The organism is Stenotrophomonas sp. YJH_SMC_57 (assembly GCF_059369755.1).
In genome coordinates this window covers 283,280-338,147 of record NZ_JCAFSZ010000004.1, presented here as the reverse complement: position 1 = coordinate 338,147, position 54,868 = coordinate 283,280, and the positions used below count along the sequence as shown (strand labels likewise).

Below are 54,868 nucleotides of genomic sequence, written 5' to 3'. Positions count from 1 at the left end.
CTGGCCCCGGCCGCGTACCAGCGCGAAGCCGCGTCGGTGATCAAGGAAGGCCATGACTACGGCCGCAACCTGTCCGGCAATGGCCGCACGGTGGGCGTGGAGTACGTGTCGGCCAACCCGACCGGCCCGCTGCACGTCGGCCACGGCCGCGCCGCAGCGATCGGCGACTGCGTGGCGCGCGTGCTCGATGCCAATGGCTGGAACGCCAAGCGCGAGTTCTACTACAACGATGCCGGCGTGCAGATCGAGAACCTGGCGCTGTCCACCCAGGCCCGGATCAAGGGCATCGCGCCGGACCAGGACGGCTGGCCGGAAGGTGGCTATCGCGGTGAATACATCGCCGACGTGGCCCGCGCCTACATGGCCGGCGCCAGCGTCGATCTGGAAGGCAGCACCGTGGTCGGTGCCAAGGACCCGGACGACATGCAGGCGATCCGCCGCTTCGCCGTGGCCTACCTGCGCAACGAGCAGAACCTGGACCTGGCCGCGTTCGGCGTCGACTTCGACATCTACTTCCTGGAAAGCTCGCTGTATGCCGACGGCAAGGTAGCCGAAGCGGTAGCCAAGCTGCAGGCCTCCGGCCACACCTATGAGGAAGGCGGCGCGCTGTGGCTGCGCAGCACCGACTTCGGTGACGACAAGGACCGCGTGATGCGCAAGTCCGACGGCACCTTCACCTACTTCGTGCCGGACGTGGCCTACCACCTGTCCAAGTGGCAGCGCGGCTACGAGCGCGCGATCACCGAACTGGGCGCCGACCACCACGGCTCGCTGGCGCGCGTGCGCGCCGGCCTGCAGGCGATGGAAGTGGGCATCCCGCAGGGCTGGCCGGAATACGTGCTGCACCAGATGGTCACCGTGATGCGCGGCGGCGAGGAAGTGAAGCTGTCCAAGCGTGCCGGCAGCTACTTCACCCTGCGCGACCTGATCGAAGAAGCCGGCCGCGACGCGACCCGCTGGTTCCTGATCGCGCGCAAGCCCGATTCGCAGCTGACCTTCGACATCGACCTGGCCCGCCAGCAGAGCAACGACAACCCGGTGTTCTACGTGCAGTACGCGCATGCCCGCGTCTGCAGCCTGCTGCGCCAGGCGCAGGAAAAGGGCCTGGTGTACGAGCAGGCCAACGGCCTGGGCAATCTCGGCCGCCTGGCCGACGACGCCTCGCTGCTGCTGATGAACGAGATCTCGCGGTATCCGGAAGTGGTCGAAGCGGCCGGCGTGGCGCTGGAACCGCATCTGGTGGCGCAGTACCTGCGTGAATTGGCGCACGCGTTCCACACGTGGTATCACGGGACGCCGGTACTGGTGGATGACGCCGCTGATCGCAATGCCAAGCTGACCCTGGCCTGCGCGGCACGCCAGGTGCTGGCCAACGGCCTCGACCTCCTGGGCGTCAGCACCCCGGAAAAAATGTAAGCATCAGGAGACGCAGTACTCATGGCAGCACGACGCGGCAAAAGCCAGGCACGACGCAACAGCGGCAGCCAGGGCACACCCGGATGGGTGTGGCTGGTTGCCGGTGTGGCCATTGCTGCGGTGGTGTTCCTGGCGGCGCCGAACCTGTTCAAGGGCGAAGGCGATGGTTTCCTTCGCGCCGGCCCACAGCCGAACCCGAACGCACAGCCGGCCCCGGTCGCCGATGCCGACAGCGATGTCGGTACCCAGCCGGCCGCGCAGCCCGCCACGCCGAAGCCGGCCGAAGCGGAAAAACCGGCCGCCACCCAGTACGACTTCTACACCCTGCTGCCGGGCAAGGAAGTTGAAATGTCCGACGCCGAACTGGCCGCCAGCGCGCGCGCCGAGGACCAGCGCCGGGCCAAGGCCGAGGCGCAGCGCGCGCAGGCCGCACTGGAAGGCAAGCCGGTACCGCCGGCTGCGGCCACCGCAGCTGCACCGGCAGCGACCGCCAGCGTCGCCAGCACCGCGCAGGTGACCGCCACCAACCGTTCGCTGCCAGCTCCGCTGAGCGAGCGTCCGGCTGCGGCAACGCCGCCGGCCAGCACGCCGCCGGCATCGACCAGCATCGCCGCTGCCACGCCGGCCGCGCGTGCGGAAACCGCACCGGCAGCAACCAGCACTCCGGCCGCTGCCGCACCGGCCGCCGTGGACAATGCCCGCTACATCCTGCAGGCCGGCGCGTTCGGTGCTTCCGGCGATGCCGAAGCCACCAAGGCCAAGCTGGCGATGATGGGCCTGGCCGCACGCGTCGAGTCGGCGCAGATCAACGGCAAGACCGTGTACCGCGTGCGCATGGGGCCGTATGGCAGCGCCGGCGAGCTGTCCGAGGCCAAGCAGAAGCTGGATGGCACCGGTCTGCAGGCGATGGCGATCAAGGCACAGTGACCCTTCGGGGCTGAACGGAAAAAGCCGGGCATTGCCCGGCTTTTTTGTTCCTGCAGTGTCGAGCCGTGCTCGACTGCCGTTCAAAAACAGAAGAGCAGTCGGGCATGGCTCGACTCTACAAGGGCTTCAGCCTTCGCGGGCGACCTGGAAACCGGCGAACGACTGGCTGACCGGCATCAGTTCCAGGCGATTGATGTTCAGGTGCGGCGGCAGCGTGGCCACCCAGAAGATCTGTTCGGCGATGTCCTCGGCGGTCATCGGGTTGGCGCCGCTGTACAGCTTGTCCGACGCGTTCTGGTCGCCATGGGTACGCACCACGGTGAACTCGGTTTCGGCCATGCCCGGTTCGATCGTGGTCACCCGCACGCCGGTGCCGTGCAGGTCCGAGCGCAGGCCCAGCGAGAACTGGCTGACGAAGGCCTTGGTGCCCCCGTAGGCATTGCCACCCGGGTACGGATAGACGCCTGCCACCGACGAGATGTTGATGATCGCGCCCTTGCGCTCCACCAGCTGCGGCAGCAGGCGATGGGTCAGGGTCACCAGCGCGGTGATGTTGGTGTCGATCATCGTGGTCCAGTCAGACAGCCTGGCGCCCTGCGCCGGCGCGGTGCCCTGCGCCAGGCCGGCGTTGTTGACCAGCAGATCGATCTCGCCGAACGCGGGCGGCAACGCCAGCAGGGCCGCTTCCATCGCCACCGGATCGCGGATGTCGAAGGCGGCGGCATGCACCACGTCCTTGCCATAGCGCTCGACCAGCGGCTGCAGGCGCTCGCTGCGACGGCCGGTGGCGATCACCTTCCAGCCAGCCTGGGCGAAGCGGTGGACGGCGGCGGCGCCGAAGCCGGACGTGGCGCCGGTAATCAGGACGGTGCGGGTCATGCAGGCAACTCCGTGGGGAACCAGACCCCCATTCTGGCACCGTCGGCCGGGGCCTGCGTTGCCGGATCGGCCAGATCCGGCCCCACCTGTCGGGGTGACCGGTACAATTACGCCATGATCAACAACGATGTCCTGCGCAGCGTGCGCTACTCCCTGGACCTGGGCGACCACCACGTGGTGACCTTGTGCCAGATGGCCGATCCGGCGTTCGCCGTGGATACCGAAAAGGTCAAGGCCTGGTTGCGCCGCGAGGATGAATCCGGCTTCGAAGCAATGAGCGACAGCGCACTGGCGCACTTCCTCGATGGCCTGATCGTGCACCTGCGCGGCCGCGACGAGAGCCAGCCGCAGCGTGCGGTGGAAACCCGCATCGACAACAACCTGGTGCTGAAGAAGCTGCGGGTGGCCTTCCAGCTGCGTGACGTGGACCTGATGGAGATCTTCGCCAGCGCCGGTTTCAAGGCATCCAAGTCGGAAGTCGGCGCGCTGTTCCGCCAACCCGGCCACGCCAACTACCGGCGCTGCCTGGACCAGATGCTGCGCAATTTCCTCAAGGGCCTGAGCCTGCGCCTGCGCGGCTGAGCACGGCCTCGACGAACGCGCGCGCCGCCGGCGTCGGCACCCGCTGCCAGACCAGGTGCACGCGGCGGGTCGGGGTCGGTTGCAGCGGAATCTGCACCACGCCCTCGAAACCGTCGGCGATCAACGCCGGCACGATGCCGACCGCCAACCCGTGGCGGACGAAACGCTCGACCAGTTCCATCAGGTTGACCTCGAAGCGCACCGTGTGCGGCAGGCCGGCGGCGGCGAACGCCTCATCGGTCTGCCGGCGCGCGCCGGTACCGCGCGGGAAGTCGACCAGTGCCTCATCCTGCAGTTCGGCCAGGGGCAGCCGCTTGCGCCTGGCCAGCCGGTGCGACGGCGCCAGCACCGCCACCAGATCCTCCTCCTGCAGCATGCGGTGGCAGACGCCATCCAGCGCCGCCGACGGCGCCAACCCGACCAGCGCCACATCCAGCGCGCGCGACTGCACCTGCGCGATCAGCACTTCACTCTTTTCCACCCGCAGCTGGAATTCCACCTGCGGGTGCGCCTGCTGGAAGGCGGCCAGCATCGCCACCAGGTCGATGTCGGTGAGCGACGAAATCTGACCGATCGCCAGCAGCCCGCGCACTTCACCACTGACGGCGGCCACGTCGGCGCGCAGGTGGCGCAGGCTGGCCAGCACCTGGCGTGCATGCACCAGCAGCGCCTCGCCTGCGGCGGTCGGGCGAACCTGGCGCGGCAGGCGCTCGAACAGCGGCGTGCCCAGCTCCCGCTCCAGGTAGGCAATCTGGTGGCTGAGCGCGGACTGCACCACGTGGCAGCGCTCGGCGGCACGGGTGAAGTTGCCCTCCTCGGCCAGGGCCACGGCGAATTCGAGCTGCTTGAGATTCACGCAACCATCGCATTTCCAGATGACAGGGATGATGATGATTCATTTCCATCATGACTGCAGCAGGCGGACACTGTGCACCCCGCTTTCTGGAACATCGCGTGAGCCCCACTCTCCCCCCACTGCATCGCTGGCAGGTGCTGCTGATGTCGGTCGCCACCGGTGTCGCGGTGGCCAGCAACTACTACGCGCAGCCGCTGCTGCACACCATCGCCGATGCCTTCGGCGTGCCGTTCGGCCAGGTCGGCATGGTGGTCACCGCCGCGCAGCTGAGCTACGCGGCCGGGCTGATCCTGCTGGTGCCGCTGGGAGACCTGTTCGAACGCCGCCGCCTGATCGTGGTGATGAGCCTGCTGTCGGCGGGCGGCCTGGTGATCAGCGCCTGCGCACCATCGCTGGCCTGGCTGCTGGTGGGTACCGCGATCACCGGCCTGTTTTCGGTAGTGGCGCAGGTGCTGGTGCCGTTCGCCGCCACGCTGGCCGCGCCGGAGCACCGGGGCAGGGTGGTCGGCACGCTGATGAGTGGCCTGCTGCTGGGCATCCTGCTGGCACGCACCGTGGCCGGCCTGCTTTCCAGCCTGGGCGACTGGCGCCTGGTGTATGCGATTGCCGCCGGCACGCTGGTGCTGACCGCACTGGCGCTGCAACGCGGGCTGCCGCGTTTCCATCACAGTGCCGGCCTGGGCTACTTCGCGTTGCTGCGCTCGATCGGCGTGCTGTTCGTGCAGGAACCGGTGCTTCGCCAGCGCACCCTGCTCGGTGCCTGCAGCTTCGCCATGTTCGCGATCTTCTGGACCCCGCTCGCCTTCCTGCTGGCACAACCGCCGTATGAGTACAGCGATGCCACCATCGGCCTGTTTGGACTGGTCGGTGCCGCCGGCACGCTGGCCGCGGGTCTGGCCGGGCGCATGTCCGACCGCGGGCAGACTGGCCGCGCCACCGCCATCGCACTGGTGCTGTTGCTGCTGTCATGGCTGCCGCTGGGGCTGTCTGCACACTCACTGCTGGCGCTGCTGGTCGGCGTGGTGGTGCTGGACCTGGCTGCGCAGCTGCTGCATGTCAGCAACCAGAACCTGATCTATGCATTGCAGCCTGCCGCACGCAACCGGCTCAATGCCGGCTACATGACCGGCTACTTCATCGGCGGCTCGCTGGGCTCGCTGTTGTCGGCGCAGGTCTACCAGCGCTTCGGCTGGACCGGCGTGTGCGTGGCCGGTGCCGCCGTGGCGGTGCTGGCCCTGCTGCTGTGGCTGCCCGGCGCGCTGCGCGCGCGCCAGGCCGCGGCGTCGAACTAGAAGCTGCCCTGCAGCGCCAGCTCCCAGCGTCCACCGCCATTGCCCGGGAACAGGCGCTTGGCCGCACTGTCGGTGCCGTGCACGGTGGCGCGCAGCTCCCATGCCGGCACCAGCGTGGCAACCGCACTGAGCTGGCCGTGCAGGTAGTCCGGCCCCTGCGCGGTGGCCAGCCAGTACTGGCCCACCGCCGCCTCCAGGCGGAACCGCTCGTGCAGCGGCACACGCACGCCCAGCTGGGCATAGGTACCGCGATGCCCCCCGGCCAGCGCGTCGTTGGAATGCGCGACCTGCAGCCAGGCGCGCTGCTTCCAGGTCACGGTGGCATTGAGTTCGGTCCAGTCCAGCGCGCGACCGGTGCCCGGGTACACATAACGGGTCAGGTTGGCATCCAGCGCCCAATCCGGCGCGAGCGTGCCGGACCAGCCCGCCACCAGGTCGAACTCGCTGCGCGCGCCATTGTCCGGTTTGAACGAAACGTTCGAGCCCCACACGCTGGCGTACCAGCCCGATGCGATGGCTGCTTTCGCACCGGCCTGCACCGCCGGGTCACCATCGCTCTGCGAGCTGCCACGCCACACGTAGTCGCTGGTCAACGCCGCGCTGCCACTGACCTGTACCTGGGCCTGCGCGCTGCCGATTCCGAGCAGCCCTGCCAGGGCGGCCACCATGGCCGCCATCGTCCCCTTGCTGTTCACTGCACTGTTTTCCTCGTCGAAGGCGGTCCTGCCGCCGGGACGGCAGTGTCGAGGGCCGGGCCGTAACGGATCGAGGGCGTTGCCCGGCCCGCAGCGCAAATTCGGCGTAAATCCCGTGGATGGGCGGCGCTTCGATACGGGCGCGTTATCATGGCGGCCTGTTTCCAGGAACCAACCGCGTGGACGCCATACTGACCCCGGTATCGATCGGCGAGCTGATCGACAAGATCACCATTCTCGAGATCAAGGCCGAGCGCATCGACGATGCCGCCAAGCTGGCCAATGTGCGCACCGAGCTGGACGGCCTTCTGCCGCTGCTGCAGCAGCAGCTGCAGGCACAGCCAGCGCTGGCCGCGCTGAAGCAGCAGCTGAAGGTGATCAACGAACGCATGTGGGATATCCAGGACCAGCTGCGCGACAAGGAAGCGGCCCAGGTGTTCGACGAGGTGTTCATCCAGCTGGCGCGCGGCGTCTATGGCACCAACGGCGAGCGCGTGCAGGTGAAGAACGAGATCAACCGCGTGGCCGGTTCGGCGCTGGTGGAAGAGAAGCAGTACCAGGGCGAATAAGCCCTCTCACCCGCAATCGAGCAGGTGGCGGAAGCGGAACAGATCGCCGTCGCCGCGGATGCCGAGCTTGCGGTAAGCCGAGGTTTTCTGCGAGCTGATCGTGCTGGCCGAACGCCCCGATCGCAGCGCCATCTCGCTGGTGCTGACCCCTTTCAGCACCAGGCCAAGCACTTCGCGCTCGCGTCGGCTCAACGGCGCCAGCACCGGCGCCGGCGTGCTGCGCGCCCGCGACGCGTTCAGTTCCGCGCGCAGCTCCGGTGGCACGAAGCATCCTCCGCGGGCCACCACGTCGATCGCATGCAGCAACACATCCGGCGCGGTCGACTTGGACAGGAAGCCACGCGCGCCGGCACGCATGCTGCTGGTCACCGTGCTGGCGTTGCAGTGTGCCGACAACACCAGCACCGGCAGCGCCGGCCAGCGTTGCGACAAGCGGCGCAGCAGGGCCAATCCATCGCCCAGATCGCCCATCGGCAGCGCGTCGATCAGCAGCAGGTCCACACAGGTTGGGCTGCGCTCCAGCAGCTGCAGCAGATGCGCCTCGCTGGACAGGCTCACGCGGACCTGCACGCCACTCTGCTGTCGCAACAGCACTTCCACGCCCAATCGCAGTACCGGATGCGGGTCCAGCAATGCCAGGCGTTGGGGCCGGTCGGGAAGCAGGGGTGGAAGTGCGGGCGGCATGGGGGGGCATGTCCAGCAACATGGGACCGCCACGGTAGAACGGAGCCGGCAGCGGAGGAATCCAATTCCTTGCAATGCCAGGCCTGCGTGACCCGTCAGTCAGATGGCATTCCGTTTTGCGCCTTCGCAAACGCAACAGGCCCGGCAGAAGCCGGGCCTGTCGAAGCGCTTCCAGCGCGCGATCGCGCCGGGGCAGCAATTACCAGCTGAAGCGCGGGCCGACGGTGTATTCCTTGTCGCCGTGGCGGTTCATCTTCAGCTCGCCGTTCAGGCCCCAGTTCTGGTTCAGCTTGACCTGACCACCCAGGCGGCCGTACCACTGGCCATCCGGATTGACGCCGTGCTTCTTGGCGTAGTCTTCGTAGCCGACCAGGCCATAGACTTCGGCGTGGGCACCGAAGGCAGTGCGGACACCGGCTTCAGCGCTGTAGCCGTTGAAGTCCAGGCCGTGCTTCTGGTCGAGCTTCTGGTAGGCAACGCGGGCAACGAAGTCGGTCGACGGAGCGATTTCAACGTTGTAGCCGGCACCGATCTTCCACTGGTCCAGCTTGACGTTGGTGTGGTCGAATTCCTGGCGGCTGTACTCACCGAAGGCGTGGAAGTTCGGCAGGAAGCCGTAAGAACCCTTCACGCCCCAACCGTCGGACTTGAACGCATCGTTGTCGGTCTTGGCGTAGTTGGCTTCGGCGTAGTTGTAGGACAGGTTCTCAGCGGCCGAAGCGGTGAACGGCAGGGCAGCGGCCAGGGCCAGAGCAATCAGCGAATTCTTCATGGGGGTACACCTTTACTTTCTTATGGTGTGCAGCAGCGCCAGGGCGCCATCGCATCGGGAATGTAAATTCTCCGTTATTCGCCACAACGCTCCCTGAAAACAGCGGTCTTCGCATTGCTGAATTTTTTGCCTTGATTCAGGCTCTCTCTGGCATACGCGCGCGCCGCGCGTGCATTTGTGATCCATCGACGATTGCAACAGGAGGTTGCCTTGCACCTGCCCGACCCGCTACAGAGGATGGTCCGCGCGACCGTCCTGGCCAGCGCTGCGCTGGTTTCATCCGCGCCTGCACATGCGCTGCAGGCCAGCGACTACCAACGCGCCGAACGCGTGCACGACAGTCATCTGCGCGGTGCACTGCGCAATGCGTCGGTGCTGCCCAACTGGCTGCCCGACGGGCGCTTCTGGTACGAACGCGAAGACGCACAGGGCCGGCGCCAGGCCGTGCTGGTCGATCCGGCAACGGCCGGTCGCCAGATCCTGTTCGAGCCCACCGCGCTGGACACAGCGGTGGCCCCCTTCGCTGCCAACGGGCCATACCTGCGCCTGGCCAGCGTGCAGGCGGTGGACGCTGGCCTGCGCCTGCGTTTCAACGGTGAGGTGCCGATCGATTGCCAGTGGCCACGCTGGCAATGCGCGCGCGCGCAGGATCCGTTGCCGCCGGCCGACGCACTGCCTTCGCCCGTTGCCGATGCGTGGCTGCAGGTGCGCGGCCACGATCTATGGCTGCACTCGCCCGGAACCGTGGCACGCGCGCTGACGGCCGGCGGTGAACCCGGCCATGGCTATGGCGTGCTGCCGGACTTCGCGCTGCGTGGCATTCCGCGCCGGCAGGGCCGGATGCCGATGCGGCCGTTCGCGGTCGGCTGGTCACCGGATGGCCGCTACGTGGCCGGCATCCGCTATGACGAGCGTGCCCTGCTGGACTATCCCTATCTGGAAAGCACGCCCGCCGACAGCGCGCGCCCGCGCGTGCATGCGGTGAAGCTGGGCGTGCTGGGTGATGCGCAGCAGGTGCGCGACAGCCTGTACGTGGTGGATACCCGCAGCGGTCAACAGCACGACATCGCGCTGCCCGAGGGCTGGAACACGCTCAGCGAAGCCGGCGTGCTGGGCTGGGACGGGGGCCGGTTGTACGCGGTGATCGCGCACTTCGGGACGCCACGGCGCCTGCGCCTGGTGGAGATCGAAGCCGGCAGCGGTGCAGTGCGCACCGTACTGGAGGAAGCCAGCGACACCCGCCTGCAGCTCAACGTGTATTCGTACAACCGACCGGCCGTGGCGATCCTGCCCGGGCGGGACACCGCCGTGTGGTTCTCGCAGCGCGACGGCCGCGGCCACCTGTACCGGGTGCGCCTGTCCGACGGCAAGGTGCTGGCCCAGCTGACCCGTGGCCCCTGGGTGGTACGCGACCTGCTGGGCGTGGACGGCGCAGGCGGTTGGGCCTACTTCAGTGCCGGCGGCGTGGACGGGGGCGACCCTTATGTGCGCGGCCTGTACCGGGTATCGCTGCAGGGCGGGCCGATCCAGCGCCTGGCCGCCGATGGCAACGACCACTTGGCCGATGCCGGCACCGGCGCGCTGTTCGGCGGACGCGCGTCGCAGGCGCTGTCGCCTGGCGGTGGCTATCTGGTGGATACCGTTTCCCGTCTCGACCAGCCACCACGCACCGTGCTGCGGGCCAGCGATGACGGCCGTGAAGTGCTGTTGCTGGAAGAAGCGGACAACCGCACAGTGGTTGCTGCCGGGTGGCGACCACCACGGCGCGAGCGGCTGCTGGCCGCCGATGGGCGCACACCGATCTTCGCCACCGTCTACCTGCCCCGTGACTATCGCGATGATGGCAGCTTCCCGGTGATCGATGCGATGTACGGCGGCGCCTTCATCAGCAATGCGCCGGTGACCTACGCCGAAGCGGTGTCCGCGTTGAACCCGGTGTCACGCGCCAGCCTCGCCGAACTCGGCTTCGTGGTGGTCAGCATCGATGCGCGCGGCACCGGTGGGCGCGACAAGGCGTTCCATGACAGCAGCTTCCTGCGCGCCGCCGATGTGCAGCTGGATGACCATGTGGCCGCGCTGCGCCAGCTGGGCGAACGCTACCCGGGCATCGACCTGCAGCGCGTCGGCATCTATGGGCATTCGTTCGGTGGCTACAGCGCGGCGCGCGCCCTGCTGCGCTACCCGGCGTTCTACAAGGTGGGCGTGGCCTCGGCCGGCAGCCACAATTTCCAGGGCATGTATGGTGGCGCCCTGCACGGCATGGACCGGCTGTTCGGCGGCGTGCTGCCGGCTACGGCCATGGCCGATGGCGTGCCGGCGCCGTTTGCCGGACTCGACAATGCCGCGCTGGCCGGCAACCTGCGTGGGCATCTGCTGCTGGTCTATGGCGAACTGGACGAGAACGCGCCACCGGCGCTGACCCTGCAGCTGGCCGCCGCCCTGAACAAGGCCCAGCGCGGGTACGACCTGCTGTACCTGGCCCGCCAGGACCATGAGTTGTTCCGCAACGACGCTACCTACACGCACCGCATGTGGGACTACTTCGTGCGCCACCTGGCCGGCCGGCAACCGCCGGATACGATACTGGCGCCACTGCCCGGTGGCCCGGGCTGAACAGGCATCGCCAGGGTGTCGATCCACGCCGCCCTGGTTCGTCGGGTACTTGAAGGCCGTGCATGCGGCACGGTCCATCCGGAGGCAGGCAATGAGCTACATCGATGGTTTCGTCCTGGCGGTGCCCACCGCCAACAAGGAGAAGTTCCTCGCCCACGCGCGCGCGGGTGATCCCGTTTTCATCGAATACGGCGCGCTGCGTGTGGTCGAGTGCTGGGGTGACGACGTACCGCACGGCAAGACCACCGACTTCTTCGGTGCAGTGAAAGCCACGCCGGATGAGACGGTGGTGTTTTCCTGGATCGAATGGCCGGACAAGGCAACCCGCGACGCCGGCATGCATAAGATGATGGAAGATCCGCGGCTGGATCCGGCGAAGAATCCGATGCCGTTCGACGGCGCGCGGATGATCTACGGCGGCTTCGTGCCGATCTACGAACTGACGCCCTGAAGCGTGCGGGCGCGCTCAGCGCGCGTCCGTGTCATCGCTGGCAGCGACATGGCCGGCGCCCAGTGCGGCGCCGGCACCCAGGCCCATGCCGGCCCCCATTCCGCCGCCGCCACCACCACCGCCTCCACCCGAACGACCGCCCTTGGCATCGCCGTCATTGCGGCCCTTGCCGCTGGCGCCGGGTCGGGTCGGCCCCTGCGGCGGAATCTGCAGGCCGGCCGGGATCGGCGCCAGGTCCAGTGCTTCGCGCACGAAATCGCGCAGCGAGACCACAAGGTCGTGGGTGTGCACCGGCCGCCCCTGTGCCAGTTCGTTGGCCGCGCGTGCAGCCAGCCGCACCTGTTCGTCGGTGCCCAGCAGCAGGATGTCCGACAGTGCCGCCTCGACCGCATCGCGGATGCGGCGGGCGCGGTCCGAACGCGGTTCGGCGATGCCTTCGGCATCTTCGCGCTGGCGCAGGTCGCGGCGATGGCTGGGGTCCACCCCCAGTTCGCCGGTGAACGAACCGCCCAGGGTCTTGTAGGCGGCCATCAGCGTGCGCAGCCGCTCATTGATCTGCCGGTTCTCGCGCTCGCGACGCTGCTGCAGGGTCTGCATCACCAGCAGGCGGATACCCACACCGAGCAGGGTGATCAGGACCAGGCCGGCCAAGGTGGACAGCACGCCCTGCCAGGAACTGAAGTCGATACCGCGCATGCTCGGCACTCCGGCTGGAAGAGCCTGCATCTTGCCCCAGGCCATGTCCCAGAAACGCGAAAGGCCCCACCACCCGGAGGATGGCAGGGCCTTCGGTCACGGCGCGATTACTTGCGCTTGGCGACCTTGCGCACGGCCTTCTTGGCCGGCGCCTTCTTGGCGGCAACCTTCTTCAGCGGCGCAGCCTTCTTGGCGACCGTCTTGCGGGTGGCCGCAACCTTCTTGCCGACGGCCTTCTTGGCGACGGCGGTCTTCCTGCCAACCACCTTCTTGGCCGCAGCGGTCTTCTTGCCGACGGCCTTCTTGGCAACGGCCGCCTTCTTGCCGACAACCTTCTTGGCCGCAGCGGTCTTCTTGGTGGCGACCTTCTTGGTGGCGGCAACCTTCTTGCCGACCACCTTCTTCGCAGCCACGGCCTTCTTGGCGGCGACGGTCTTCTTGGCCACAGCCTTCTTGGCGGTGGCGACCTTCTTGCCGACCACCTTCTTGGCGGCCGCGGCCTTCTTGGCAACGGTCTTCTTGGCCACGGCAGCCTTCTTGGTGGCGGCCTTCTTCACGGTGGCGACCTTCTTGCCGGCAGCCTTGGTGGCGGCCTTGGTGGACTTCTTGGCGGCAGCGGCCTTCTTGGTCACAGCCTTGCCCGCAGCAGCCTTCTTCTTGGCCACTTCCTTCTTCAGGGCAGCGGCTTCGGCCTTGGCGTTCTTCTTGGCCGCTTCCAGCTTCTGCTTGGCCTTGGCAACGGTCTTGCCGACCGACTTGGCAGCCTTCTCGGCCTTCTTGGCAACGGTCTTCTCGACCTTGGCCACGGCCTTCCTGGCCTTGGCAACGCGGGTACCGGCAGCCTTGGTGGCGCGCTTGACGGTCTTCTTGACCGACTTCACGGCGTCTTCGGCGGCGTGGGCGATGGTCTCGCCAACATTGGTGGCGGTTTCTTTGACGTTCTCGACGGCGTCGGTCACGACCGACACACCATTACCGTTGCTCATGTTGCCCTCCTGCGGGCCTTTAGTATCAAAACGGGGCGATGCTATACCGACATTGACGATCGTGGAACGGGGCATGCGCCACCAATCGCATCTGCTGCGACGGCAATGGTGTAGCCAGGCACGGTCGCCAGCACGACTGCTTTGCAGCAAACCCCTTTTTTTAAGGACTGCGCCACACACGCCACACGCAGGATGGGCAGCACCGCAGTGGCCGGCACCGATGCGCTGATCCGCGCAGGTTGTGGCGCATTGCGGCACCCGGTTGCGCGGAACTGCGCAGGTATCGGTCTGTGTCCAGCTCGCGGTCGGCGACCTTCGGCAGTGCACGCATCGCGGCCATGACGGTCGCTTTGGCCGCGTCGCCGCCCCATGGACACGCCGGCCGGGCACGCGGTTTTCATGGCGCATTTATCCAGATCGCGACACACTCATTCAGCTTGTTTTACCGTAGGGCCGAACCGCCCCCACCCACGCCTGCGAACCGACGCCCATGCGACCGCTCCCCACCCTGCTCACGCTCGCAATCGCCGCTGCCTTTGGTGGCTTCGTTGCCACCGGCCTCAATGCACACCTGGACAACCGCGCCGATGCCGCACCGCTGCCGACGGTGTTGCCGACCACCGCAGCATTGCCGGCCTCGGTCGCCGGACAGGCGGTGCCCTCGCTGGCGCCGATGCTGGAGAAGGCGATGCCGGCAGTGGTCAGCGTCAACACCAAGCAGGTGGTGCGCGTGCGCAACCCCTTCTTCAACGACCCGTTCTTCCGCCGCCTGTTCCCGGACATCCCGCAGGAACGCATCAATGAATCGCTGGGCTCGGGCGTGATCATCGACGCCAAGGAAGGCCTGGTGCTGACCAACCACCATGTCATCGACAATGCCGATGACGTGCAGGTGACGCTGGCCGACGGGCGCACGGTCAAGGCCGAATTCCTCGGTTCGGACCGCGATACCGACATCGCGCTGATCCGCATCCCGGCGCAGAACCTGACCGACATCAAGCTCGGCAACAGCGACCAGCTGCGGGTGGGCGACTTCGTGGTGGCCATCGGCAATCCGTTCGGCTTCAGCCAGACGGTCACCTCCGGCATCGTCTCGGCCGTGGGCCGCAGCGGCATCCGCGGCCTGGGCTACCAGAACTTCATCCAGACCGATGCGTCGATCAATCCGGGCAATTCCGGCGGCGCGCTGGTCGACCTGCAGGGCCAGCTGGTCGGCATCAATACCGCCAGCTTCAATCCGCAGGGCAGCATGGCCGGCAACATCGGCCTGGGCCTGGCGATTCCCTCCAACCTGGCGCGCAGCGTGGTCGACCAGCTGGTCAAGCATGGCGTGGTGGTGCGCGGCACGCTGGGCGTGGAGAGCCAGAACCTGACCGCGCAGATCGCGCAGGGCCTGGGCCTGGGCGAAAGCCGCGGCGCGCTGATCACCCGCGTGCTGGCCGGTTCGGCCGCGGCGACCGCTGGCCTGAAGCCGGGCGACGTGGTGGTCTCGGCCAATGGCCAGCGCGTGGACAGCGCCGAGGCGCTGCACAACGTGGAAGGCCTGGCCGCGGTCGGCAGCCCGCTGACGCTGGACGTGCGCCGCGAAGGCAAGCCGCTGCAGATCAAGGCAACGCTGAAGGAGCAGGCACGTGCAGTGACCGGCGACAGCCTGGACCCGCGCCTGGGCGGCGCCACCTTCGTCGACCTGCCCGAATCGCTGCGCCAGTCGGGCGTTGGCGGCGTGCTGGTCAGCGAGGTCAAGCGCGGCAGTCGCGCGGCCAGCAACGGCCTGCAGCAGGGCGACATCATCACCGACGCCACGGTGGGTGAATTCGCCGACCTGGCCAGCTGGCGCGCCAACTTCCAGCAGCGCCCGCCGACCCTGGTGCTGCGCGTGCTGCGCAACAACGGCCAGCAGCAGGGCCAGCTCGTGATGCGCTGATCGCCCCGCCGTAACACCCCCTATACCCCGGCAATGCTATTGCTGTCAGTCCAGGTCGGCACCGCCGACACCCGTTCCCCCATCGCAACAGGAGTGATTCGATGAGCCCCACCAATACCGAGAACCTGAAGGAACACCTGGGTGAAGCCGGTTCCCACCTGAAGCAGGCCGCCACGGCCGCCGGCGGTGCGATCAAGGGCGCAACCGGTGCTGCGACCGATGAACTGCGCATCGGCAAGGCCAACGTCAAGGCCGAACTGTCCGACAGCGCGCTGTCCGGCCTGGCCGCCGCCGAGTTCGGTGGTGCCGCCGCCAAGGAACAGGTCGATGCACTGATGGACAAGGGCAAGGATCTGATCGACAGCGCCGCTGAGCTGATCCGCGAACGTCCGCTGGCCTCGTTCGGCGTCGCCTTCGCCGCCGGCTGGATCATCGCCAAGCTGGCTCGCGGCAGCAGCGACAAGTAAGCCGCAGCGTGAGCGAAGACAACGCGCAAGCGCCTGATCCGGCGGCCACCCCGCCGCTGGATGAGAGCATCCGCCAGGTCGGTGCGGCCGGCCGTGCCGCCGCCGATTCGGCCAAGCATTCGCTGCGCTCGTTGCGCCGGTTGGCTTCGGCCGACTTCGCGCTGGCACGCAGTGCGTTCGGCCGTGCGCTGGCCTGGGCCGGCGTGGCGATCGTGTTCGGTGCGTCGGCCTGGCTGCTGATGGCGGCCACCCTCATCGCCCTGCTGCAGAGCTGGGGCCTGAGCTGGCTGCAGGCCCTGCTGATCACCTCGCTGCTGAGCCTGGCCGTGACCGGCTATGCGATCTGGCGGGTGTCCTACTTCTTCCACCACACCGGCATGCACGCCACCCGGCGCCAGCTGTCACGCCTGGGCCTGTTCGACGAGCCCAGCGAAGATGACCCGGATGCCGATGTGCAGCTGCCGGAGGGCAAGCCATGAAGTTCGGTGCGCTGCAGCGGCGGGTGAAACGCTGCGAACAGGTGGTGACGGTGCGACTGGTCGAGACCCAGGACCATTGGTCCACGCTCAGCCAGGTCTGGCGCCAGGGCTGGTCGCCGCTGCGCATCGTGGTGGTCGGCCTGGCCGGCGGCTTCATCGCCGGCAAGCTGGAAGTGCCGGGCAAGGTCAACGGCGCCCGCTGGCTGCAGATGGTGGGCTCGGTCTCGAACCTGTTCGCCAGCGCGCAGGCCGCGTTCGCTACGGCCATGGCGGCACAGGCCGCAGCCACCGCCGACGATGCCGCCGAAGAAGCCGACGATGCCAGCGAACAGGCACAGGCGGCCGCATCGGCATCCGCCGCTCGCCCGGCAGCACAGCCGGCGGCGGAGCCGGAACTGCGCGAGCCGCGTCCGGCCGAAGCGGCCACTGAGCTGTCCGAACGTTGATGGATGGAATCCGCCGCGCCGATCGCGGCCGGCGGATAATGCGCTTCCCTTCCCGGTTGATGCGTCGATGAGCGAGCCCCTCCTGTCCCCGTCAGCGGCCGGCCCCGAAGTACGCGAGGCGCCGCTGCCGCCACCATCGCGCCCGCGCGGGCCGATGTCGCTGGTGGTGCTGGCCACGCTGGCGGTGGGCTACACCCTGTGGGCCGCACAGGACATCATCCTGCCGGTGCTGCTGGCGATGTTCTTCGCGCTGGTCGGCAACCCGATCCTGCGCCTGCTGCAGAAGCTGTGGATCCCACGTGCGCTGGGCGCACTGCTGGTGCTCGGCGCCGGTCTCGGCGTGACCGGTGCGCTGGCGGTGCAGCTGATCGGCCCGGCGATGGAGTGGGCACAGGAAGCCCCGCAGCAGCTGCGCAAGGTCGCGCGCCAGGTACAGGACCTGACCAAGCCGGTGCAGCAGGCCAACCAGGCCGCGGAGAACTTCGCGCGTGTCGCCGGCGGTGACAGCAACCGCAAGGTGCAGGTGATCCGCACCCAGCTCGACGACCCGTACCGCATGCTGACCCGTGCACCACGGCTGGCCGCCTCGGTGCTGGCGGTGGTGCTGCTGACCCTGTTCTTCATGATCTACGGGCAGAACCTGCAGCGCGCGGCGATCGCGCTGTTCCCGAACCGCCAGCAACAGCGCTTCACCAGCGACATCCTGCGTTCGATCGAGCGCGAGGTCTCGCGCTACGTGCTGACCATCAGCGTGATCAATACCCTGGTCGGGCTGGTGTTCGCCGGTGTCCTGATGCTGTTCGGCATCAGCCTGCAGGACGCACTGCTGTGGGGCACGGTGGCGGCGCTGCTGAATTTCGCGCCCTACGTGGGCCCACTGATCGGCGTGGCCCTGATGCTGCTGATGGGCTTCGTGGAATTCAGCGACCCGCTGCAGGCGCTGCTGCCGGCGGCGGCCTACCTGGCCCTGCATACCGTGGAGGGCCAGGTGGTGACCCCGATCGTGCTGGGGCGGCGCATGAAGCTGTCACCGCTGGTGCTGATCCTGGCACTGATGGTGTTCGGCTGGGCCTGGGGCATGATCGGGCTGCTGCTGGCAGTGCCGCTGCTGGTGTGCATCAAGCTGGTGCTGGCACGGCTGGACGGCATGCAGGGCTGGGCGCGCCTGCTGGAATGAAAGCCCGCGCGGGCAGGCGTAGAATGGCGGGGTGAATTTCCCCGTCCAAGCCATCACCCTCGACCTTGACGACACGCTGTGGCCGTTCGCTCCGATCGGCGCCCGCATCGACCTGGTCCTGCACGAGTGGATGCGTGAACACAGCCCCGCCACCGCCGCGATGTATCCGGTGGCAGCGATGCGCGAACTGCGCGAGCGCCTGTACCACGCCCATCCGCACCTCCATCACGACCTGAGCGCTCTGCGCCGGCTGACCCTGCACGAAGCCCTGCACGGCAGCGGCGCCAGCCTCGACCTGCTGGAGCCGGCGTATGAAGTGTTCTACGCCGCGCGCAACCAGGTGGAGTGCTACCCCGATGCGATCGAGGCACTGGCGCGGATTGCCGCGCGGGTGCCGGTGGCGGCGCTGAGCAATGGCAATGCCGATCTGGAACGGATCGGCCTGGCCCATCATTTCGCCTTCCAGCTGGGCGCGCGCGAGCACGGCGCGGCCAAGCCCGAGGCCAGCATCTTCCACGCCGCCTGCAGCCGCCTGGGTGTGGCGCCGGCACAGGTGCTGCATGTCGGCGACCATGCCGAGATGGACGTGGCCGGCGCGATCGCCGCAGGCCTGCGCGGATGCTGGATCAACCGTGAAGCCGCCACCTGGACCCATCCGCAGCTGCAGCCGGACCTGCAGTTCGACACCCTCACCGGCCTGGCCGACTGGTTGGATGCCAACCTCGACGCTGCCGCACCCCGGAGTATCTGACGCATGAGCGAGATCACTGGTTTCACCACCGACGCCACCGCGGCGCTGCCGCTGTACGTGCTGGACCGCGAGCAGTTCGCGGCCTGGAAGGACGGCCAGCCGGCCGCCACCCAGGCCTGGCTGGCATCGCAGGGGTTTACTGCCGGCGCCTTCAGCACCGCGCTGCTGCCCGGTGCCGACGGCCTGGCCGGTGCGGTGATCGGCGTCGGTGATCGCGCCGACGCCTACAGCTACTCGCACGCTCCGCACGCCCTGCCGGAAGGCAGCGTGTGGCAGCTGGCCAGCGAACTGCCGGCCGCCGAACAGGCGCTGATGCAGCTCGGCTGGGGCCTGGGCAGCTACCGCTTCGACCGCTACCGCAAGCGCCACCGTGCGCCGGCGCAGCTGGTGGCCACCCCCACCGGCGAAGCGGCCGACCTGATCACCGCCAGCCTGCGCGTGCGTGACTGGGTCAACACCCCGACCGAGGACATGGGTCCGCAGCAGCTGGAAGACGCCGCACGTGCGCTGGCCGATGCGCATGGCGCCGAGGTCGAGGCGATCACCGGCGATGCGCTGCTGAAGCAGAACTTCCCGGCCATCCATGCCGTGGGCCGCGCCTCGCACCGCGCGCCGCGCCTGGTCGTGCTGCGCTGGGGCAAGGACACCGACCCGGCGCTGGTGCTGGTCGGCAAGGGCGTGTGCTTCGACACCGGCGGCCTGGACATCAAGCCGGCCGACGGCATGCGCAACATGAAGAAGGACATGGGCGGCGCCGCGCACGCGCTGGCCCTGGCCGGCCTGGTGATGGCCCGCGGGCTGCCGGTGCGGCTGACCCTGCTGGTGCCGGCGGTGGAAAACGCGATCGGCCCGGATGCCTTCCGCCCGGGCGAAGTCATCGCCACGCGCAAGGGCCTGAGCGTGGAGATCGACAACACCGACGCCGAAGGCCGCGTGATCCTGTGCGACGCGCTGACCTTTGCCAGCGAGCAGAAACCCGACCTGGTGCTGGACTTCGCCACCCTCACCGGTGCCGCACGCATCGCGTTGGGCCCGGACCTGCCGGCACTGTTCAGCAACGATGACAGCGTGGCCCAGCAGTGGCTGCAGGCCGGCGATGCGACCCGCGACCCGGTCTGGCGCATGCCGCTGTGGCGCCCCTACCTGCGTTACCTGACCAGTGGCATCGCGGACCTGGCCAATGCCGGTTCGCGCATGGCCGGCTCGGTCACTGCCGCGCTGTACCTGGAACGTTTCCTGGAAGACGGCCAGCGCTGGGCGCATCTGGACGTCTATGCCTGGAACGACGGCGAGCGACCGGGCCGTCCGGCCGGTGGCGAAGCGCTGGCGCTGCGCTCGGCATGGGCGATGCTGAAGGCGCGCTACAGCTGATCGGGTGGGTGCCGACCCTGGTCGGCACGCCGTCCCCGGCAAACTTGACGAAAATTTGAATACCGGGCCTGGAAGGGTTCTGCGAGGATGTGCGGGTCGACCACCCACACGCTCCGTGAAGGCAGGAACCCGACCATGTCGCTCTTCCGCTATACCCGCGCCGGCCAGGCGCCGGGCGCACCGCGCAGGCATTCGCCACTGCTCTGGATCGCACTGATCGCGCTCATCCTGGGTGCCGTCGCACTGACCTTCGCCTGGCTGGCCGGCTGGATCGGCAACCGCCTGACCGCGCAGCGCTTCACCGACACCATCGAAGCCACCGGCCCGGCGCATCCAGGCTTCCGCCGTGCGCACAGCAAGGGCATCTGCGTGAGCGGCTGGTTCGAACCGAGCGCGCAGGCGCCGACGCTGTCCAGCGCACGGATGTTCTCGCAACCGCGCGTGCCGGTGATGGGGCGGCTGTCGATCGGCGGCGGCGATCCCTACGGTGCCGACAACACCGCGCGCGTGCGCAGCCTGGCGGTGCAGTTGGTCAGCGATGACGGCCAGGAGTGGCGGATGGCGATGAACAGCTTCCCGTTCTTCGCCGTTCCCGATGCCGAGGCGTTCTTCGAGCAGACCCGCGCCTCCATTCCCGACCCGGCCACCGGCAAGCCCGACCCGCAGAAGATGGCGGCCGTGCTGGCGAAGTACCCCAGTGCACAGGCCTTCCAGCAATGGGCCAAGACCGCGCCGTGGACCAGCAGCTGGGCCGACACTACCTTCAACAGCGTCAACAGCTTCTGGTTCACCAACGCGCAGGGCCAGAAGCGCGCGGTGCGCTGGCGCTGGCAGCCGCAGGCACCGGTGGTGGAAATGGACGCCGAAACGCGCAAGCAGGCCAGCGTCGATTTCCTCAGCCAGGAACTGCAGCAGCGCCTGGCCAGCGGTCCGGTGCGCTGGAACCTGGTCGTCAGCACCGCCGAGCCCGGCGACGCCATCGATGATCCATCGGTCGCGTGGCCCGAGTCGCGTGAACAGGGGGTGGCCGGCGTGCTCAGCCTGGACCGCATGCAGTCGCAGGAAGAAGGCGCCTGCGGACAGATCAACTTCGATCCGCTGATCCTGCCCAGCGGCGTGCGCGGCAGCGACGATCCGATCCTGGCCGCACGCTCGGCCGTGTACTCGCAGTCGTTCAACCGCCGCGAGCGCGAGCGCGCCAGCGGCAACGTGGAGCAACCGAAGGAGGCCGCACGATGAGCACCGGCAATGGCCACTTCAACCTGCTGGCGCGGGTACTGCACTGGTCCATGGCGCTGATGATCATCGCCATGCTGTTCATCGGCGTGACCATGGTCGCCTCGCTGCATCTGCGTCCGGTGCTGATCGACCTGCACCGTCCACTGGGCATCGCGATCCTGCTGCTGGTGCTGCTGCGCCTGTATAACCGGCTGCGCCATCGCCCGCCGCCGCTGCCGGCCGATCTGCCGGTGTGGCAGGTGATGGCGGCCAAGGCGTCGCATTGGATGCTGTACGCGCTGATGCTGGCGATGCCGCTGATCGGCTGGGCGATGCTGTCGGCCGGGGGTTACCCGATCGTGCTGTGGGGTGGCCTGCACCTGCCGCCGATCGTGCCGCACACCCCGGCGCTGTATGCCGCGCTGCGCAACGCGCACAGCCTGCTGGCCTATGTATTGTTCGCCACGGTGCTGATGCACGTGGGGGCGGCGCTGTTCCACCTGTGGGTGCGGCGTGACGGGGTGTTCCAGGCGATGGCGCGCGGGAAGGATTGATCGGGTTCGCCGGGAGTTCCCGGCGGATCGTTTCCGCGCCTGCGGGGAGGTGTCACTTTCTTTGCTCGTGCACCGCGCTGCAGGAGCAGCGCGGAACGGCGCAGCCGGCCCGTAGGGTGGCGCACATGGATGTGCGCCATCAAGAAAGTAACCAAAGAATCGCTCCGCCGGCCGCGAGCCGGCGTGCTTCGCACGTCGGTGCCCTGCGCTCAAGGCGGACTGGAAGGTCAAGATCAACGGCAACAGCATCCACCCATGGCGTGGTTCCACTGGGTGCAGCTGTGGCATTTGACCTTGGGTCCGCCTTGAGCGAGCCGAGCATCGCAGGGGAATCAGGGGCGAAGAGGCGCCGGTGTCTGAGCGCAGCGAGTTCGGCGCCGTCCCCTGATTTCCCGAGAAGCGCAGGGCACCGGTGCGCAGCACCGGCTCGCGGCCCGGCGGCGTGTTTCTTTGGTTACTTTCTTTGCACGAGCAAAGAAAGTGACACCCCTCCGCGGTCGCGGAAATGATCCCCTACAACCACCCCTTCTGCCGCGCCAGCCGATACGCCTCGATGCGATTGGCCACGCCCAGCTTGCCGATGCACTCGGACAGGTAATTGCGCACCGTACCGTGCGACAACCCCAGCTGCTCGGCAATCTCGCTGGCCGTACGGCCCTCGCCCGCCAGCCGCAGCACCCGGCGCTCGCGGTCGGTCAGCGGGTCGGCCTGCGACCACGCATCCAGCGCCAGCTGCGGGTCGATCGCGCGGATGCCCTGGTTCACCTTGCGCAGTGCGTCGGCCAGATTCTCGGCCGGTGCGTCCTTCAACAGGTAGCCCAGCACGCCGGCCTCCAACGCGCGGCGCAGGAAGCCGGCGCGGGCGAAGGTGGTCACGATCACCACCTTGATCGGCAACTCATGGCGGGCGATGCGCTGCGCCAGTTCCAGCCCGGACAGACCCGGCATCTCGATGTCGGTCACCAGGATGTCCGGCTTCAGCTGCTGCAGCATCCGCCATGCGGCTTCGCCGTCGGCGGCGCTGCCCAGTACCTCGATATCAGGCTCCAGCCCCAGCAGCGCCGACAACGCACCCCGTACCATCGCCTGGTCTTCGGCCAGCAGGATGCGGATCATGCCGCACCGCCCGGCGCCAATGACGCCGGCGGCAACGGCGTGCTGGCGGCCACCAGCGGCACGCGCACGGTCAGTACCGTGCCTTCTCCGCGCGGAGACTGCAGCGTCAACTGGCCACCCAGCGCCGCCGCCCGTTCGCGCATGCCACACAGTCCATTGCCCTCGGCCTGCACGCCACCGCGCCCGTCATCGCGTATCTGCATCGCCAACTGTCGTTCCTCAAGCATGAAATCCACCTGCACCCGGGTCGCCTGCGCATGGCGCACGATATTGGTTGCCGCTTCGCGCAGCACCAGCGCCAGTCCACGTTCCACGTCCACCGGCATCGGTGGCGGCGTCGCGTACTGCAGGTGCACCTGCTGGCATTCCAGCAGCAGGCGCGCCGAAGCCAGCTCGCCGGCCAGGTCACTGGCGCGGATGCCGGTCACCGCACTACGGACCTGTGCCAGCGCCTCGCGGGCGATCGCCTCGGCCTCGCCGATCTCCTGCCGCGCGCGCGCGTCGCCACGGTCGTGCAGCTTGCGCGCCAGCTCCAGCTTCAACGTGATCAGCGACAGGGTGTGGCCGAGCAGGTCATGCAGGTCACGGCCGATGCGTTCGCGCTCGGCGGTGGTCGCCAGCCGCCGTACTTCGTCCTGCGACAGCTGCAGGGCAACGTCGCGCTGCTGGCTCAGGGCCTCCACGTTCACCACCAGCCCGACAATGAACGACACCGCCGGCATCCACACCATGGCCTGCCACGGATAGCCGAAGTACAGCGCGGTGCCGCAGAACAGCAGGTTCAGCCCGGTCAGCTGCAGCAGGTACGCCCACCAGCTGCTGCGCCCGCTCATGCGGATCATCACGCAGCCGAACACAAAGTAGCTCAGTCCCGAGGGGTACCAGGGCAGCAGCACCAGCGCCAGCACGATCATGCCCAGCGCATAGCGCCACCCATGGTGCCGTGGCGCCAGCATCACCCTGGCGTAGAGCAGCAGGAACAGCGGATAGCTGACCAGGGTCAGCAGCAGCCAGCGCAGCGTGAAGCCATTGCCCAGCACCGGGGTGAGGAAGATCCATACCGACCACAGCAGGTGGATCGCGCCGCTCCAGGGCGACTTGCCACGTCGCAGCAGTTCGGCCACGGCCGAATCCGGCGCAGGGCGCAGCAGGGACGCAAGCCAGCTCGACGACACGGGAGGATCCAGGCGGGGACGAACGTTGCCGATCATGCCAGTTCAGCCGATCCGGCGCAGGCGGCGGCGCGCCAGCAGCAACGCCACCACGGTCACCGCCAGCAGCACCAGCAGATGGCCGCCGATGCTGCCGGCCGACGGCAGCCCGACCACCGGCAGCGCCAGCTGCGCCAGATGCCAGGTCGGCCACAGCGGTGCCAGCGTCGAGAACAGCGCAGGCAGCGCCGACAGCGGCAGCCACAGCCCCGACAGCAGGGCCAGCGGCAGGTAGACCAGGTTGACCATCGCCGGCGCCGCACTGGCGCTGACATGGCTGCCGATCAGCAGGCCGATCGCCCCCAGCGGCAGCGCGGCCAGGCCGGCCACCGCCAGCAGCTGCAGCACCTGCGCAGGATGCAGGTGCACGCCACCCAGCACGCGCGCCACGCCGATCAACAACGCGCCCACCAGCAGCGCGAACATCACGGCCATCGCCAGCCGTGCCAGCAATGGTGCCGCCGCCGGCATCGGCAGCGCGCGCTTGAGGGTCAGCAGGCCGCCTTCGCGGTCCAGCGCGAGCTGCACGCCGAAGCCGAACAGGGCCGGCGCCATCGCGCCGAACACGCAGTAGGTGGCCAGCAGGTACAGCGGCGCATGACCCCGCCCCAGCAGCACGCCGAACAGCAGGTAGAACAGCACCGGGAACAGCAGCGACGGCACCGCGAACGCGGGCGTGCGCCAGGCGCGGCGCAGCTCGGCCTGCAGTTCAGCGGCGTAGGGCCGCAGGGCGCGGCGCCATCGCGGATGCACGGCTGCAGGCGTACGGATCAGGGTGTTCATGCGACCTCCCGGGTCATGTCGAGGAAGGCGTCGGCCAGCGCCGCGCCCTGTACTTCCAGCTCGCACAGCTGTGCGTCGGCGGCCAGCAGGCGCGCCACCACCGGCTCGGCCGGGCTGGCCAGCAGCTGCAGGCGCTCGCCCTCGCGCTGCACCTGCTGCACGCCGGGCCACTGCCGCACGTCGTCGGCAAGCAGCGTGCTGCGGCAGCGGATGCGGCGCGGCCGGTCGGCCAGGCGCAGTTCGGCCAGCGGCGCGTCGGCCAGCACCCGGCCCTGCTCCAGCACCACCACCTGCTGCGCCAGCGCTTCGGCCTCCTCCAGGTAATGGGTGGTCAGCAGCACGCCGCAGCCCTCGGCCACGTGCTGCCGGATCGCCTGCCACATCCCCTGCCGCGCCTGGATGTCCAGGCCGGTGGTGGGCTCGTCCAGGAACAGCACGCGCGGGCGGCCGCAGATCGCGATGGCGAACTGCACGGCACGCTGCTGGCCACCGGACAGCTGGCCGTAACGGCGCCGCGCCAGCGCCTGCAGGCCGGCGCGCTGCAGCACCTCCGGCAAGGGCATGGGGTCGGGATAGCAGGCGCTGGCCTGCGCCACCAACTCGTCCACCTGCAGCATCGGCGGCAGGCTGGTGCTCTGCAGCATCACGCCCAGGCCCAGTCGGCTGGCGCGCTGCTGCGGGTCGCCGCCGAGCAGTTCGACCTCGCCGGCATCGGCCCGGCGCAGGCCCAACAACACGCTGATCGCGGTACTCTTGCCAGCACCGTTGCGGCCCAGCAATGCCAGCACCTGGCCAGCGCGGACCTGCAGGTCGATGCCATGCAGGGCGGTATGGTCGCGATAGCGCACCTGCACCTGCTGCAGGCGGGCCAGCGACGGGGCGATCGGATCCATGGGCGGTACCGGTAGCGGGGACGTTGCCATCCTGTGCCGCCGTGGTCACGTTTCGCAGTTGCCGCCGTCAGTGTCATCGGATGACAGCTGTCACTGCCATCATCGCCGTACCTGCCTTCATGCTGTGCCGCACGCTCCCTCGCCGGAACCGCCGCCGTTCGCGCTTCCGGCCACACCCGCCCGAACGCCTGTGATGGAACGAATGAACGCTTCTGCCGAGCTGTTGAAGGAACTCCGTATCGACCGCAAATCGCCGCCGACTGCCTCCGGCGGCAGTGGCGGTGGCCGCCGCTGGCTGTGGATCGCGATCATCGTGGCCGTGTTGCTGATCGCCGCCGCCGTCGCCTTCCTGTTCGGCCGCTCGCCGGCCGTGGAAGTCGAAACCGCGCCTGCCGTGGCCATCCAGCAGGGCAGCGCCAGCAGTTCGGTGCTCGACGCCAGCGGCTACGTGGTGGCCCGGCGCATGGCCACAGTCTCGGCCAAGATCACCGGCAAGGTGCGCGAGGTGATGATCGAGGAAGGCATGCGCGTGGAGCAGGGCCAGATCATGGCCACGCTGGACCCGATCGATGCCGACGCGCAGCGCAGCCTGTATGCCTCGCAGCTGCAGGCCGCGCGCAGCCAGGTCGCCGGGCTGGAAGCGCAGCAGAAGCAGGCCGCGGCCGAAGCCAGCCGCCTGCAGGCGCTGGTCGGCCAGCAGCTGGTCTCGCGCTCGCAGTACGACCAGGCCGTGGCCCAGCGTGACAGCCTGCGCGCCCAGCTCGACACCGCCCAGCGCAACGTCAAGGTCGCCCACGACCAGTTGGCCATCGCCGACCTCGGCGTGGACAACAACGTGGTACGCGCGCCGTTCTCCGGCGTGGTCACCGCCAAGGCGGCGCAACCGGGCGAAATCGTCTCGCCGCTGTCGGCCGGCGGTGGCTTCACCCGTACCGGCATCGGCACCATCGTCGACATGGACTCGCTGGAGATCGAGGTCGAGGTCGGCGAGGCCTTCATCGGCCGCGTGCAGCCGAAGATGCCGGTGGAAGCCACGCTCAACGCCTACCCGGAATGGAAGATTCCGGGCGAGGTGATCGCCATCATTCCCACCGCCGACCGCGGCAAGGCCACGGTGAAGGTGCGCGTGGCACTGAAGGTGAAGGACCCGCGCATCGTGCCGGAGATGGGCGTGCGGGTCAGCTTCCTGGAGCAGGCACAGCCGCAGGCCGCCAGCACGCCGCAGGGTGTGCGCGTGCCGGCCGGCGCGGTGGTGCAGCGTGAAAGCAGCACGGTCGCCTTCGTGCTGGGCGATGACAGCCGCGTGCAGCAGCGCACGGTCGAGGCCGGCCAGGCGATGGGCAAGGACCGCCAGATCCTCAAGGGCGTGAGCGCGGGCGAGTCGGTGGTGGTCAATCCACCGGAGACCCTGCGCGATGGCGCCAAGGTGCAACAGAAACAAGCGCAGTAACGGCCTGGCGCCCCCGCGCGCCGCCGGCAGCACCGCTCGACGCACGCCCGCGGCCACCGCGGGCGCATTGCCCCGTTTCCCGCCTTCCGTGGAGAACCACCCATGTCGACCCTGGTTTCACTGCGCAACATCACCAAGACCTACCAGCGTGGCCCCGAGAAAGTGCAGGTACTGCACGGCATCGACCTGGACATCGCGCGCGGCGACTTCGTCGCACTGATGGGTCCGTCCGGTTCGGGCAAGACCACCCTGCTCAACCTGATCGGCGGCCTGGACAACCCCAGTGGCGGCGAGATCAGCATCGAAGGCGAGCGCATCGACCAGATGAGCGGCGGCCAGCTGTCGACCTGGCGCAGCCACCATGTCGGCTTCGTGTTCCAGTTCTACAACCTGATGCCGATGCTGACCGCGCAGAAGAACGTCGAGCTGCCGCTGCTGCTGACCCACCTCAGCGCCGCGCAGCGCAAGCGCAATGCGGAGATCGCACTGACCCTGGTCGGCCTGGCCGACCGCCGCAGCCACCGCCCGAATGAACTGTCCGGTGGTCAGCAGCAGCGCGTGGCGATTGCCCGCGCGATCGTCTCCGACCCCACCTTCCTGATCTGCGACGAACCCACCGGCGATCTCGACCGCCAGTCCGCCGAAGAGATCCTGGGCCTGCTGCAGCAGCTCAACCGCGAGCACGGCAAGACCATCATCATGGTCACCCATGACCCGAAGGCGGCCGAGTACGCCACCCACACGGTGCACCTGGACAAGGGCGAGCTGGCCGACGCCCCGCTGGCCCACTGACGGAGGCCACCGCGATGAAATACTTCTCACTGGTGTGGGCGCAGCTGTTCCGCAGCCGCACACGTACCTTGCTGACCCTGCTCTCGGTGGTGGCTGCGTTCCTGCTGTTCGGCATGCTCGACTCGGTGCGCGTGGCCTTCAATTCCGGCGGCAGCGTGGAAGGCGCCAACCGGCTGGTGGTGGCCTCGCGGCTGTCGATCACCCAGTCGCTGCCGATCCGCCTGGAGACCCAGATCCGCCAGGTCGCCGGCGTGCGTGATGTGGCCTATGGCATGTGGTTCGGCGGCATCTACCAGGACCCGAAGAACTTCTTTCCGAACTTCTCGGTGTCGCCCAACTACTTCGATGTCTACCGCGAGCTGCAGATCGATCCGGCACAGCTGGAAGACTGGAAGCAGACCCGCACCGGCGCCATCGTCGGCGAAACCCTGGCCAGGCAGTTCGGCTGGAAGATCGGTGACACCATCCCGCTGCAGGCCACGATCTTCCCGCGCGGCGGCAGCAACGACTGGCCGCTGGAACTGAAGGGCATCTACCGCTCCAAGGACCGTGCGCTGGCCGCCAACGAAGAACGCCAGTTGATGATGAACTGGAAGTACTTCGATGAATCCAACGACTACATCAAGAACCAGGTGAGCTGGTACACGGTGACGCTGGACAATCCCGACCACTCTTCGCGGGTGGCGCAGGCCATCGATGCGATCTCGGCCAACTCCGACCACGAGACCAAGACCCAGACCGAGTCGGCGTTCCAGCAGGCCTTCGTCAAGCAGTTCGCCGACATCGGCATGATCGTCACCTCGATCATGGGCGCGGTGTTCTTCACCCTGCTGCTGCTGACCGGCAACACCATGGCGCAGGCGGTGCGCGAGCGTGTGCCGGAACTGGCCACGCTGAAGACGCTGGGCTTCAGGGACAGCACCGTGCTGACCCTGGTGATGGTGGAGTCGGTGCTGCTGATCGGCCTGGGCGGCCTGATCGGCATGGGCCTGGCCGCACTGGTGCTGCCCGCGATCAGCCCGAAGAGCATGGGCATGCTGCCACCGCACGTGCCGACGCCGACCTGGCTGATGGGGCTGGGCCTGATCGTGGTGATCGGCATCATCGTCGGCTTGTTGCCGGCGCTGCGTGCCAAGCGCCTGAAGATCGTCGACGCACTGGCCGGCCGCTGAGGAGGACACCGACATGTTCAAGAGCAAACTCAAGAAGTGGCTGGGCAACGCGCTGACCGTGCTGCTGCTGGTGATCGGCCTGGTACTGTGGATCAGCCTGCCGTGGATCGGCGTACTGGCCGTGGCGGTACTGGTGGCGCTGTGGCTGCTGCTGACCCGCGGCGGACGGCTGGCACTGGCCGCCACCCGAATCGGGGTGGCCAGCCTGCCGCAGCGCTGGGGCGCCTCCTCGGTGATCGTGGTCGGCATCGCCGGCGTGGTCGGCGTGCTGGTGGCGATGCTGGCGATGGGCGAAGGCTTCCAGGCCACGCTCAACAACACCGGCGATGACACCACTGCCATCGTGCTGCGCGGCGGCTCGCAGGCCGAGACCAACTCGGTGATCACCCGCGAGCAGGTGCCCACGCTGTCCACCCTGCCCGGCATCAGCCGCGATGCGCAGGGCCGGCCACTGCTGTCGCCGGAGCTGTCGCAGGTGGTCAACCTGGTCTCGAAAGCCGATGGCACCGACGTCAACGCGCAGTTCCGTGGTGTCGGCCCGCAGGCGTGGGCCGTGCATGACAAGGTCAAGATCATCGAAGGGCGCCGGTTCGCCGCCGGCCTGCGCGAGATCGTGGTCGGCCAGGGCGCACGCGGCCAGTTCCGCGATATGGATGTCGGCAGGACGCTGACGCTGGGCAACCAGACCTGGACCGTGGTCGGCGTGTTCGCCACCGGCGATGCGCATGATTCGGAACTGTGGACCGATGCCGATACGCTGGCCACCACCTATCAGCGCAGTGCCTGGCAGTCGATCAGCGTGCGTACCGATGGCAAGGCCGGCTTCGAGCAGTTCAAGGCCGCCGTCGCCGCCGACCCGCGGCTGAAGCTGGACGTGGAAACCACCCGCGTCTACTACAGCAAGCAGGGCGGCGGGCTGACCAAGCTGATCGACATCCTCGGCAAGGTGATCGGCACGATCATGGCGGTGGGTGCGGTGTTTGGTGCACTCAACACCATGTATGCCGCGGTGGCCACGCGTGCGCGCGAGATCGCCACCATGCGTGCGATCGGGTTTCGCGGCCTGCCGGTAGTGACCGCGGTGATGCTGGAGACGATGCTGCTGGCGCTGCTCGGCGGGCTGCTCGGTTGCGCGGTGGCGTGGCTGCTGTTCAACGGCTACAGCGTGTCCACCATCGGCAGCAATTTCAGCGCGGTGGTATTCAAGTTCCATGTGTCGCCGGAACTGCTGTGGACGGGCCTGAAATGGGCATTGGGCATCGGCCTGGTCGGCGGCCTGTTCCCGGCGCTGCGCGCGGCGCGATTGCCAATCACCACCGCACTGCGCGAAACCTGAGCATCACGCAGCGATACAACGCGCATCACGCAGGGGGACGGAGCGAAGGCTCCGTCCCTTTTTCGTTTGCCGAACTCAGAAATCTGCCGCTGCGGCATCAGACAGCGGGGCGCGCGAGGCCAGGTGCTGGCGAAGGACCTCCTCCGGCGGATACGCCGTTCCCAGCGCGTGCTGCTCGCCCGTATGCCGGTCGACGAAGATCGGTCCATTGCCGGCCAACGCATCCGAGATTTCGCCGGATTGCAGGTAGCGCAGCGACTGGAAGCAGAACAGCCAGCCTTCGACCACTTCATGCTCATGCGTGATGGCAACCGGCTCATCATCTCTTGCAAGCGCAGCCTGCACGCGACGGCGAGCTTCTTCGAGCTGGATCATTCGTTCATCTCCCACTTTCGACGACAACGCGAAGAGCATTTCATGCAGGTTGATGCATCGCAACGGATGCGCGCCTGCATGCAAGCGCGCGCTGCGGCGTGTTGTCGCAACCCCTCAAGCGTGCCGGGTTGGTGCCGCTATCGATGCCTCTGCCCATTGCAAACGCAGCGCACGTGACGTTGCGCACAGTGCATCTGTGGATTGTTGGTTGCGATTCATTTTCGCACGCATGCAGCAGCACGGAGGCAAACAGTTACCGATGGAAACACTCTAGAATCCGGCCCCCCACGTTGGTTTGCAGCACCCCACGCGCCCACAGAACGGGCGCTTGTTTTTCCTGAAACACGAGATGTCACGGATGTCCCTGAAAACCACTCCGCTGCGCAACGCGATCGTGATCGCGCTGGCCGCCAGCTGCACCACCCCCGCCTTTGCGCAGAGCGCCGGCGATACCACCACCAACCTCGACCGCATCGAAATCACCGGCTCGCGCATCCGCCAGGCCAGTGTCGAAACCGCACAGCCGGTGATCGCGCTCAGCCGCGCCGATATCGACAAGAAGGGCTACGTCAACGTCGCCGACATCCTGCAGGACATTCCTGCAGCAGGCGCGCCCAGCATGAGCCGCGCCTCGTCGCTGACCTCCTCGCGCGACTTCGGCGGCATGTACGTCAGCCTGCGCAACCTGGGCCCGGAACGCAGCCTGGTGCTGATCGACGGCCGACGCATGGGCGTCAGCGCCGGCGGTTATTCCGATCTGGCCTCGATCCCGTCGGCGATTGTCGAGCGCGTGGAAGTGCTGACCGACGGTGCCTCCGCGCTGTACGGCTCGGACGCCATCGCCGGCGTGGTCAACATCATCACCCGCAGGAACTTCGACGGCGGCCAGGCCAGTGCCTACGTCGGCCAGTACGGCGAAGGCGACGGCCAGAAGCGCTCCTACAGCGCCACCTTCGGCAAGACCTTCGACCGCGGCTGGTTCAGCATCGGCGCCGAGCGCACCAAGGAAGAGGAGGTGCTGGGCAAGGACCGCGAGTTCAGCCGTTACCCGAATGGCCCGCGCCACCCCAATGACGGCCTGAACGGCAACACGCCGTGGGGCTACGTCACCGTGGGTGGCAAGAACCTGACCGTGGGCCCGGGCGGCGACCCGAGCAAGGCGGGCAACTTCCACGCGCCGGACCCGGCCGACGGTGCCAACACCAAGTCGAACATGAGCCTGCAGACCGGCCTGGAGCGCACCTCGGTGTTCGCCAACGGTGGCTTCTCCATCACCGACGACCTGCGCATCGTCGCCGACGCCCTGTACAGCAAGCGCGAGTCGATCAAGCACCTGGCCGGTTACCCGTACTCGGTGAGCGCCGCGCAGGCACGCAGCGGCAGCCGCGCCGCGCTGTCCAAGGACAGCGCATTCAACCTGTGGGGCCAGGATGTGCTGTTCGCACACCGCACCGAGGAACTGCCGCGCGGCACCGAGAACAATCTGGAAACCAAGCGCGCCAGCATCGGCCTGGAAGGCAGCTTCGAAACCGGTTCGCGGTACTGGGACTGGAACGTCAGCTACATGTACAACCGCAATGAAGGCGAGCGCATCGGTACCGGCAGCATGTACCAGCCGCACGTCAACCTGGCCGTCGGCCCGTCCTTCATGGATGGCGACGTGGCCCGTTGCGGTACGCCGGGCGCGGTGATCGCCGGCTGCGTGCCGTGGAACCCGGCAGCACCGATGGGCTACACCGGCCCGGGCTCGCTGAGCAACCAGGACGTGCAGGACTACCTGTTCACCCGCTTCGTCGACAAGATGCAGAGCACCACCAAGGTCGCCAGCGGCAACATCTCCGGCTCGCTGTTCACCCTGCCGGCCGGCGACATCCTGGCCGCGCTGGGCGTCGAACACCGCAGCGAAGAAGCCAGCTACACCCCGGATGCGAAGGTGCAGAAGGGCGAGATCGCCGGTACCAGTGGCCAGCCGACCCGTGGCAACTACTCGCTGAACGAGGTCTACTTGGAACTGCAGGTGCCGCTGCTGGCCGACCTGCCGTTCGCCCGCGAACTGTCGCTGGACGTGGCTGGTCGCTACTCGGATTACAACAACTTCGGTTCGACCACCAACAGCAAGTTCGGGCTGAAGTGGAAGCCGATCGACAGCCTGCTGGTGCGCGCCACCTACGGCACCGGCTTCCGTGCGCCCACCGTGGACGACCTGTACGGTGGCACCGTCAGCAGCCGCGACGCGTTCACCGATCCGTGCGATACCTCCTTCGGTACCGCCGCCACCAGCGCTGCCGTCGCCGCCCGCTGCCAGGCGCTGAAGGTGCCGGCCAACTTCCGCCAGCTCAACAGCGATGGCAGCGTGGCCACCAAGCCCGGCCAGCAGGCCACCACCGATTTCAGCTCCGGTTCCAACCCGGAACTGAAGCCGGAAACCGCCAAGACCTGGACCGTGGGCCTGGTGTACAGCCCGGACTTCGTGCCAGGCCTGGACGTCAGCCTGGACTGGTGGAAGATCCGCATCAACAACGCCATCGTCGGCGAGTCGGCCACCAACCTGCTGGAACAGTGCTACGTGCAGGGTTCGGACGCCGCCTGCGGCCGCTTCACCCGCGGCAGCAACGGCCAGGTCAACAGCCTGGACCGCTCGCTGGTCAACGCCGGTTTCCGCGAGACCGCCGGCTATGACATCAACCTGCGCTACCGCCTGCCGGACACCACGTTCGGCAAGTTCGCCGTCAACTGGAACACCACCTACACCGACTACCTGGAGCAGCGCAACGACAACGCCGTCACCACTCCGGTGGAACAGCGTACGGGTTGGGGCGGCGACTTCCGCGTGCGCTCCACCTTCAACCTGGATTGGCAGTACGGCGACTTCGGCATCGGCTGGACCGCGCGCTACTACTCCAGCATGAAGGAGAAGTGCTCGTACATGGACGAGTGCAACCTGCCGGACTTCAACTCGCCGTACACCAGCACCTCGCCGACCAACAAGGTGGGCTCCAACACCTTCCACGACCTGCAGGTGCGTTACAGCCTGCCGTGGGATGGCACCGTGTCGCTGGGCGTGAACAACGTGTTCAACCACCAGGGTCCGACCATGTACAGCCAGCCGAACAGCAGCTTCACCTACTACGGTGGCTTCGACATCGGCCGCTTCATGTACATGAAGTACCAGCAGCGCTTCTAAGCCTGCACCCGCGTTCCCGCCACCGCCATCTCTCTCTCCTGGCGGTGGATGGAAGCAGAACGGCGCCCTTCGGGGCGCCGTTCTTTTTCCTGCATCGTGTTCGCCGGGCCTGGCCCGGCGCTATCGTTTCGCAACGCGCATCGTGCGGATGTTGTCGCCGACAAACAGCACCAGGCCGGCCCAGATCGCCGCAAAGCCGATCGCCTTGCCGGTATCGAATCCTTCGTGGAAGAAGAACACGCCCAGCAGCAGCTGCAGGCTCGGCGCGATGTACTGCAGGATGCCGACCAATGACAGCGGGATGCGCTTCACGCCGTAGGCAAAGCCGATCAGCGGTACCGCAGTGACCGCACCGCCGAAGATCAGCAGCAGGTCGTTGCGCCAGCCCCAGCCATGGAAGAAGGCACCGCCGTGGCCGTTCTCGGCCCAGATCGCGAACGCCAGCGCCGGCAGGAACAGGTACAGGCTTTCCACGCCCAGGCCAGCCACCGGATCGACCGAGACCAGCTTGCGCAACAGCCCGTACAGGCCGAACGAACAGGCCAGGCCCAGCGCGATCCACGGCGGCGTGCCGGCATCGATGGTCAGCCAGGCCACGCCCACCGCCGCCATCGCCACCGCCACCCATTGCAGGCGGCGCAGGCGTTCCTTCAGTACCAGCACGCCCAGCAGCACGTTCACCAGCGGATTGATGAAGTAGCCCAGGCTGGTCTCGATCACATGCCCGGCATTGACTGCCCAGATGTACAGGCCCCAGTTGAAGGCAATGGTCAGGCTGGACACCAGCAGGATCGGCAACGCGCGCGGCTGCGCCGCAATCTTCTTCCACCACCCCAGGCGCGAGCTGATCAGCAGCCAGCCCAGCACCATCACCGTGCTCCAGATGATGCGGTGGGCGATGATCTGGAACGAGGGCACTTCATTGAGCAGGTGCCAGTACACCGGCACCAGCCCCCAGATCACGAAGGTGGACGCGGTGACCAGCAGGCCCCGGCGTTGTTCTTTCTCGTCCATGCTCATTGCTTTCGCGTCCTTGCCATCGTCAACACCACCACGCCCAGAAGAATCACCGCCATGGCCAGCAGGTCGCGCCAGCCGAACCGTTCACCGTTGAGCAGCGCGCCCAGCAGCACCGCGATCACCGGGTTGACGTACGCGTAGCTGCCCGCGAGCGCCGGGCGCACGTTCTGCAGCAGCCATACATAAGCGGTGAACGCGACGATGGAACCGAACACGCACAGGTAGGCCATCGCCAGCAGGCCGCTGGTGTCGGGCAACGTGGTCGGGCGCTCGCCCACCACCAGGCCGATCAGCACCAGCAGCACGCCGCCGCAGATCATCTGCCCGGCCGCGGTCATGAACGGGCCCGGCAGATCCAGGCCGCGCGCCCACACCGAACCGAACGCCCAGCCGACCGGTGCGATCAGCAGCAGCACCAGCCCGGTTGGCGATGCGGTCAGGCTGCTGCCGGCATTGAGCCAGACCACGCCCAGGAAGCCGATGGCGATACCCAGCCACTCGCCGCGGCTGGCGTGCTGGCCGCGCAGCGCCGAGAACAGCGCCATCCACAGCGGCACCGAGGCCACGGCCGTGGCGGCCAGGCCCGAGGACACCTCGCGCTCGGCCAGCACCACCATGCCGTTGCCCAGCACCAGCATGGTCACGCCCATGATGACCAGGTTGCGCCACTGCCGCAGGGTCGGCCTGGGCAGCTTCCAGAACAGGCGCAGCGCCAGGTACATCACCCCGCCGGCAATGATGAAGCGGCTGCCGGAGACCATCGTCAGCGGCAGCGCGCCGCCGTGCAGGGCCTTGGCGATGCCCAGGTAGGTCGAGCCCCAGACCACATAGACCAGCAGCAGTGCCAGCGCGACAAGGCCACCCCGGGGGGCAGCCGCAGACGGAGAGGGGGGAGCCGACATGACGCACCAAGGAGCCGGGGGAAGGCGGATTCTAGGACGTTTTGAGTATGGTCCGGGACCCCGGACGATGGCACGCTGTCATCCATCCATGCACCCTGCTCTGGTCTGCTACCCCGTGTTGACGGTCGATGCAGTACCAAGAGGGCTGCCCGGCCGCGCCGCCCCAAGGCCGGGCGCCGTTTTCCCTGCGCACGGACGCGCCGCATCGAGGATTCCCACCCAGATGAGCACCACGTCCCAACCTGCTGTTCCCGCGAACGACCGGGCCGCCCTGCGGCGGTCGATCTCCAACACCCTCAAAGGCTCTGCCGGCAACCTGGTGGAGTGGTACGACGTCTACGTGTACTCGGTGTTCGCCGTGTACTTCGAATCGCAGTTCTTCTCGCCGGACGACAAGAACTCCACCATGTACGTCTGGGCGATCTTCGCCGCCACGTTCCTGATGCGCCCGATCGGCGCCTGGTTCTTCGGCCGCTTCGCCGACCGCCACGGCCGCCGCCTGGCGTTGACCGTGTCGGTCACCCTGATGGCCGTCTGTTCCTTCCTCATCGCCATCACGCCCACCGCGGCCAGCATCGGCATCTGGGCGGCGGTCATCCTGCTGTTCGCGCGCCTGCTGCAGGGCTTCGCTACCGGCGGTGAGTACGGTGCCAGTGCCACCTACATGTCCGAGGCCGCCATTCCCGGCCGCCGCGGTTTCCTGTCCTCGTTCCACTACGTCACCCTGGTCGGTGGCCATGTGCTGGCCCAGCTGACCCTGCTGCTGATGCTGACCTTCTGGGGCAAGCCGGAAATCTCCGAGTGGGGCTGGCGCATCGCCTTCGGCATCGGTGGCATCGCCGCGGTGGTGGTGTTCTGGCTGCGCCGGGGCATGGACGAGTCGCTGTCGGAGTCGTCCATCGAGGCCGCGCGCGAAGGCAAGGCACAGAAGTCCGGCTCGATGTACGAACTGTTCGTGCACCAGTGGCGGCCGCTGCTGCTGTGCTTCCTGATCACCGCCGGTGGCACCGTGGCGTTCTACACCTACTCGGTGAACGGCCCGAAGATGATCCAGAGCGCCTTCGCCGGCAACGACCCGATGACCGGCACCCTGATCAACCTGGGCGTGCTGACGTTCCTGATGGTGCTGCAGCCGGTCGGTGGCTGGCTGTCGGACATCATCGGCCGCAAGACCCTGCTGGTGTTCTTCGGCGTCGGCGGCGTGCTGTACAGCTGGTACCTGATCACCCAGCTGCCGCACCAGCATGACGCCACCCTGGCCTTCCTGACCCTGGCCATGGCGTTCGTCATCCTCACCGGCTACACCTCGATCAACGCGGTGGTGAAGGCCGAACTGTTCCCCACCCACGTGCGTGCACTGGGCGTGGGCCTGGGCTATGCGCTGGCCAACTCGCTGTTCGGTGGCACCGCCCCGCTGCTGTACCAGGGCGCGCTGAAGACCGGCCACGTCGACTGGTTCGCCATCTACGTGACCGCGACGATCGCGGTATCGTTGGTGGTCTATGTGTTCTTCCTCACCAACAAGGGCCCGAACTGGCTCGACGGCACCCGCAAGTAAGGGCGCTGTAGTGATCGCGGCCACCGGTGCAATGCCGGTGGCCGCTGCGTCTGCCGCCTCGCCACTGATGTGGATCGCGGCGGCGCTGGCGGCAGCCACGGCACTGGCCTGGCTGCTGCGCCGTCCCGGCGCGCAGGCAGCGTGGCCGCGCATCGGCTTCGGGATTGCCCTGCTGGTGTTCTGTGCCGCGCTGGCGTTGCAGCTGGCGGTAGACCTGGGCAGCGGCCACAGCTCACTGCAGCTGCGCCTGCATCGCGGCATCAACGCAGGGTCGCCGGTTGGCCTGCGCACGATGGTGGCGTGTTATCTGGCAGCGCTCGCCGTCAGTGGCTGGGGCGCATGGAAGCTGCTGCGCCAGCGACGGTAGTGCCGGCCGCTGGCCGGCAACCACGCCGTCTTTCCGAAGGTTCATGAGGTTGCCGGCCAGCGGCCGGCACTACCTCAGCGGCGGGCGGCTTCGCTCTTGTCGCGCGCGCCGCGGAACTCCGATTCCTTTTCCCAGGTCGGCCAACGGCGGCTGTTGGCCAGCTCGGCGCCCAGGTCGTAGACCAGCAGGGTATCGGCGGCGTGGCCACTCGGGTCCCAGCTCGGGGTCCAGGCATCGCAGGCCTGGTGGTAGCAGTCGGCGAAGTACTTCTCGCGCAGCGCGCGGCCGGCTTCCACGCCACCGTCCAGCTTGTCCAGGCCCGGGCCGATGGTGATCGCCGGCACGCCCAGGCGGGCGAACGCGAAGTGGTCGGCGCGGTAGAAGAAGCCCGCCTCCAGGTTCGGGTCCGGGCTGTAGCTGCGGCCGCGGGCCTTGGCCACGCGCTCCAGGTCGCCTTCCAGCGACACCCGGCCCTTGCCCCACGACGCGATGTCGCGGGTCGGGCCGTCCGGGCTGAACATCTCAATGTTCAGCACCGCGGCGGTCTTGTCCAGCGGCGCCAGCGGATGCGCGGCGTAGTAGCTGGCACCCAGCAGGCCCTTCTCTTCGGCAGTCAGCGCCACGAAGTACAGCGTGCGCTGCGGCTGCGGGCCTGCGGCAAACACGCGGCCCAGCTCCAGCACGGTGGCCACGCCGGTGGCGTTGTCGATCGCACCGCGACGGATGCGGTCGCCCTTGGCGTCGGGCTGGCCGATGCCGAAGGCATCCCAGTGCGCCGAGAAGATCACCGCCTCGTCGCCGTGCTCGCCGCCGGGCAGCTTGGCCACCACGTTGCGGGTCACCACCTGCTCGCGCTTCAGCGCGAAATCCACGCTCAGCGTTGCGTTGTCCAGCGCCACCGGGCGGAAGTCGGCGCGCATCGCCTTGCGCTTCTCGGCATCGAAATCGAGACCGGCGTCGGCGAAGATCGCCTCGGCCAGTTCGCGCTGCATCCAGCCGCGCAGCGGCGTGTGCTGGGCCATCGCCTCGGCCTGGCCGCGCTCGATGTCGAACAGCGGCGAGGTGCCCGAGCTCTTCACCGTGGCCCAGCCGTAGGCGGCCGGCGCGGTCTCGTGCACGATCAGCACGCCTTCGGCGCCACGGCGTGCAGCTTCCTCGAACTTGTAGGTCCAGCGGCCGTAGTAGGTCACCGCCTTGCCATCGAACGCACCCGGCGCATCGGCCTCGAAATCGGCATCGTTGATCAGCACCACGGCGATCTTGCCGTGCAGGTCCACGTCCTTGTAGTCGTTCCAGTGGCGTTCCGGCGCGTCGATGCCGTAGCCGACGAACACCAGCGGCGCGTCCTTGATCTGCACGCGCTTGCGCGGCTGCAGGCTCTGCAGGGTCACGTCCTCGCCGTTCACCAGTGCACGCGTGCCACCCTTCAGCGACAGGCTGGCCTTGGCAGCGCCGTCCAGCTGCGCACGCACCAGCGGCACCGGCTGCACCCAGCTGCCGTCCACGCCGCCCGGCTGCAGGCCGTAGCTGCGGAACTGCTCGATCAGGTACTGCACCGTGCGCTCTTCGCCTTCGGTGGCCGGCGCGCGGCCCTCGAATTCATCCGATGCCAGCACGCGCACATGGCGCGACAGCGCCTGCGGATCGATGCCGCCGCCGGGCAGGTCATTGGCCGCCTGGGCCAGGCCACCCACGAACAGGCAGGACGACAGCAGCAACACGCGCATCGGATTCACGGCAATACCACGGCAGGCTTGGAAGTCACCAGAGTGTAACGTGGTCATGACGTCGCAGCGCAGCGTGGGCTCGCCTCATCCACGCATGGCGTGGATCTACCTGCTGATGCGGTCCAGCCAGCAGGCCAGGCCCTGCGCGTTGAGCTCGATGTCCATCGCCAGCACGGCCGTCACCGCGGCCTGGTCCAGCGCGCAGCCATGCTGCTGCGCGCGCTCCAGGTACAGCGCCTGCAGCGCGGCCAGCAGGCAGCGATGGCGGTCGGGCCGGCCATCGCACTGGCGGCCGATGGTGGCCATCGCATCGATCTGCTCGAACAGATCGTCGGCCAGCTTCTGCACCTGCTCGACGCGGCCATAGTGGGTCAGGTACATCGCCTGCGGCGCGTAGTCGAGCATGCGCCGGATCGAGGCCTTCATCGCCTCCGGGTCGAACTGCACCGGCGACGAGGTGGGGAAGATGAAAGCGCCCTGCGCGCTGTCCAGCTCGCGGTAGGAGATGCCGAACGTATCACCGGTGAACCAGCTGCGGCTGCGCGCGTCCCACACGCAGTAGTGGTGCAGCGCATGGCCCGGCGTGTGCAACAGCACCAGCTCGCGGCCGGCCAGATCGATGCGGTGCCCGTCTTCGGCCACCACCACGCGCGTCTCCGGAATCGCCTCGATGCGGCCGTAGCTGCGCGCTATTTCCTCGGCGCCGTACACCGCCGTGGCACCGGCAATCAGCCGGGTCGGGTCGATCATGTGCGGCGCACCGCGCGGGTGCAGTACCGCCCTGGCGTTCGGCAGCTGCTGCATCAGCAGGCCGGCGCCCCCGGCGTGGTCAAGATGCACGTGGGTGAGCAGCAGCCAGTCCACCGCTTCCACGCCCAGGCCGGCGTCCGCCAGCGCCTGCAGCATCGCCGGCACCGACAGGCCGGTGCCGCAGTCGACGAACGCGGCGCGGCCGTTTTCGACGATGAGGTAGGCCGCGTCGAAGTCGGGACGCTGGAAGCCGGTATCGATGGTGTGGATGCTGGGATCGGCGGTCATCGGCACGCACCTGGCAGGATCAGGAACAGACCCCCATGGTAGGCGCCAGCGCGGGCCCGGTTCGATGCGGCTTTGGTCGGGTAGTGCCGGCCGCTGGCCGGCAACCTCGGGGTAGCCTGGTGAATGCAGTTGCCGGCCAGCGGCCGGCACTACCGATCAGCCGCAGCGCAATGCGAACCGCGGCCGCAGCAGCAGGGCCATTACCAACACCGCCAGGAACGCGCCGTAGGCGTACAGCACCGCCAGCACCTGCGGCCAGATCGGGCCGGTGCCGGGCTGTGCCATGCCAATGCGATAGCCCCACAGCATCGACAGGATGCTCAGCGCGAAGGCCAACAGCAGGGTGATGCCATCGAACAGGCGCCGCCGCGCGGTGCGCGGCTGGCGCGGGAACAGCCAGTACAGGCTGCCCAGCAGCAGGAACCAGGGCAGGAACAGCAGCAGCGACAACCAGGCCATTGCAGACTCCATGTCATCGCGCCGGAGGCGCGCGGACATCATGCCACGCGCGATGTGCCACGGTAGTGCCGGCCGCTGGCCGGCACCCTTCATTCAACGGCGCCGACCAAGGTCGGCATCTACCGATCAGTCGGCTCGCAGCGTCGCCAGGGCAGCCAGCACCGCATCCACCTCGGCTTCCAGCTTGAACAGCTCGCTCTGCAGCTGGTCGCCCTGCTCGGCCTGCTTGATCACTGCAATCAGCTGGCCGGCATCGCGCGGCGAATCGAAGCCTTCGCTCTGGATCAGCAGCGTGCCGTCTCCGGCGGTCAGCTTGAAGTAGAAACGCCCATCCTTCTCGCGGTACTGCTTGAACAGCGGCGGTGCCACGCGGGCCACGCCGGCATCTTCGCTGGCGATGTCGCCGGCGCTGGACAGGTCGCGCAGGCCCACCGCATGGCGCAGCTCGTCCAGCAGCGGCGCTGCCAGCTGCTCGCGCAGCTGCTGGCCACGGCGCTTGAGCAGCGCTTCAATCTTTTCCGGCTCGGCCATCAGCGCGTTGTAGCGCTCGCGCAGCGGCGAAAGCTCGCTGTCGATGCGCTCGAACAGCTGCTGCTTGGCATCGCCCCAGCTGATGCCGGCGGCGAACGCCTTGGCGAATTCGGCGGTCTGCTCCGGGGTGGCGAACGCCTGGTACATCTGGAACAGCGCCGAGCCCTCGGTGTCCTTCGGCTCGCCCGGTGCGCGCGAGTCGGTCAGGATCGAGAACACCAGCTTCTTCAGCTCCTCGCGCGGCACGAACAGCGGAATGGTGTTGTGGTAGCTCTTGCTCATCTTGCGGCCGTCGAGGCCGGCCAGCGTTGCCACCTGCTCGTCGATCACCACGTCCGGCAGCGGGAAGTACTCCTTGCCGTACACGTGGTTGAAGCGCTGGGCGAAGTCGCGCGCCATCTCGATGTGCTGGATCTGGTCGCGCCCCACCGGCACCTGGTTGGCCTTGAAGATCAGGATGTCGGCGGCCATCAGCACCGGGTACATGAACAGGCCGGCGCTGACGCCCGCATCCTCGTCCACGCCTTCCTCGCGGTTCTTGTCCACCGCCGCCTTGTAGGCGTGCGCGCGGTTGAGGATGCCCTTGCTGGCGATGGCGGTCAGGAACCACATCAGCTCGGTGGTCTCGCGGATGTCGCTCTGGCGGTAGAACCACACGTGTTCCGGGTCCAGGCCGCACGCCAGCCAGCTGGCCGCGATCTCCAGGGTCGCGCGCTGGGTGCGCTGCGGGTCCTGCGACTTGATCAGGCTGTGCAGGTCGGCCAGGAAGAAGAAGCTCTCGATTCCCGGGGCGCGGCTGGCGGCGATCGCCGGACGGATGGCGCCAACGTAGTTGCCCAGGTGGGGCGTGCCGGAGGGGGTGATGCCGGTAAGGACTCGGGTCGTCATGACTGCGTGGGGTAACCTTCGATGAACGGGGCCAGTTTACCTTGCACGCCACCAACCCCGTCAGGGCCCGCGGCGCGTTCATTCACGCAACCCCGCTGGAGACGCCCGATGAAACGCCTGCTGCCCCTGCTGCTGATCCTGCCCCTGGCCGGCTTCCGCCCGGCCCCGCCTCCGCCGCCGGCCTACGCGGGCGGCCCGGTGCGCATGGCCCTGGTAGACCGCGACCGCGGCACCGAACTGCACAGCTACCCTGCCGAAGGCCAGCGCTGGGTGGCCGGCGAGCGTGGCCATCGCTACGCCGTGCGCCTGTACAACGACAGCCCGCGCCGGGTGCTGGTGGTGCTGTCGGTAGACGGCATCAACGCCATTTCCGGCGAGGATGCCGATCCCTCGCAGACCGGCTACGTGCTCAACCCCGGCCAGCGCGCCGACATCACCGGCTGGCGCAAGAGCCAGGACGAAGTGGCGCAGTTCGTGTTCAGCAGCCCCAGCGGCAGTTATGCCAGCCGCACCGGCCGCCCGGACAACATCGGCGTGGTCGGCGTGGCGGTGTTCGAGGAAGCGCGTCGCTGGCGCCCCGAGCCGATCCTGCGCCGCAGCCTGCCCGCTCCGGCCCCGGCGGCCGAAGCCGCGGCCGATGCCAGCGCCAGCCGCATCGAGGGTTATGCCAGCAAGTCGCAGGCGCCGGCACTGGGCACCGGCCACGGCGCACGCGAACAGTCGTCGGTGCGCGACACCGACTTCGAACGCGCCAGCCGCAGCCCGGCGCAGGTGCTGCAGCTGCGCTACGACAGCGCGCGCAACCTGCGTGCACGCGGCATCCTGGTGGATTCGCCATCGCGCCTGCCGCGCGAACCGCAGGCCTTCCCCAACCGCTACGTGCCGGACCCGCCGGCACGCTGACCACCGACTGCAGACAGCACGACGCCCGCAACCTCACGGTGCGGGCGTCGTGTTGTGGGGGTAACGTGTGGGGGAAACCGTGGTGCTTACTTGTAGTCCGGATAGTCCTTGCTCACCGCATCCTGGAACTCACGGACTTCCTTCTCAGCGCGGTCCTTGGCCCAGCCATAACGTTCCTGCAGGCGGCCCGCCAGGTATTCGGCATTGCCCTCGGCCACATCGAAATCGTCGTTGGTCAGATCGCCCCACTTGGCCTGGGCCTTGCCCTTCAGCTGCGACCACTTGCCGGAAATGATGTCTTTGTTCATTGCTGGGAATCCTTGGTTGCAACGGCGTTCTTACCGTGGCTCCAGCTTCGCGCAGCGGCTGTTGAATGCTGGTCAACCCGCAATGAAATACATGCTCACCTGCTTGAATGGTTCACTCCGCTTGCACAGCCCTGCAGCGAAAAAGCACGCACAAAAAAAGGCCGGGGAAACCCCGGCCTTTTTTCTCTTTCCGTTCCGTGCAGGGCTCAACGGCCCTTCGCGGTGTCCTCGACCTTCTCGCCCGCCTTCTGCACGTCCTTGCCGGCACCGGCAATGGTGTTGCAACCGGCCAGCAGGGCCACCGAGAACATCGACAACAGCATCAGGGCAACTACGCGCTTCATGGGCTTCTCCTTGGGTTTGCCGCTACACCGCTCAATTCGCGGATGGGATTCTTTCGCTCGGCGGAAGAAGGCCAATGCCCACTGCCGCCGCGTGAAGTGCAATCTGGCGGCAGACGCGTGGAGCGCGTGTGAACGGATCAAAGATCCGTTCAGGCCAAAGGCTCAATCGCGCATCAGGGTGGACTTGCCGAACAGGCTTTCGACCAGGTCCACGGCCAGTTCGGCGGTGGCATTCTGCTTGTCCAACAAGGGGTTAAGCTCGACGATGTCCAGCGAGCCCATGCGCCCGGTGTCGGCGATCATCTCCATCACCAATTGCGCCTCGCGGTAGTTCACCCCGCCCGGCACGGTGGTGCCCACGCCCGGCGCGATGCTCGGGTCGAGGAAGTCGACATCGAAGCTGACATGCAGGTGGGTGTTCTCGTCGATGCCGGCCAGCGCCGCTTCCACCGCGCGCTTCATGCCGTTCTCGTCGATGTAGCGCATGTCGTAGACATCGACCTTGTGGGTCTTGATCAGGCGCTTTTCTTCCGGGTCCACCGAGCGGATGCCGATCTGGTGCATCTGCGCCGGGGTGATCGCCGGCGACGTGCCGCCCAGCCGGGTCAGCGCATCCGGGCCAAGGCCGCACAGGCAGGCCACCGGCATGCCGTGGATGTTGCCCGACGGGGTCACATCACTGGTGTTGAAGTCCGAATGCGCATCCAGCCACAGCACGCGCAGGGTCTTGCCCTGCTCGCGGCACCAGCGCGCCACGGCGGTGATCGAACCGATGCCCAGGCAATGGTCGCCGCCGAGCATGATCGGCATGCGGCCGGCCTGCAGTTCGGCATAGCTGGCTTCCATCAAGGCGTGGTTCCACGCCACCACTTCATCCAGGTGGCGGTAGCCTTCCACCGGCGCGGTCCACGGGTTGCGCGGGCCGTCCAGGTTGCCCAGGTCGCGCACGTCCACGCCGCGCGCCTCCAGCGCCTCCGGCAGGCCCGCCACGCGCAGCGCTTCCGGCCCCAGCCGTGCACCGCGATGGCCTGCGCCCACATCGGTGGGAACGCCAATCAGGGATACGGAGATGGGATGGGCCATGGGTGCCTCCTGCGGGGGAAAAAGAAGCACAGTCTAGCCAGAGCTGTGTGACACCACTCGCGGCGGTGCAGCAGTGAATTGGCATGGCATGATGGCGCGCGGACCCGCCCCCGCTTCATGGAAGATTGCGATGTCGCCCTTCATCAACACTGCCTGGCCCCGCTTTTTCATGGTGGCGCTGCCCATCGCCATTTTTGCGGTTCTGTTGAGCAACTCCATCGATGCATCGCCGAACGGCTGGCTGATGCAGGCGACGCTCCTTCTGACGCCCTTCTCGTTTCTGCTGTTCCTCGGGTTGGGTTGGCAGCGCCTGCGCAAGGCGCACGCTGAATACCCGATCCTGAAAAGCGAACTGCACCGCATGCTGGCGGCGTTGATCGGCAACGTGAAGGTGGCCGCGCTGTGGTTCGGCCTGACCGTCGTCGGCATGTTCGCCCTGATGCTGGCGTGGGTGCTGCTGCGGAAGAGCGGCGGCTGACAGCGTGGCCCCGAACCCGCGGATTCAACTGCCGCGTCGGCGAACCGGCGTCACGCTCTGCACCTGGCCGTTGTTGCGCATCATGCACAGGAAGCGGCCATCGGGGTAATCGATGATCAGTTCCTGGTAGTCACTGCCTACCGGCATCTGGGTCACCAGCGCACCCTGCGCGCCCTTGCGCATGTTGCAGGCGCCCAATGCGGTATCGCCTGCCGGCGCCGGGGTAGTCACCGAGGACACATTGCGGAACACCGCGCGGCACCCGCCATTGACCCACACCGAATGCCGCGCCAGGCCCCAATTCCTGCCTTCCTCGCAGCGGGTGCGGCTGAGCTGACGCACGATTTCCACGTTGCCGCGGGTGTTCAGATCGCATGACACCTGCTGCTGGCCGGTGGATTCACAGGTGACCTCGCGCGGCAGCGCGGCATCCCCGGCGGCAGCGTCGCGAGGGCCTGCGCTGTCTGCGGCGGACGCGGGCGTGCCTGTGCTGCTGACCTGGCAGATGCCATTGGCACCGCCTCGGCCGGTGTAGCTGACCTGCGGCGTGCCGTCATCGTTGCTGCTGATTGACAGGGTGATGCCGCTGTTGGCGTCGCGGGCTTCGAAATAGCGGTCGTTTAAGCGCTTCAACGCCGTCTCGCGGCCCTGCACGTAGACCGGCCCGCCCTCATCGGCGTGCACATCGATGCCGCCCGGGCAACTGGCGTTGAAGAACGGCACGGCCGCCATGGCCGGGGCTGCGAAGGCGGTGGACAACAGTGCGGCGGTGAGCGGCAGAGCGTGGCGGCGCATATGCAGTTCCCAAAGGGTGTGTGCCCGCAGTATGCGGCCGGGTGCCCGGCGCGGGGCGTGAGGAGAATGATGCGCCGCGCGGCGGGTTTTGGCGTTCGCATTTGGTATGGTGGTTATGGCGCCTTGCCCGCGCTGTTAAGCCAGCTTTACTTCGCGGGCGTTTCAAGGCCTCGAAACAGTGCTGATTCCGGTCAAACTCCAGCGAATGACTGCGCTGCGCGATATGTCGTTTTCGGCATTGCAGCGGCTGAAACAAGCCAATCGCGATAATTCATTTTTCCTTTCATATCACCCGATGCCATCGAAACAAACGACTGGCAGGCGGGCATTTCGCGTGCGCATGATGAATCGCCCCCTGCAAAGGTGGCCGGGACTTCCAAGCCCGTTTAATCGAAGCTGTATACGCTTGCCAGCCGGCGCCGTCTTCCCAAGAGCGGCGTCGGCTGGCAATCCGTTAGCCGATCGACGGCGGGCGGTGCGTGGGGGCCCCGTGCCCACCGGCTCATCGATTACCGGTCTTGGAAGCCACGCATCGCCTGCCACCCTCTTCAGGTGGCACCTCTGTTCCTGCCGAGGATGCCCGCATGTCCAAGACTCTCTACCCGTACCTGACCGCCACGCTGGGCGACGCTGCCCTGCATCTGCCGCTTGAACTGGCGCAGCCCCTGGAAGCCGCCTTCGCCGCTGCGAACGATGCGCCCACGCCTATCAATCTCCCCGTGTGCCTGCGGCAGATCCAGGCCGGCGATGCCGCCGACGGACAGCCGTGGCAGGGGCCGGCCAGCACGCCCGGCCAAGCGGTGGACGCCGCGCGCAGGGACCGCGCCGCCGCCGGTCTGGTATCGGTGCTGGAGCTGTACCACGCCGCCGAGCGCGTTCGCGTGGATGGAGAAGAGAAAGACGATATCGGCGATGGCACGCGCGAAGGGTTGATGCTGGCCTGCCGCGGGCTGGCGGAGTATGTGGCGTTGCAGGTGCGGGGGTAAGACTGCGTAGCTTGCAGTTCCAACGGCGAACCTCGAACGACCTGCCGCACTTCATGTTTCCGGTGCCTGATGCGGTTGGCCGCAAGGAAGCGCAACTTTCCTCATTGAGTCCGACTGCCAAGGTCGGCTCCAATCACTTGAAGCTCGTTGCCCGCTTATCGAATCAGTGCAACAACCCCAGTCATCAATGATGATGAAGGACCGGTTGCCGAGATGCTCCGTCCGCCATATCATGGCCTCACTACTCCTCCCTTGCTGCGTCATTAGGTTGACTCAACGGCTTGGGACGAAAAAACCGCCGAAAGGCGGTTTTTTCACATTTGCAGGAAGCAAATGATGTCTATTGCGACCGCTGTTTACGTCGATGGCTACAACCTCTACTACGGTCGTATCCGAAACACATCATTCAAGTGGGTCGATCTCTTGCGGCTCTTCGAGATTGTCCTCAGGGATCAGGATCCTGCCAGCGATCTTGAGCACCTGCATTACTTCACGGCCATGGCACTTGGGCGATTTTCTACCCATGGCGGTGCATCGGTAATCGCTCAGGAGAGTTACCTGCGCGCGCATGAGCACCTCCATCCGAGGCGATTCCTGAAGACACTGGGCAAGCACAGCATGGACAGGAAGGGAGTGCTTCTCCCTGTCTTCGATCCAGACACGGCCTACGATCGAAGCAGACGCACCCGTGTGTGGAGAATCGAAGAGAAGCAGACCGACGTGAACATCGCGCTGGCGATGTACAGAGATGCAGCGTCGGGACGCTATGCCCAGATGGTCATCTGCTCAAATGACAGTGATGTTGAACCTGTGCTCAGAGCCATCAGGGAAGACTTTCCGCACGTTCGATTGGGTGTGGTGACGCCTCGGCACCCACCCGTCAGCGGCAGCCCTGCGGGGCGAGCAGTGAGTAGCTCACTCGATGCTCAAGCTGACTGGACCCGTGCGCATCTGCTGGACGTTGAGTTGCAGCGCGCCCTGCTGCCTGCCCGGGTTCAAACAGGGAAGAAGCCTATTTCGAAGCCTGATCACTGGTAGTAGGTTCCGAGCAGCCAAATGCTGCGCACGGGACGTCGCACTTCTAGTCGAGCGCAAATCCTATATGGTTCCGCTTGCCCAACCCGACTTGAGAAATGCGCAGAAACTGACATCTCAGATCGTCCACCAGAGATGATCGGAGTGCCTGGGGAGACATAGGCTACTGTCTGCAGTAGAAGGGATGAACGGGGAACGATATCGAGCGGACAGGGTCGCTTGCGACGATCTCTGCATTACCAAATGCTGCGTAGGCAATCCTTGACCGCAAGGTCTGGCCAGGCTCCAAGCGAACTTCGCCACATCCTCCCGGGCAGTACGCAGTCATGACAGTGTTGGGTTGCAGAAGGCCCGTGGTCATGGTCAAGAATGCCCCTTCGTACCCCGTCGGGAATGTGCCGTCCTCAGCAGGCCAGTTTTCCTTCGGGAGGCACAGCGGCGCGGTGGCAGAAGACGTGAGGGCGATGTCGTATCGCTTCTCCTTGGGGTTGTCCACCACGGAGAAACTGAAATGCCGAGGTTCAGCCCATCGGATCGCGCCTGTACAGGCTGTCGTTGCGACGCACAGGAGGATGACTACGGGAAGCCTGCTCATCCAGCTTGCTCCATGGTGTGGGGCCGTAAAGCCTCGCCGCATGGGCGGCATCCCGAAGGTCAAACCCCGTACGGATCCATATCTGGGAGTTCCCTGGGCCGGCAGCGCGCGGGCTGAATCCAGAAGGTACAGCGCACGGGTGCGCCTGCATGAGATGGTGCCGCTTATCCGAATCGAACGGATGACCTACTGTTTACAAGACAGTTGCTCTACCAACTGAGCTAAAGCGGCATGGGTGGTGCACCGGCGGCAGCGCCGCGGTCCGGGGGATTCTAGCGCAACCGCGCGCATTCCAGCGACCGGCTCTGGGCCGCGCCGCTGCGCTGCTGGGCCTGTGCCGGCTGCGTACCTGCCGCCAGCTGGGCTTCCAGCCACCACTGGCCGGCATCGCCGCTGGCCACCAGGCGCGGCTGGAAGCCGGCGGCCTGCACCGCCGCCACGCGGCGCTCGGCGCCCTCGCGGTTGCGGTACTGGCCCAGTGCCACGGCGTTGATGTCCTCGCCCTGGCTGATGATGTAGTAGTCGCTCAGGCCGGCGGCGACGATGCGCTTCACCATGGCCTGCGCTTCTTCCCGGTTGGCGGCGGCCGGCAGCAGCACGCGGTAGCGGGCACTGCCGCTGGCGGCGGGCTGTTCGCGCAGGCGCACCTGGCTGATGGCATTGCCGGCCTTGCCCTGTGCGGCGGTCGCGGCGGCGCGGTCGGCAAATGGGCCCAGTGCAACGCAGCGCGGCGGTTCCGGGGCGGCTGGCGGCGTCGTGGGCTTTTCTGCAACCGGTGCGGGCGCGGGCTTGGCGGCCGCAGCAACGGCCACGGGTGCAGGTGCAGGCGCCGCCTCGGCCACCTGCGGCTTGGCCACATCGGGCTTGGCCGGCACCGCAGGCGCAGGCGTCGCCGCCACGGCGGTCTTCTCGGCCGGTTCGCGCTCCATCAGCGGGGCGGTCGGGGCGGCAGCGGTGGCTTCGGCAGCGGCATTCGCATCATCCCCACCCGGCACCCAACGCAGCTCGGCCACGCCGGCAGGTTGCGGCGCGGGCGCAGGCGGTTGCGGTGCATCGCGCAGCAGCCACCAGCAGGCGACGCCAAGATTGAGGATGGCCAGTACGACGATCAGGGCACGGGTCAGCATGCGCGGATACTAGCCTGCGGGCTGGTGCACCGCCCAGCGGGCGAGGCCATCCAGCACCAGCGACGGGTGGTAGTCGGCGCTGGGCAGCAGCGGCATCAGCGCGGGTGCGCCACCACCGTGCACCAGCAGCGACGGTGCCACGCCCAACAGCGCGTGCGACTGCTGCGCGCTGCGTTCGATCAGCGCCACGGCCGCGCCATCGCAGCCGGATGCCAGCGCGTCGGCGGTGTCGTTGGCGAATTCGCTGTAGTCGCCGCCGGTGGCCGGCAGCTGCACCGCACGCGCGTGCAGTGCTTCGCGCATGGTGGTGGGCGATGCGGAGATACGGCCGCCGTGGTGCTGGCCATCGGCGTCGAGCAGGTCAATCGTCAACGCGGTGCCCACGCCAACCACCAGCACCGGGCGCTGCGCCTTGGCGGCCGCCAGCAGGGCCAGGAAGCGGTCAACACCGAACTTTTCCGGCTTGGCGTAGGCGATGCGCACGCCGGCGCATTCGGCGCTGGTGCGCACCACATGCACGTGTTCGAAGCGGCGCTGCAGCTGGTCCAGCATGGCGCTGGTCAGCGACGGTGCGGCCACGCTGGCGACGAACGCGGTGGTGCCGCTGGGCAGGCTGTGCGGCGGCTGCCCGGCCATGCCTTCGGCGCCATGCGCCCAGGCCTGCACATCGCCGGCACGGTCACCCTGCAACGGCGCGAACTTGAAGCGCGAGTTGCCGAGGTCGAACAACCAATCGCTCATGCCGCCCTCACGCTGACTTCGCCGGCGTGCAGCAGGCGTTCCCGGCCATCAATGCGCACGCGCAGCGCGCCGTCATCGGCCAGGCCCAGCGCGGTGCCGTGCTGCCACTGCCCTTCCAGCTCCACGCGCACTTCGCGGCCGGCCAGCATGTCGAAGGCGGCGTAGCGCGGCAGGAACGGCGCGAGGCCTTCGCGATCGAATTCCTCCAGCGCCGGCAGCAGGCGTGTCAGCACTGCGGCGACCACCACGTTGCGGTCCACCGGCTTGCCGGCCAGTGTGTCCAGATCTACCCATGGCTGGGTGATCTGCTCGGCAAACGACGGCGGCATGTGCGTGTTGATGCCGATGCCGATCACTGCGCGCGCCGGGCCGGCGTATTCGCCACCACCTTCGGCGAGCAGGCCGACCAGCTTGCGCTTGCCATCGACGATCAGGTCATTCGGCCACTTCAGCTGCGCCTGGGTGAAACCGAGGTCATGCAGCGCTTCGGCCACGGCGATGCCGGCCACCAGGCTCAGCCCGGCCAGGCGGCCGAGGCCACCGGAGTACAGGCGCAGCACCGACAGGTAGACGTGCGCGGCCAGCGGCGAGGCCCAGGTACGGCCACGACGGCCGCGGCCACCGGTCTGGCGTTCGGCCAGCAGGACGCTCACCCCGCGCTGGGGCGCGCTGCAACGCAGCAATTCGGCGTTGGTGGAGTCCACCGTCCAGGCCACCTGCAGGTCGTGCAGCAGCGGCAGAACCGCGGCAGGCAGGCCGGCACGCATCGCGTCCGGGTCCAGCAGGTCGACCGGTCGGGTCAGGCCATAGCCCTCGCCAGCACGGCCTTCCACGCCCACGCCGGCAGCCCTAAGTCCTTGAATACGCTTCCAAATGGCCGCCCGGGTCTGGCCCAGCTCACGGGCCAGGGCGTCGCCGGACAGGCGACCGGCAGCGAGTTTGGCCAGCAATTGGCGATCGTCCACGGCAGCTTCCACGAAGTCAGGACGGAATTATGCGGGAAAGCCGCCAGCGACGCCCGCCACGCTGGGTTCCGCAGTGGCTTCCAACGGGGCGCCGGGTTCGGGCTAGAATCGGGAACTCACCTTCCCTTAACGTGGATGTCGTCAATGCGCCGTTATGCCCATTGCCTGATCCTGCTGATGATGCCCTTCGCGGCGTCTGCAACGGCAGCGCTGGACGACAGCCGTGGGGCATGCGTGTCCTCCAATGGCGATGCCGCCTCGCAGCGCGCACCCACTGCCAGCGCATCGGCCGCCAGCACCAAGGCGGCACCGGTACGCCCGGCCGCCAGCACGACTACCGGCGGCGGTGGCAGCGATGACGACATGCTGCCGCGTATCCGCGCACCGAAGTGGCACAGCTACCTGCCGGGAATGTTCCGCTGATCAAGTCGTTGCTGCAGTGGCTGCGGCCTGCGCCGCGGCCGATTGACGATGCGCTTTGGGATGACGCCTGCCGCCGCGCGGCCTGGTTACACGGCCTGGACGACGCGCGTCGCGCGCGCCTGCGCGTTCTGGCCACACGCTTCCTGCACGAGAAGACCATCACCCCGATCGGCGAGCTGCAGCTGCAGCCCGGCGATGGCGTGCTGCTGGCCGCGCTGTGCTGCCTGCCGCTGCTGGAGTTCGGCGAGGTGGGGCTGGAAGGCTGGTCGCAGCTGATCGTCTACCCCGAAGCGTTCCGCGTGCACCGCAGCCACATGGATGCGGCCGGCGTGCTACACGAATGGGATGACGAGCTGATTGGCGAATCATGGGACAGCGGTCCGTTGATCCTGTCCTGGGCCGATGTGCAGGCCGACCTGGCCGCGCCGCACGAGGGTTACTGCGTGGCGGTGCACGAGATGGTGCACAAGCTGGATGCGCTGGATGGCGCGATGGATGGCACGCCGCCGCTGCCGCGGCAATGGCAGCGCGAGTGGGCCGGCATTTTCCAGCGTGCCTACGATGCGTTCTGTGCGCAGGTGGATGCGGGTGAGGAAACGTTGATCGACCCGTATGCGGCCGAAGCGCCGGAAGAGTTCTTCGCGGTGGCCAGCGAGTACCACTTCTCGGCACCGGATCTGCTGCAGCAGGCGTTGCCGGAGGTGGCCGCGCAGCTGCGGCGGTTCTATGGCGAGCCGCCGGCGTTCGAACAACGGTAGTGCCGGCCGCTGGCCGGCACGCTCATGCTCTTCGGTGGCATTGCCAGGTTGCCGGCCAGCGGCCGGCACTACCGATTGAAGGGGTTTACGGCCCCGGCGGCAGGCGCACTTCGAAGCGGGCGCCGCCGAGTTCACTGGAACGGCCGACGGCCAGTTCGCCGCGGTAATCCTTGATCAGGTCCTGCACGATCGACAGGCCGATGCCATGGCCCTGCACGCGCTCGTCGCCGCGCACGCCACGCTGCAGCACCTTGCCGATGTCGTCCGGGGCGATGCCCGGGCCATCGTCGTCCACCGCCAGCAGCAGGCCGGCGCGACGCGCGTTCGGTGCCGGCAGCGGCTGCGCGGTCAGCAGCACGCGGCGGTTGGCCCACTTGAAGGCGTTTTCCAGCAGGTTGCCGAGCAGTTCCTGCAGGTCGCCCGGTTCGCCGTGGAAGCGCGCGGCCGGGTCGATGTCGAACTCGCACAGCACGCCCTTGGAGGCGTAGACCTTCTCCAGTCCACGCACGATTTCCTCGGCATTGGATTCGATCGGCAGCGGCGCGGAGAACAGCTTGTGGCCCGACGACGCCGCGCGTGCCAGCTGGTACGAGACCAGGTTGTTCATGCGCTGCAGCTGCACGTCCAGTTCCTCGCGCAGCGCGCCATCACCGGCACCGCTGTCCATCTGCGTGCGCAGCACCGCGATCGGTGTCTTCAGGCTGTGCGCCAGGTCGGCCAGGGTGTTGCGCTGGCGCTCCAGGTTCTCGCGCTCACTCTCGATGAAGGCGTTGATGCTGTCGGTCAGCGGTTCCAGCTCGCGCGGGTGGCGCTCGCTCATGCGCGCGGTCTCGCCGCGCTGCACCTTGGTCAGCTCGGTAATGACCCGCCGCAGCGGGCGCAGGCTCCACTGCAGGATGACGGTCTGCAGCAGCAGCAGGATCAGGCCGATGCCACCCAGGTAGAACCAGACCCGGCTGCGGAACACGCGCAGCTGCGCGCCCAGCGCGCGCGAGTCTTCCATCACGTAGATGGTGTACGGGAATTCGGTGGCGGGGTCGGCATCGGCGTCCCACACCAGGCCCAGGCCATAGCGGTACACCGAGCCCTGGCTGCCATCGATCTGGATCATCGGCAGCGGGCCTTCGAACACTTCCTGGCGCGGCGCCAGCAGGCCACCGCCCACGGTGGGCAGCATCGGGCCTTCGGCGGACATCGAATTGCCCTTGCCGTGTGGCATCACCACCTGCAGGTACAGGCCGCTGCCCGGAACGTCGAAGCGCGAATCCGGCGGCTGCTCGCGGATGTACAGCGAGCGGTCGCGGGTGAAGTCGATGCCGGCCGCGTAGGCGGTGGCGTAGTTCTTCAGGCGCTCACGCAGGTTCGCCTTCGCCGTGTCGGCGAAGGCGGCGTCGAGCGCGTAACCGGCCAGCGCCAGGAACGCGACCAGGCCCACGGACGCGGCGAACATCTGGCGCGCCTGCAGTGAGCGCGGCCGCCAGCGTCGGAAGAACCACAGACGGCCGGACATCGTGTTATCGCCAGGGTGAGCCGGCTCAGCCCTCGTTGCGCGGGATCGCGAAACGGTAGCCGCGACCGCGCACGGTCTCGATCGGCTTCAGTTCGCCATCCGGGTCCAGCTTCTTGCGCAGGCGGCCGATGAACACTTCCAGCACGTTCGAGTCGCGGTCGAAGTCCTGCTGGTAGATGTGCTCGGTGAGGTCGGCCTTGGAGACCAGTT

The 54,868-nt window shown here is 67.6% G+C and carries 56 protein-coding genes and 1 tRNA gene (2 of these 57 cut by a window edge); 29 read left to right on the top strand and 28 right to left on the bottom strand.

Translation table 11 applies throughout. From position 1 onward, the window contains the following. Positions 1-1,416: the 3' portion of an arginine--tRNA ligase gene (argS, locus tag AC5P7U_RS07370; protein ID WP_197563540.1), read on the top strand. The gene continues 273 nt to the left of window position 1, outside the view; the window shows 1,416 of its 1,689 coding nt (coding positions 274-1,689); the start codon falls outside the window, past its left edge; it ends in the stop codon at positions 1,414-1,416. Between the two features lie 21 nt (positions 1,417-1,437). Beyond that, positions 1,438-2,343, top strand: coding sequence for an SPOR domain-containing protein (locus AC5P7U_RS07365; protein ID WP_197563538.1), 906 nt, complete (start codon positions 1,438-1,440; stop codon positions 2,341-2,343). A gap of 126 nt (positions 2,344-2,469) precedes the next feature. Here the strand turns inward: AC5P7U_RS07365 and AC5P7U_RS07360 are convergent, their stop codons facing one another. Continuing rightward, entirely contained in the window at positions 2,470-3,222 is a 753-nt protein-coding gene (locus tag AC5P7U_RS07360; protein ID WP_004153850.1) for an SDR family NAD(P)-dependent oxidoreductase, read from the bottom strand. Positions 3,223-3,336: 114 nt separating this feature from the next. On the opposite strand from AC5P7U_RS07360, the gene AC5P7U_RS07355 reads away from it, so the two are divergent. Further along, the gene (locus AC5P7U_RS07355; protein WP_197563536.1) at positions 3,337-3,804 is read left to right on the top strand and encodes a YehS family protein; all 468 of its coding nucleotides are present in this window, start codon (positions 3,337-3,339) and stop codon (positions 3,802-3,804) included. Here AC5P7U_RS07355 and AC5P7U_RS07350 read toward each other — a convergent pair. Further along, positions 3,773-4,660, bottom strand: a complete 888-nt coding sequence (locus AC5P7U_RS07350; RefSeq protein WP_197563534.1) for a LysR family transcriptional regulator — start codon at positions 4,658-4,660, stop codon at positions 3,773-3,775. The two genes, AC5P7U_RS07355 and AC5P7U_RS07350, sit on opposite strands and share 32 nt — an antisense overlap. 143 nt (positions 4,661-4,803) lie before the next feature. On the opposite strand from AC5P7U_RS07350, the gene AC5P7U_RS07345 reads away from it, so the two are divergent. Continuing rightward, a complete protein-coding gene (locus AC5P7U_RS07345; RefSeq protein ID WP_414555265.1) occupies positions 4,804-5,952 on the top strand; it encodes an MFS transporter in 1,149 nt (382 codons plus the stop codon). Here AC5P7U_RS07345 and AC5P7U_RS07340 read toward each other — a convergent pair. Then, positions 5,949-6,647 carry a TorF family putative porin gene (locus tag AC5P7U_RS07340; RefSeq protein ID WP_481458187.1) on the bottom strand — a complete coding sequence of 233 codons (699 nt, stop codon included), beginning with the start codon at positions 6,645-6,647 and terminating at the stop codon, positions 5,949-5,951. The two genes, AC5P7U_RS07345 and AC5P7U_RS07340, sit on opposite strands and share 4 nt — an antisense overlap. A 179-nt stretch (positions 6,648-6,826) precedes the next feature. Here AC5P7U_RS07340 and AC5P7U_RS07335 point away from each other — a divergent pair, with 179 nt between their 5' ends. Further along, the gene (locus tag AC5P7U_RS07335; protein ID WP_197563528.1) at positions 6,827-7,216 is read left to right on the top strand and encodes a DUF6165 family protein; all 390 of its coding nucleotides are present in this window, start codon (positions 6,827-6,829) and stop codon (positions 7,214-7,216) included. Positions 7,217-7,222: 6 nt separating this feature from the next. Here the strand turns inward: AC5P7U_RS07335 and AC5P7U_RS07330 are convergent, their stop codons facing one another. Beyond that, the gene (locus AC5P7U_RS07330; protein ID WP_197563526.1) at positions 7,223-7,900 is read right to left on the bottom strand and encodes a response regulator transcription factor; all 678 of its coding nucleotides are present in this window, start codon (positions 7,898-7,900) and stop codon (positions 7,223-7,225) included. A gap of 199 nt (positions 7,901-8,099) precedes the next feature. Continuing rightward, complete coding sequence (locus AC5P7U_RS07325) at positions 8,100-8,672, bottom strand: OmpO family porin (protein WP_004153841.1); 573 nt, start codon at positions 8,670-8,672, stop codon at positions 8,100-8,102. Between the two features lie 210 nt (positions 8,673-8,882). On the opposite strand from AC5P7U_RS07325, the gene AC5P7U_RS07320 reads away from it, so the two are divergent. Together AC5P7U_RS07320 and AC5P7U_RS07315 are read left to right on the top strand one after the other, a co-directional pair. Next, positions 8,883-11,285: a S9 family peptidase gene (locus AC5P7U_RS07320; protein WP_495220927.1), complete on the top strand. Its 2,403-nt coding sequence runs from the start codon at positions 8,883-8,885 to the stop codon at positions 11,283-11,285. Positions 11,286-11,376: 91 nt separating this feature from the next. Continuing rightward, positions 11,377-11,736: a DUF1428 domain-containing protein gene (locus tag AC5P7U_RS07315; protein ID WP_495220926.1), complete on the top strand. Its 360-nt coding sequence runs from the start codon at positions 11,377-11,379 to the stop codon at positions 11,734-11,736. 15 nt (positions 11,737-11,751) lie between these two features. On the opposite strand, the gene AC5P7U_RS07310 is transcribed toward AC5P7U_RS07315, so the two are convergent. Together AC5P7U_RS07310 and AC5P7U_RS07305 are read right to left on the bottom strand one after the other, a co-directional pair. After that, positions 11,752-12,432 (bottom strand): hypothetical protein, encoded by a 681-nt coding sequence (locus AC5P7U_RS07310; RefSeq protein ID WP_004153838.1) that lies wholly within the window; start codon positions 12,430-12,432, stop codon positions 11,752-11,754. Positions 12,433-12,539: 107 nt separating this feature from the next. Continuing rightward, complete coding sequence (locus AC5P7U_RS07305; RefSeq protein ID WP_495220925.1) at positions 12,540-13,418, bottom strand: histone; 879 nt, start codon at positions 13,416-13,418, stop codon at positions 12,540-12,542. Positions 13,419-13,908: 490 nt separating this feature from the next. On the opposite strand from AC5P7U_RS07305, the gene AC5P7U_RS07300 reads away from it, so the two are divergent. From AC5P7U_RS07300 to AC5P7U_RS07260, 9 genes are all read left to right on the top strand, one after another. After that, entirely contained in the window at positions 13,909-15,342 is a 1,434-nt protein-coding gene (locus AC5P7U_RS07300) for a Do family serine endopeptidase (protein WP_004153836.1), read from the top strand. A 101-nt stretch (positions 15,343-15,443) separates the two neighbouring features. Further along, positions 15,444-15,809 (top strand): hypothetical protein, encoded by a 366-nt coding sequence (locus AC5P7U_RS07295; RefSeq protein WP_004153835.1) that lies wholly within the window; start codon positions 15,444-15,446, stop codon positions 15,807-15,809. 8 nt (positions 15,810-15,817) lie between these two features. Further along, positions 15,818-16,288: a phage holin family protein gene (locus AC5P7U_RS07290; protein WP_004153834.1), complete on the top strand. Its 471-nt coding sequence runs from the start codon at positions 15,818-15,820 to the stop codon at positions 16,286-16,288. Beyond that, a complete protein-coding gene (locus AC5P7U_RS07285; RefSeq protein ID WP_197563518.1) occupies positions 16,285-16,734 on the top strand; it encodes a protein sip-5 in 450 nt (149 codons plus the stop codon). Before AC5P7U_RS07290 ends, AC5P7U_RS07285 begins: the two co-directional genes overlap by 4 nt. 67 nt (positions 16,735-16,801) lie before the next feature. Further along, a complete protein-coding gene (locus tag AC5P7U_RS07280; RefSeq protein WP_197563516.1) occupies positions 16,802-17,911 on the top strand; it encodes an AI-2E family transporter in 1,110 nt (369 codons plus the stop codon). Between the two features lie 31 nt (positions 17,912-17,942). Next, on the top strand, positions 17,943-18,662 hold the full coding sequence (locus AC5P7U_RS07275; RefSeq protein WP_197563514.1) for an HAD family hydrolase: 720 nt from the start codon (positions 17,943-17,945) through the stop codon (positions 18,660-18,662). Between the two features lie 3 nt (positions 18,663-18,665). Next, the gene (locus AC5P7U_RS07270; protein ID WP_053509532.1) at positions 18,666-20,033 is read left to right on the top strand and encodes a leucyl aminopeptidase family protein; all 1,368 of its coding nucleotides are present in this window, start codon (positions 18,666-18,668) and stop codon (positions 20,031-20,033) included. A 135-nt stretch (positions 20,034-20,168) separates the two neighbouring features. Then, positions 20,169-21,272 carry a catalase family peroxidase gene (locus AC5P7U_RS07265; protein WP_495220924.1) on the top strand — a complete coding sequence of 368 codons (1,104 nt, stop codon included), beginning with the start codon at positions 20,169-20,171 and terminating at the stop codon, positions 21,270-21,272. Then, on the top strand, positions 21,269-21,805 hold the full coding sequence (locus AC5P7U_RS07260) for a cytochrome b (RefSeq protein WP_004153827.1): 537 nt from the start codon (positions 21,269-21,271) through the stop codon (positions 21,803-21,805). The genes AC5P7U_RS07265 and AC5P7U_RS07260 overlap by 4 nt, the downstream gene beginning before the upstream one ends. Positions 21,806-22,318: 513 nt before the next feature. Here the strand turns inward: AC5P7U_RS07260 and AC5P7U_RS07255 are convergent. The 4 genes from AC5P7U_RS07255 to AC5P7U_RS07240 are packed head-to-tail and all read right to left on the bottom strand — an operon-like array spanning position 22,319 to position 25,808. Continuing rightward, positions 22,319-22,921: a response regulator transcription factor gene (locus tag AC5P7U_RS07255; RefSeq protein WP_008268231.1), complete on the bottom strand. Its 603-nt coding sequence runs from the start codon at positions 22,919-22,921 to the stop codon at positions 22,319-22,321. After that, complete coding sequence (locus AC5P7U_RS07250) at positions 22,918-24,132, bottom strand: sensor histidine kinase (RefSeq protein ID WP_495220923.1); 1,215 nt, start codon at positions 24,130-24,132, stop codon at positions 22,918-22,920. The genes AC5P7U_RS07255 and AC5P7U_RS07250 overlap by 4 nt, the downstream gene beginning before the upstream one ends. A 6-nt stretch (positions 24,133-24,138) precedes the next feature. Then, complete coding sequence (locus tag AC5P7U_RS07245; protein ID WP_197563508.1) at positions 24,139-24,915, bottom strand: ABC transporter permease; 777 nt, start codon at positions 24,913-24,915, stop codon at positions 24,139-24,141. Further along, positions 24,912-25,808 carry an ABC transporter ATP-binding protein gene (locus AC5P7U_RS07240; protein ID WP_308308044.1) on the bottom strand — a complete coding sequence of 299 codons (897 nt, stop codon included), beginning with the start codon at positions 25,806-25,808 and terminating at the stop codon, positions 24,912-24,914. The genes AC5P7U_RS07245 and AC5P7U_RS07240 overlap by 4 nt, the downstream gene beginning before the upstream one ends. Positions 25,809-26,010: 202 nt before the next feature. Here AC5P7U_RS07240 and AC5P7U_RS07235 point away from each other — a divergent pair, with 202 nt between their 5' ends. The 4 genes from AC5P7U_RS07235 to AC5P7U_RS07220 all read left to right on the top strand — a co-directional run bounded on the left by AC5P7U_RS07235 (position 26,011) and on the right by AC5P7U_RS07220 (position 30,558). Next, positions 26,011-27,258: an efflux RND transporter periplasmic adaptor subunit gene (locus AC5P7U_RS07235; protein WP_308308043.1), complete on the top strand. Its 1,248-nt coding sequence runs from the start codon at positions 26,011-26,013 to the stop codon at positions 27,256-27,258. A 102-nt stretch (positions 27,259-27,360) separates the two neighbouring features. Then, on the top strand, positions 27,361-28,050 hold the full coding sequence (locus tag AC5P7U_RS07230) for an ABC transporter ATP-binding protein (protein WP_004153799.1): 690 nt from the start codon (positions 27,361-27,363) through the stop codon (positions 28,048-28,050). Between the two features lie 14 nt (positions 28,051-28,064). Continuing rightward, complete coding sequence (locus tag AC5P7U_RS07225) at positions 28,065-29,222, top strand: FtsX-like permease family protein (RefSeq protein ID WP_197563502.1); 1,158 nt, start codon at positions 28,065-28,067, stop codon at positions 29,220-29,222. A gap of 13 nt (positions 29,223-29,235) precedes the next feature. Further along, entirely contained in the window at positions 29,236-30,558 is a 1,323-nt protein-coding gene (locus AC5P7U_RS07220; protein WP_004153797.1) for an ABC transporter permease, read from the top strand. A gap of 75 nt (positions 30,559-30,633) precedes the next feature. On the opposite strand, the gene AC5P7U_RS07215 is transcribed toward AC5P7U_RS07220, so the two are convergent. Next, on the bottom strand, positions 30,634-31,017 hold the full coding sequence (locus AC5P7U_RS07215) for a YrhB domain-containing protein (protein WP_495220921.1): 384 nt from the start codon (positions 31,015-31,017) through the stop codon (positions 30,634-30,636). Between the two features lie 274 nt (positions 31,018-31,291). Between AC5P7U_RS07215 and AC5P7U_RS07210 the strand changes: the two genes are divergently transcribed. Beyond that, positions 31,292-34,117, top strand: a complete 2,826-nt coding sequence (locus AC5P7U_RS07210) for a TonB-dependent receptor (RefSeq protein ID WP_414555229.1) — start codon at positions 31,292-31,294, stop codon at positions 34,115-34,117. Positions 34,118-34,237: 120 nt separating this feature from the next. Here the strand turns inward: AC5P7U_RS07210 and rarD are convergent, their stop codons facing one another. Next, on the bottom strand, positions 34,238-35,137 hold the full coding sequence (rarD, locus tag AC5P7U_RS07205) for an EamA family transporter RarD (RefSeq protein ID WP_308308041.1): 900 nt from the start codon (positions 35,135-35,137) through the stop codon (positions 34,238-34,240). Next, a complete protein-coding gene (gene yedA / locus AC5P7U_RS07200; protein ID WP_495220920.1) occupies positions 35,134-36,039 on the bottom strand; it encodes a drug/metabolite exporter YedA in 906 nt (301 codons plus the stop codon). The genes rarD and yedA overlap by 4 nt, the downstream gene beginning before the upstream one ends. A 223-nt stretch (positions 36,040-36,262) precedes the next feature. Between yedA and AC5P7U_RS07195 the strand changes: the two genes are divergently transcribed. Both AC5P7U_RS07195 and AC5P7U_RS07190 read left to right on the top strand, forming a co-directional pair. Then, entirely contained in the window at positions 36,263-37,597 is a 1,335-nt protein-coding gene (locus AC5P7U_RS07195) for an MFS transporter (RefSeq protein WP_008265793.1), read from the top strand. 67 nt (positions 37,598-37,664) lie between these two features. After that, entirely contained in the window at positions 37,665-37,964 is a 300-nt protein-coding gene (locus tag AC5P7U_RS07190) for a hypothetical protein (protein ID WP_049456605.1), read from the top strand. A gap of 74 nt (positions 37,965-38,038) precedes the next feature. Here AC5P7U_RS07190 and AC5P7U_RS07185 read toward each other — a convergent pair whose 3' ends face one another. The 4 genes from AC5P7U_RS07185 to AC5P7U_RS07170 all read right to left on the bottom strand — a co-directional run bounded on the left by AC5P7U_RS07185 (position 38,039) and on the right by AC5P7U_RS07170 (position 42,607). Next, positions 38,039-39,691: a M28 family metallopeptidase gene (locus AC5P7U_RS07185; protein ID WP_279944517.1), complete on the bottom strand. Its 1,653-nt coding sequence runs from the start codon at positions 39,689-39,691 to the stop codon at positions 38,039-38,041. 105 nt (positions 39,692-39,796) lie between these two features. Then, a complete protein-coding gene (locus AC5P7U_RS07180) occupies positions 39,797-40,729 on the bottom strand; it encodes an MBL fold metallo-hydrolase (protein WP_004153782.1) in 933 nt (310 codons plus the stop codon). Positions 40,730-40,885: 156 nt separating this feature from the next. After that, a complete protein-coding gene (locus tag AC5P7U_RS07175) occupies positions 40,886-41,188 on the bottom strand; it encodes a hypothetical protein (protein WP_495220919.1) in 303 nt (100 codons plus the stop codon). Between the two features lie 126 nt (positions 41,189-41,314). Continuing rightward, positions 41,315-42,607 (bottom strand): tryptophan--tRNA ligase, encoded by a 1,293-nt coding sequence (locus AC5P7U_RS07170; protein ID WP_004153779.1) that lies wholly within the window; start codon positions 42,605-42,607, stop codon positions 41,315-41,317. Positions 42,608-42,715: 108 nt separating this feature from the next. Here AC5P7U_RS07170 and AC5P7U_RS07165 point away from each other — a divergent pair, with 108 nt between their 5' ends. Beyond that, complete coding sequence (locus tag AC5P7U_RS07165) at positions 42,716-43,510, top strand: hypothetical protein (RefSeq protein WP_495220918.1); 795 nt, start codon at positions 42,716-42,718, stop codon at positions 43,508-43,510. A gap of 86 nt (positions 43,511-43,596) precedes the next feature. Here the strand turns inward: AC5P7U_RS07165 and AC5P7U_RS07160 are convergent, their stop codons facing one another. The 3 genes from AC5P7U_RS07160 to rocF form a co-directional block, all read right to left on the bottom strand. Next, on the bottom strand, positions 43,597-43,818 hold the full coding sequence (locus AC5P7U_RS07160; RefSeq protein ID WP_004153772.1) for a CsbD family protein: 222 nt from the start codon (positions 43,816-43,818) through the stop codon (positions 43,597-43,599). A 206-nt stretch (positions 43,819-44,024) separates the two neighbouring features. Then, positions 44,025-44,162: an entericidin A/B family lipoprotein gene (locus AC5P7U_RS07155; RefSeq protein ID WP_008266021.1), complete on the bottom strand. Its 138-nt coding sequence runs from the start codon at positions 44,160-44,162 to the stop codon at positions 44,025-44,027. 162 nt (positions 44,163-44,324) lie between these two features. Next, a complete protein-coding gene (rocF, locus tag AC5P7U_RS07150) occupies positions 44,325-45,245 on the bottom strand; it encodes an arginase (RefSeq protein WP_004153767.1) in 921 nt (306 codons plus the stop codon). Between the two features lie 130 nt (positions 45,246-45,375). Between rocF and AC5P7U_RS07145 the strand changes: the two genes are divergently transcribed. After that, entirely contained in the window at positions 45,376-45,723 is a 348-nt protein-coding gene (locus tag AC5P7U_RS07145) for a hypothetical protein (protein WP_053509261.1), read from the top strand. Positions 45,724-45,747: 24 nt separating this feature from the next. Here the strand turns inward: AC5P7U_RS07145 and AC5P7U_RS07140 are convergent, their stop codons facing one another. After that, entirely contained in the window at positions 45,748-46,518 is a 771-nt protein-coding gene (locus AC5P7U_RS07140) for a DUF3011 domain-containing protein (RefSeq protein WP_197564875.1), read from the bottom strand. 584 nt (positions 46,519-47,102) lie between these two features. On the opposite strand from AC5P7U_RS07140, the gene AC5P7U_RS07135 reads away from it, so the two are divergent. Together AC5P7U_RS07135 and AC5P7U_RS07130 are read left to right on the top strand one after the other, a co-directional pair. Then, positions 47,103-47,504 (top strand): hypothetical protein, encoded by a 402-nt coding sequence (locus AC5P7U_RS07135; RefSeq protein ID WP_197564874.1) that lies wholly within the window; start codon positions 47,103-47,105, stop codon positions 47,502-47,504. 336 nt (positions 47,505-47,840) lie between these two features. Then, the gene (locus tag AC5P7U_RS07130; RefSeq protein ID WP_495220917.1) at positions 47,841-48,542 is read left to right on the top strand and encodes an NYN domain-containing protein; all 702 of its coding nucleotides are present in this window, start codon (positions 47,841-47,843) and stop codon (positions 48,540-48,542) included. A gap of 747 nt (positions 48,543-49,289) precedes the next feature. Here AC5P7U_RS07130 and AC5P7U_RS07125 read toward each other — a convergent pair. From AC5P7U_RS07125 to birA, 4 genes are all read right to left on the bottom strand, one after another. After that, a tRNA-Thr gene (locus AC5P7U_RS07125) sits at positions 49,290-49,365 on the bottom strand. 41 nt (positions 49,366-49,406) lie between these two features. Continuing rightward, complete coding sequence (locus tag AC5P7U_RS07120; RefSeq protein ID WP_495220916.1) at positions 49,407-50,261, bottom strand: SPOR domain-containing protein; 855 nt, start codon at positions 50,259-50,261, stop codon at positions 49,407-49,409. A gap of 9 nt (positions 50,262-50,270) precedes the next feature. Then, positions 50,271-51,002: a type III pantothenate kinase gene (locus tag AC5P7U_RS07115; RefSeq protein WP_197564871.1), complete on the bottom strand. Its 732-nt coding sequence runs from the start codon at positions 51,000-51,002 to the stop codon at positions 50,271-50,273. Beyond that, positions 50,999-51,967 (bottom strand): bifunctional biotin--[acetyl-CoA-carboxylase] ligase/biotin operon repressor BirA, encoded by a 969-nt coding sequence (birA, locus tag AC5P7U_RS07110; protein ID WP_308309443.1) that lies wholly within the window; start codon positions 51,965-51,967, stop codon positions 50,999-51,001. The genes AC5P7U_RS07115 and birA overlap by 4 nt, the downstream gene beginning before the upstream one ends. 144 nt (positions 51,968-52,111) lie before the next feature. Between birA and AC5P7U_RS07105 the strand changes: the two genes are divergently transcribed. Continuing rightward, positions 52,112-52,390, top strand: a complete 279-nt coding sequence (locus tag AC5P7U_RS07105) for a hypothetical protein (protein ID WP_049399853.1) — start codon at positions 52,112-52,114, stop codon at positions 52,388-52,390. Further along, entirely contained in the window at positions 52,357-53,148 is a 792-nt protein-coding gene (locus AC5P7U_RS07100) for a M90 family metallopeptidase (RefSeq protein WP_495220914.1), read from the top strand. Before AC5P7U_RS07105 ends, AC5P7U_RS07100 begins: the two co-directional genes overlap by 34 nt. 85 nt (positions 53,149-53,233) lie before the next feature. Here the strand turns inward: AC5P7U_RS07100 and AC5P7U_RS07095 are convergent, their stop codons facing one another. Beyond that, positions 53,234-54,658, bottom strand: a complete 1,425-nt coding sequence (locus tag AC5P7U_RS07095; RefSeq protein ID WP_008268038.1) for an ATP-binding protein — start codon at positions 54,656-54,658, stop codon at positions 53,234-53,236. A 25-nt stretch (positions 54,659-54,683) separates the two neighbouring features. After that, positions 54,684-54,868, bottom strand: partial view of a response regulator transcription factor gene (locus AC5P7U_RS07090; protein ID WP_004136763.1) — the 3' end only. Its footprint extends 499 nt past the window's final position; the window shows 185 of its 684 coding nt (coding positions 500-684); its start codon lies beyond the right edge, outside the window; it ends in the stop codon at positions 54,684-54,686.

Coding starts and splice junctions, on each gene's coding strand:
- AC5P7U_RS07365 (WP_197563538.1), top strand. CDS start 1,438: ATGGCAGCACGACGCGGCAAAAGCCAGGCACGACGCAACAGCGGCAGC.
- AC5P7U_RS07360 (WP_004153850.1), bottom strand. CDS start 3,222: ATGACCCGCACCGTCCTGATTACCGGCGCCACGTCCGGCTTCGGCGCC.
- AC5P7U_RS07355 (WP_197563536.1), top strand. CDS start 3,337: ATGATCAACAACGATGTCCTGCGCAGCGTGCGCTACTCCCTGGACCTG.
- AC5P7U_RS07345 (WP_414555265.1), top strand. CDS start 4,804: ATGTCGGTCGCCACCGGTGTCGCGGTGGCCAGCAACTACTACGCGCAG.
- AC5P7U_RS07330 (WP_197563526.1), bottom strand. CDS start 7,900: ATGCCGCCCGCACTTCCACCCCTGCTTCCCGACCGGCCCCAACGCCTG.
- AC5P7U_RS07325 (WP_004153841.1), bottom strand. CDS start 8,672: ATGAAGAATTCGCTGATTGCTCTGGCCCTGGCCGCTGCCCTGCCGTTC.
- AC5P7U_RS07315 (WP_495220926.1), top strand. CDS start 11,377: ATGAGCTACATCGATGGTTTCGTCCTGGCGGTGCCCACCGCCAACAAG.
- AC5P7U_RS07310 (WP_004153838.1), bottom strand. CDS start 12,432: ATGCGCGGTATCGACTTCAGTTCCTGGCAGGGCGTGCTGTCCACCTTG.
- AC5P7U_RS07305 (WP_495220925.1), bottom strand. CDS start 13,418: ATGAGCAACGGTAATGGTGTGTCGGTCGTGACCGACGCCGTCGAGAAC.
- AC5P7U_RS07300 (WP_004153836.1), top strand. CDS start 13,909: ATGCGACCGCTCCCCACCCTGCTCACGCTCGCAATCGCCGCTGCCTTT.
- AC5P7U_RS07295 (WP_004153835.1), top strand. CDS start 15,444: ATGAGCCCCACCAATACCGAGAACCTGAAGGAACACCTGGGTGAAGCC.
- AC5P7U_RS07285 (WP_197563518.1), top strand. CDS start 16,285: ATGAAGTTCGGTGCGCTGCAGCGGCGGGTGAAACGCTGCGAACAGGTG.
- AC5P7U_RS07280 (WP_197563516.1), top strand. CDS start 16,802: ATGAGCGAGCCCCTCCTGTCCCCGTCAGCGGCCGGCCCCGAAGTACGC.
- AC5P7U_RS07270 (WP_053509532.1), top strand. CDS start 18,666: ATGAGCGAGATCACTGGTTTCACCACCGACGCCACCGCGGCGCTGCCG.
- AC5P7U_RS07265 (WP_495220924.1), top strand. CDS start 20,169: ATGTCGCTCTTCCGCTATACCCGCGCCGGCCAGGCGCCGGGCGCACCG.
- AC5P7U_RS07260 (WP_004153827.1), top strand. CDS start 21,269: ATGAGCACCGGCAATGGCCACTTCAACCTGCTGGCGCGGGTACTGCAC.
- AC5P7U_RS07255 (WP_008268231.1), bottom strand. CDS start 22,921: ATGATCCGCATCCTGCTGGCCGAAGACCAGGCGATGGTACGGGGTGCG.
- AC5P7U_RS07250 (WP_495220923.1), bottom strand. CDS start 24,132: ATGATCGGCAACGTTCGTCCCCGCCTGGATCCTCCCGTGTCGTCGAGC.
- AC5P7U_RS07245 (WP_197563508.1), bottom strand. CDS start 24,915: ATGAACACCCTGATCCGTACGCCTGCAGCCGTGCATCCGCGATGGCGC.
- AC5P7U_RS07240 (WP_308308044.1), bottom strand. CDS start 25,808: ATGGATCCGATCGCCCCGTCGCTGGCCCGCCTGCAGCAGGTGCAGGTG.
- AC5P7U_RS07235 (WP_308308043.1), top strand. CDS start 26,011: ATGAACGCTTCTGCCGAGCTGTTGAAGGAACTCCGTATCGACCGCAAA.
- AC5P7U_RS07230 (WP_004153799.1), top strand. CDS start 27,361: ATGTCGACCCTGGTTTCACTGCGCAACATCACCAAGACCTACCAGCGT.
- AC5P7U_RS07225 (WP_197563502.1), top strand. CDS start 28,065: ATGAAATACTTCTCACTGGTGTGGGCGCAGCTGTTCCGCAGCCGCACA.
- AC5P7U_RS07220 (WP_004153797.1), top strand. CDS start 29,236: ATGTTCAAGAGCAAACTCAAGAAGTGGCTGGGCAACGCGCTGACCGTG.
- AC5P7U_RS07210 (WP_414555229.1), top strand. CDS start 31,292: ATGTCCCTGAAAACCACTCCGCTGCGCAACGCGATCGTGATCGCGCTG.
- rarD (WP_308308041.1), bottom strand. CDS start 35,137: ATGAGCATGGACGAGAAAGAACAACGCCGGGGCCTGCTGGTCACCGCG.
- yedA (WP_495220920.1), bottom strand. CDS start 36,039: ATGTCGGCTCCCCCCTCTCCGTCTGCGGCTGCCCCCCGGGGTGGCCTT.
- AC5P7U_RS07195 (WP_008265793.1), top strand. CDS start 36,263: ATGAGCACCACGTCCCAACCTGCTGTTCCCGCGAACGACCGGGCCGCC.
- AC5P7U_RS07190 (WP_049456605.1), top strand. CDS start 37,665: ATGTGGATCGCGGCGGCGCTGGCGGCAGCCACGGCACTGGCCTGGCTG.
- AC5P7U_RS07185 (WP_279944517.1), bottom strand. CDS start 39,691: ATGCGCGTGTTGCTGCTGTCGTCCTGCCTGTTCGTGGGTGGCCTGGCC.
- AC5P7U_RS07180 (WP_004153782.1), bottom strand. CDS start 40,729: ATGACCGCCGATCCCAGCATCCACACCATCGATACCGGCTTCCAGCGT.
- AC5P7U_RS07175 (WP_495220919.1), bottom strand. CDS start 41,188: ATGGCCTGGTTGTCGCTGCTGCTGTTCCTGCCCTGGTTCCTGCTGCTG.
- AC5P7U_RS07170 (WP_004153779.1), bottom strand. CDS start 42,607: ATGACGACCCGAGTCCTTACCGGCATCACCCCCTCCGGCACGCCCCAC.
- AC5P7U_RS07165 (WP_495220918.1), top strand. CDS start 42,716: ATGAAACGCCTGCTGCCCCTGCTGCTGATCCTGCCCCTGGCCGGCTTC.
- AC5P7U_RS07160 (WP_004153772.1), bottom strand. CDS start 43,818: ATGAACAAAGACATCATTTCCGGCAAGTGGTCGCAGCTGAAGGGCAAG.
- AC5P7U_RS07155 (WP_008266021.1), bottom strand. CDS start 44,162: ATGAAGCGCGTAGTTGCCCTGATGCTGTTGTCGATGTTCTCGGTGGCC.
- rocF (WP_004153767.1), bottom strand. CDS start 45,245: ATGGCCCATCCCATCTCCGTATCCCTGATTGGCGTTCCCACCGATGTG.
- AC5P7U_RS07145 (WP_053509261.1), top strand. CDS start 45,376: ATGTCGCCCTTCATCAACACTGCCTGGCCCCGCTTTTTCATGGTGGCG.
- AC5P7U_RS07140 (WP_197564875.1), bottom strand. CDS start 46,518: ATGCGCCGCCACGCTCTGCCGCTCACCGCCGCACTGTTGTCCACCGCC.
- AC5P7U_RS07135 (WP_197564874.1), top strand. CDS start 47,103: ATGTCCAAGACTCTCTACCCGTACCTGACCGCCACGCTGGGCGACGCT.
- AC5P7U_RS07130 (WP_495220917.1), top strand. CDS start 47,841: ATGTCTATTGCGACCGCTGTTTACGTCGATGGCTACAACCTCTACTAC.
- AC5P7U_RS07120 (WP_495220916.1), bottom strand. CDS start 50,261: ATGCTGACCCGTGCCCTGATCGTCGTACTGGCCATCCTCAATCTTGGC.
- AC5P7U_RS07115 (WP_197564871.1), bottom strand. CDS start 51,002: ATGAGCGATTGGTTGTTCGACCTCGGCAACTCGCGCTTCAAGTTCGCG.
- AC5P7U_RS07105 (WP_049399853.1), top strand. CDS start 52,112: ATGCGCCGTTATGCCCATTGCCTGATCCTGCTGATGATGCCCTTCGCG.
- AC5P7U_RS07095 (WP_008268038.1), bottom strand. CDS start 54,658: ATGTCCGGCCGTCTGTGGTTCTTCCGACGCTGGCGGCCGCGCTCACTG.